Here is a 54,397-nt window from a genome sequence, read left to right as displayed (position 1 = left end):
CGCCTTCCTCGGCGACGACGTACAGCTCGCCGGTATCAAGTGGATCGCCAGCTTCCCCAGGAACACCGCCTCCGGTCTGCCCCGGGCGGCCGCGGTCCTCGTGCTCAACGACTACGAGACCGGCTACCCGGTCGCCTGCATGGAGGCCGCGGGGATCAGCGCGGCGCGCACCGCCGCTTCGGCCGCCGTCGCCGCCCGCACGCTGCGGCCCGACGGCCACCGGGGCACCACGGTCGCCGTCGTCGGCGGCGGAGTCATCGCCCGCAACATCTGCGACTACCTGCACGCCTCGGGATGCGACCCGGACGCGTATCTGGTGCACGACATCCACGAGCCGTCCGGCCGGGCGCTCGCCGATCACATCCGCGTCACCCAGGGCCGCACCGCGACCTTCACCGCGGACCTCGACACCGCCTTGGCGGCGGACACCGTCGTGTTCGCCACGACGGCGCTCGAACCGTACGTCACCCGGCCGTTCGAAGCGGGCCAGGTGGTCCTCAACATCTCCCTGCGGGACCTGACGCCCGAGGTGGTCCTGGGCGCGGAGAACATCCTGGACGACGTCGACCACTGCCTGAAGGCCAACACCTCGCCGCATCTGGCCGAACAGCTCTCCGGCTCCCGCTCCTTCGTCACCGGGACCCTCGCGGCCGTGCTGAACGGCGAGGCCGCGCCGGATCCCGGCCGGCCGGTGATCTTCTCGCCGTTCGGGCTCGGGGTCCTCGACCTCGCGGTCGGCACCCACGTCCTCAGCCGGGCACGGGCCGACGGCACGGCGCTGGCGGTGCCGGACTTCTTCGGGGAGACCAGCCGATGGTGACGACCACGCGGGAACCCTCCACCGCACCGGCGTCGGCCGTGATCATAGGGCTCGGCCCACGCGGACTCGGCGTCCTGGAACGGCTGACCGCCCACGCCCTCGCGACCCCGTCGCCCCTCGTCGTGCACCTGGTGGACCCGGGCACCGAGGGCCCCGGATTCCACCGCCCCGACGAGCCCGACCACCTGCTGCTCAACACCGTCTGCGCGCAGGTGACGGCGTTCGCGGACGCGGACATGGTGGACGGTCCCGTCCCCCTGACCGGGCCCTCGCTGCACGACTGGTGCCTCCGGCGCGACCTGCGCCTGGCCGAGGACGGCTTCACCGTGCGGCCGGGGCGCGGCCGGGAGATCAGGCCCAACGACTTCCTGCCGCGCAGGCTGCTGAGCGAGTACCTGGCGTGGGCCGCGCGCCGCATCATGGACGCCGTCCCCGGCCACCTGACCCTCGTACGGCACACGACGACAGCGGTCGACGTGGTCACCGGGACCGGGCAGGAGGCGGCGGACGGTTCCGCCGCCGCGCCCGGGCCGGAGCACCGCGAGACGGTGGTCCTCGCCGACTGCGGCCGCATCACCGCGGACGCCGTCTTCGTCACCGTCGGGCACCACTCCCTCCACCTGCCCCCGCCGCCCGCCGACGCCCCCCGGCCGGTCGGCCGCCCGTACCCCCTGCCCGGGGCGCTCGACGCCGTCGCCCCCGGGGACCGGGTCGCCGTGCTGGGCACGGGCCTGACGGCGATGGACATGATCGCGACCCTCACCGTGGGGCGCGGCGGCCGGCACGTCCGCGACGGGGAACGGCTGCGCTACGAACGCGGCGGGCGCGAACCGCTGATCGTGCTGGCCAACCGCTCCGGGCTGCCCGCCCGGAGCAGGCCGTACCTCCACCCCGGACGGGTCCGCCCCGCCCCGCTCGCGCTGACCGGGGAGCGCCTGTCCGCGCTGCGCGCACGGCGGCCGGACGGCCGGCTGTCCTTCGCCCGGGACGTCCGGCCCCTCGTCGTCGCCGAGATGGAACTCGCCTGGTACCGCACCCTGCTCGCCCACAGTCTGGGCGACCGGACCCCGGACACGGCCCGGGCCGCCGCCCGACTCGCCGACGAGGCAAGCGTGTCGGGGTACGAAGAAGTCCTCGCCGGTTTACGGGAGCGATTCGGCCCGGCCCCGGTCGCCGGGCTGCTGAACGGGGCACCGGCCACGTCCGACGACCCCGGTGGCGCACCCGCCCCCACCTGGCCGGACCAGCGCGCGTACACCGCGTACTTCACCGCCGAGGTGGAGCACGACCTCGGCGAGGCGCGCGCGGGGCTCGGCGTCAGCCCGCTGAAGGAGGCCCTGGAGGTCCTGCGCGACCACCGCGACGCGCTCCGCGCCGTCGTGGACGCCCCGGGCCTGGACGACGAGTCGTCGGCGTACTTCTTCGGCACCTTCGCCCCGCTGGTCAACCGTCTGGTGATCGGCCCCCAGCTCGACCGCTCGGCGGAACTCCTCTCGCTGCTCGACGCGGGGGTGCTGCGGCTGGGGCCGGGGCCCGGCCCCAAGGTCGTGCCGCCGCTCGGCGGGGGCGGCCCCTGGCAGCTGGAGTCGACCCTGCTCGACGAGCACACCGTCGTGGACGTCGACCACGTGGTGCACGCCCATGTGACCGAGCCCGTGGCGGAGCGGGTCGCGGGCTCACTGCTGAGCCGCCTGGTCCGGTCCGGCCGCGCCCGGACCCGTACCGCGGGCGGGACCCCGCTGCCCGGTCTGGACGTCAACCGGCGCGGCCAGGGCATCGCCCGGACGGGCGCGGTCCAGTCCCGGCTGTTCTTCCTGGGCCCCCACACGGAGGGCTCCAGTTACTACAACCACTACGTCCCCTCCCCCGGCACCTCCTCGCGTGCGCTGCTGGACGCGGAGCTGGCCCTCACCACGGCCCTGCCGCACCTGCGGGGCGCCCCCACCCTCCACCGCGCCCCCGCCGCATCCGGGGCGGCCCCGTCCGACGAGAGGAACCGATGAACAACCGCGAGAAGTACACCCCCTGGACGCACACGTACCACGTGGAGACCCGGGCCGCGCAGGGCGACGGCTGGCGCTCCCCCACCACCGGTTCCGTGCCGCCCGCCATCAGCATGGGCGCCACCTACGCCAGGGACAGCGAGTACCGCACGCCGGCGGGCCTGGCCTACCTGCGCGACCAGGGGGCTCCCGGGTACGAACAGGTCGAGGACGTGGTGGCCGGGCTGGAGGGCGGCTCGCGCGGCCTGCTGTTCTCGTCCGGGATGGCCGCCGCGACCGCCGTCTTCCAGGTGCTGCCCGCCGGCTCCCGGGTCGTGGTGCCCCGGACGATGTACTTCGGGCTCACCAAGTGGCTCCTGGAGTTCGGTACGGAGCAGGGCCTCGAAGTCGTCCAGGTGCCCATGGACGACCTGGACGCGGTCGCCGCCGCGGTGGCCGCCGCCCCGACCCGCCTGGTGTGGGCGGAGTCCCCCGCGAACCCCACCTGGACGGTGACGGACCTCGCGGCGGTGGGCGCGGTGGCGCGCGAGGCCGGAGCCCTGTTCGGTGTGGACAACACGGTGCCCACGCCCGTCCACTCCCGCCCGTTCGAGCACGGTGCCGACCTCGTCATGCACTCCGGGACCAAGTACCTCAACGGCCACACCGACGTGGTGGCCGGTCTGCTGGTGCTGGCCCCGGACCCGGGCGAGCGGGCGGCCGCCCTGTGGGAACGGCTGGAACTGCACCGCAGGCTGACCGGACCCCTGCTCGGGCCGCTGGAGACCTACCTGCTGATGCGCGGCATACGCACGCTCTTCCCGCGCATGCGGCAGATCTCGGCCACCGCCATGACGCTCGCCGAGCACTTCGCCGGCCATCCGCTGATCCGCAAGGTCGCCTATCCGGGGCTGCCCGACGACCCGGGCCACGCCATCGCCGCACGTCAGATGAGTGCCGGCTTCAGCGGCATGCTCTCCCTGCACGTGGCCGGGGAGTGGCAGCGCTCCCTGCGCACCGCCCAGAACTGCGAGTTGTTCATTCGGGCCACTTCCCTCGGCGGAGTGGAGAGCCTGATCGAACACCGCTATACCTTCGAGGGCCCGGGCAGCACGTCCCCCAAGGACATGCTGCGCGTCTCGGTCGGCCTGGAGAATCCCGCGGACCTCGTCGCCGACCTCGAACAGGCCCTGGAGCGGGCCGCGAAGGAAGACCGTTGAGCTCTGAGACCCACACCCCCCACCCCCCGGCGGCCGGTGCCCCCACGGACGCCGGCGGGGCGCCTCCGGCGGAGGACTCCGCCGGACACCGGCCCAGCCTCTGGCGGGACGCGTCCCTCTCGGCCGTGCTCGCCGGTTTCATCGCCGTCGTGGTCTCCTACTCCGGGCCCCTGGTCATCGTGCTGGCGGCCGCGTCGGCCGGTCACCTGACCACCGATCAGACCAGCTCCTGGGTCTGGGCCATCTCCATCGGCTCCGGCCTGACCTGCATCGGGCTCAGTCTGCGGACCCGGATGCCGGTCATCACCGCCTGGTCGACGCCCGGCGCCGCCCTGCTGGTCACCAGCCTCGGCGCGTACTCGTACGGGGAGGCCGTCGGCGCGTTCCTGGTCACCGGTGTGGTGATCACCCTGGTCGGGCTGACCGGGGTCTTCGGGCGGCTGATGCGCCATGTGCCCTCGGCGGTGGTCTCCGCGATGCTCGCCGGCATCCTGTTCTCCTTCGGGACCGGGGTGTTCACCTCGCTCACCTCCGCGCCGTACATCGGCGGGGCGGTGCTCGTGGCCTATCTGCTCGGCAAGCGGATGTTCCCCCGGTACGCCGTGCTGGCCGCTCTGGCCGCCGGTGTGGTGGCCGCGGCGGCCACCTCGCGCCTGCATGTGCACCTCGACGGCGTCGGCCTGGCCACTCCGGTCCTGACCACGCCCCACTTCTCCGTGGCCTCCCTGATCGGCATCGCCGTTCCGCTGACCCTGGCGACGCTCGGCTCGCAGAACGCCCCCGGGATCGGGGTGCTCACGGCCGCCGGATACCGCCCGGACGACCGGCTGCTCATCGGCTCCACCGGCCTGGTCTCGACCGTCCTGGCGCCGTTCGGCTCGCACGCGATCAACCTGGCCGCCATCACGGCCGCGATCTGCACCGGCCCGGAGGCCCACCAGGACACCCGGCGCCGGTACGTCGCCGGTGTGTCCTGCGGAGCGTTCTACCTGCTGATCGGGCTGTTCGGCTCCACGCTGGTGGTGCTGTTCGCGGGGCTGCCCAAGGAGCTCGTCGCGGCCACGGCGGGCGTCGCGCTGTTCGGCGCGCTGGCGGGCGGGCTGACCGGGGCCATGACCGAGGAGAAGGACCGCGAGGCCGCGCTCATCACCTTCCTCGCCACCGCTTCGGGGATCACCCTGCACGGGATCGGATCGGCCTTCTGGGGCCTGCTGTTCGGCATGGTCACGCACCTGGTCCTGACCCGCCTGCGCCGCCCCGCCCCGGAGGACTAGGGCCTGTCGTTGCGCGGCGGGGGCCGGACACCGTCAGCCGACGGGGTCCGGCCCCCGGCGTGTCACCGCCGCCCGGTCCAGCAGCCCGGTCCGGGCGGCCAGCGCGGCGGCCTCCAGGCGGGAGCCGACGCCGAGCTTCATCAGGACGCGCTGCACGTGCGTACGGGCGGTGCTCGGCGCGATCCGCATCCCGGCCGCGATCAGCCGGGTGTCCTCGCCCTCCGCGACCCGGACCAGCACCTCGACCTCGCGCGGGGTGAGCAGCCGCAGCAGCCTGCGGCCCTCGTCGTCCGGCTGGGCCACCGGGTCGAGCAGTTCGGCGAAGGCGCCCTGGAGGAGCTGGGGCGCGATGGCCGCCTCCCCGGCCCTGGCCTTGACCATGGCGCGCTCCACGCCCTCGATCCGCTCGTCGTGCCGGACGTACCCGGCGGCCCCGGCCGCGAAGGCGGCGGCGATCCCGCGCGGGCTGGGGACCGGGCCGAGCACGACCACCGCGGTCTGCGGGCGCTCGCGCCGGATGCGCACGACCGGGTCGAAGGTGCCGGGCACGGCGGGCGAGGCGGTGCCGAAGAGGCAGACCTCCGGGGCCCGTCCGACGACGAGGTCCGCCGCCCCGGTGGTGGGCGCGGCGGCGGCCAGCACCCGGTGGCCGCGCAGTTTCAGCGCCGAGGCCAGCGCCTCGGCGAGCAGTCGGTGGTCGTCCACCACCATCAGCCGGACACCCATCGCCCCATCCCCCCGTCGCACGGCACGGGCCCCCCGGCCCTCCAGGGCCTGCAAGTTACACGGCCGGATACACGTGTGGGGGTGGAACCGGCCGGTTCCACCCCCACATGTGATGCGTACTCAGCTGGTGCTGAAGGCCACCACCAGGTACTCCTTCTCGTCCAGCGAGCTCTTGCGCGGTGCGCTGATCATCGTCTCGGAGATGAAGAAGTGCCCCTGCTCGTAGCGGAATTCCGCGTAGTCCGGGGTGAAGCTGGTCTCCGCGTCCCGGACGGCCTTGTCGGACGGGTTGCGCATCAGGACCGTCTGCTCGAAGGTGCTGCCGTCGATGGAGACGATCTCACCGCCCTTGTCGTACGGGGGTACCCGGTACGCGATGATGTTCTTGCCGTCCATCCGCAGCGGGAACATCGTGAACTTCTCGCCCGCGTCGGCCCGGTCGCCGGTCTGCTTGCCGGTGGTGAGGTCGAAGGAGACGATCTCGTTGGTCCGGCTGAAGCTCTCGCCGGTGCCCTCGTGCTCCTCGGTCGGCAGGTAGATGCGGTTGTTGCCGACGGCGAGGTGCTGGCACTGCTCGACGTCGGTGGAGCCGCACCGGGCCGCGTACTTCTCGGCGTCGGCGGAGATGCGGATCTTCAGCTTGCCGGTGGCCTCGTCGATCGAGAAGAAGTCCGAGATGCCGCTGCCGTCGCCCGCGGTGTCGCCGACGTCGGCCGCGACGACGAGCGGCTTGGTGGAGACGATGCTCGCGTAGTCGACGCCGGGCGGCATCTTGTACGAGGAGATCGGGGCGCCCGTCGTCGGGTTCAGCGCCTGGATGGTGAGCTGCGGGTCGTCGTACGCACCGCACTTGCGGACGGCGGCCAGGGCCTCGCCGCCGCCGTACCCCGCGTCGTAGCAGTTGTCGGTGCTGGCCTTCGGCTTCCAGAGCTCGGCGCCGGTGTCCAGCTTGAAGGCGGCGCCACCGCCGGAACCGCCGGCGGCGACCGTGGTGCCGCTGACGGTGACCTCCTCGAAGCGGACCGGCCGGTCACCGCTGGTGGTGGCGGTGACCGACTTGCTCCACAGCAGCTTGCCGGTGGCCAGGTCGAGGCCGCCGACCTTGTTGCATTGCTGGTAGGGCTTGTCCTTCGTGGGCTTGGCCTCCTCGAAGAGGACGGCGGTTTTGTAGTCCTTGCTCATGTGCCGGGAGGCGGCGCAGACCTGGCCGTCCAGCGGGATCGACCAGAGCTTGGTGCCCTTGTCCAGGTCGTAGCCGACGATCTCCGTGACGCCCGTCTTCACGTACGCCTTGTCGGTGATCCAGGAGCCGTCGACGCTGGTGGTGTCGGCGACCTTGGGCTGCGGGAGCTGGAAGCCGACGGCCGAGTCGACGTTCGCCGGGGCCTTCTCCTTGCCGCCGGTGGAGCCCCCCTTCCCGCCGTCGTCGCCCTTGCCGCCCTTGTTCCCGCCGGAGGTGCCGGCGGAGGTGCCCGCCTCGTCCTTCTTGTCGTCCCCGCCGCTGGAGGCGTACCAGATCCCGCCGCCCACGATCAGGGCGACCGCGACCACGGCCGCGACGATGATCTGGGCCTGGGTGGAGAACTTCTTCCGGCCCCCGCCCCCGCCCTGCGGCGGCGACGGGTAGGCGGGCTGCATCGGGGCGGTCGGGTAGCCGTACGGCTGCTGCTGGCCCTGCTGCGGGAAGCCGTAGCCGGGCTGGGTGGGCGGCTGGGGCTGCTGGCCCTGCGGGAAGCCGTAGCCGGGCTGGGTGGGCGGCTGGGGCTGCTGGCCCTGCGGGAAGCCGTAGCCCGGCTGCGTGGGCGGCTGGGGCTGCTGGCCCTGCGGGAAGCCGTAGCCCGGCTGCTGCTGGGGCGGGCCGGGGGGCGGCGGCGGGGTCGGCGCGCCGAAACCGCCGGGCGGCGGGTCCTGCGGCGCGCCGAAACCGCCGGGCGGCGAGTCCTGCGGCGCGCCGAAGCCGCCCTGGGGCGGGTCGTTGGGCGGCTGCTGGGGCGGCTGGGTCATGGCGTTGCGTACCTCGGGGAAGGGGGTCGGTCGGGTTCGTCCGGGTGGGGGTGAGCCGTCAGTTGCCGAAGGCCATCATGGTCTTCGTCTCCAGCTCTTCCTTGTCGTTGCTCGCGCTGACCCGCCCGCTCGTGATGAACGAACGCCCGTCCGCGTACTGGATCTTCGGGTTGTAGAAGGAGCGCTCGATCTCCGAGGTGGAGTCCGGGTGCTGAAGCACCATCTTCGGGCTGCCGCCGGCCGGGGAGAGGGTGGCGATGCCGCCGCCCTTGCTGTAGCCGCCCTCGACGTAGAGCAGGATGTTGCCGCCCTCCATGCCGAGCGGCTGCATGGTCTCCTCGGCGGGCGAGTCCGCCTTCCACTTCGTCTTGCCGGTGTTCAGGTTGAACGCGACGACCTTGTTGGTGCGGGCGGAGCCGCCGGTGTCGTCCGTGGTGGACATGTAGAAGGTGTTGGCGTCGGCCGCGACACCGGTGCAGTCCTGGAGCTGCTGGCCGAAGATGGAGAAGCCGCCGCCGCACACCGGGGCGAACTTGTCGCCCTTGTCACTGCTCAGCTTGGAGCGCAGCGAGCCGTTCTCGCGGAGCGCGATGACGCTCCACTTCTTGTCGTCGCTGTCGCCCTCGGTGAGGGAGACGATGAGCGGGGACACCGAGTAGACCTTGTCGACCTCCCAGCCGCTGGGCAGCTTGTAGGTCCACTTCGCCTTGCCGGTGCCGGGGTCGAGCTCCTCGACCTCCTGCTGCCGGGTCGCGCTGTCGTCCGTGCGGCAGTTGACCGCGGCGATGAGCTTGACGCCGCCGGCGAAGGCGAACGGCTCGCAGTTGCCACCCCGCTTGCCGAAGACCTCCTTGCCGTCGCTGACCCGGTAGGCGTTGGCCGAGCCGGTGCGGCCGGCCGTGACGGTGTCGCCGCTGATGGCCATGGAGAGGTCGGACATCAGGTCGAAGAGGCCGCTCTTCTTGACCTCCTTCTTCCATCCGGCCTTGCCCGTGTTGAGGTCGATCTGCTGGAGGGCGGAGCAGTCGGCCTTGTCGGTGGTGCCGTTCTTGATCGCGATGACGATCTTGCCGTCGGTGGTGGTCTGCTCGGGCGCGGAGCAGATGTCGGCGGGCAGCTTGAGCGTCCACTTCTGCTCGCCGTCGGCGACCGAGTAGCCGGAGACCGTGCGGTACATGCCCTTGACGATGGTGTCGCCGACGATCCAGGGACCGTAGACGGTCGCGCCGTTGCGCGGGAGGTCGACGTCGTTCTTCTGCAGCCAGAGGACCTTGGCCTCGCCGTCCTTGCGGCCGCTGTTGAGGTCGTCGTCCTCCTCCCGGCCGGTGCCGTTGCCGTCGCCCTGGTCGACGGTGGGCGACCCGGTCGGCTTCTCGACCTTCTCGCTCTTCTTGGCGACCGGCTTGTCGTCGCCGTCGCCGCCGCTCGTCGCGAAGTACACGCCGCCGCCGATCACGAGGAGCGCGGCGACCGCGGCCGCGATGATCACGGCCGGCTTGCGCTTGAACGGGTTGCCGCCGCCGGGGCCGTTCGGGCCGGGCGGCACGGGCGCGCCCGGGTTCTGCTGCGGCGGGAAGCCGTAACCGGCCTGCGGCTGCTGGCCGTACGGACCCGGCTGCTGACCGTACGGGCCGGGCTGCTGGTTGTACGGGCCCGGCTGCGGCTGGCCGTAGGGGCCGGGCTGCTGCGGCTGGCCGTAGGGGCCGGGCTGCTGCGGCTGGCCGTAGGGGCCGGGCTGCTGCGGGTAGCCGTAGCCCGGCTGCGTGGGCGGCGGGGTCGGCGGCGCGGCGGGGGCCTGGGGCGGCGCGGGGGGCGGCGGCGGAGTCTGCGGCGGGCCCTGGGGCGGCTGCGGTACCCCGTGCGGCGGCTCCTGCGGAGCGCCGAAGCCTCCCTGCGGCGGTTGCTGTCCGGGCGGCTGGGTCATCAGCACGTCCCCCTTCGTGCGGTCCGGTGCCCGTTCCGGACTCCCCCGCGATCCCGCCGCTGCCGGGGGCAAGACCCCGTGGACCACGACGGAATGGAGCGAATCGGGCATGGATCCCGCAGTGTCACGTCAGTCGAGCGGGACTTCTTTCTACCACCCGCCCGGGGACGCCTTCCGGTTCGGTCCGCCCCTGTTCCCAAGGGAGGACCGGGCCGTGATGCCGCTGTGATGCTTCGGACCGTCAGCCGCCGTAGACCACCACGGAGCGCGCGTCCACCTCGTCGTCGCCGTATGGAACAGGGCCCTGACGACGACGTCCCCGGCGGACCAGGGGCCGAACTGGTCCTCGCCGTTGCGCGGCAGGTCGACCCGGCCACCGGCTTCCCGGTCCGGACCCGGAACCGTCCGCCCGGGCCCCGCGGGCCGCCGGGCCGGGGGCCGCGTACTGCTGCGCTCAGGCGTCCTCGGCCAGTTCCAGCCAGCGCATCTCCAACACATCCCGCTCCGCGACCAGTTCCCGCAGCTCCGCGTCGAGCTTCGCCACCTTCTCGAAGTCCGTGGCGTTCTCGGCGATCTGCGCGTGCAGGGTCGTCTCGCGCGACGACATCTTCTCCAGCTGCCGTTCGACCTTCTGGAGCTCCTTCTTGGCCGCGCGCGCCGCCTGCGCGGAGACCGCGGGCGCCGCCGGGGCGGCGGACTGCGCGGCGGCCGGGGCGGTCGCGGGCGCCGCAGTCCCGGCCTGGCGCTGCCTGCGCTCCAGGTACTCGTCGATGCCGCGCGGCAGCATCCGCAGCGCCCGGTCACCGAGGAGGGCCATGACCCGGTCCGTGGTGCGCTCGATGAAGAACCGGTCGTGGGAGATCACGATCATGGAGCCGGGCCAGCCGTCGAGCAGGTCCTCCAGCTGGGTCAGGGTCTCGATGTCGAGGTCGTTGGTCGGCTCGTCCAGGAAGAGGACGTTGGGCTCGTCCATCAGCAGGCGCAGGATCTGGAGCCGGCGGCGCTCACCGCCGGAGAGGTCGCCGACGGGCGTCCACTGCTTCTCCTTGGCGAAGCCGAACTGCTCGCAGAGCTGTCCGGCGGTCATCTCGCGGCCCTTGCCGAGGTCCACCCGGTCCCGCACCTGCTGGACGGCCTCAAGGACCCGCAGGTTCGGGTCCAGCTCGTGGACCTCCTGGGAGAGGTAGGCGAGCCGGACGGTCTTGCCGACGACGATCTTCCCGGCGGCGGGCTGGACCTCGCCCTCGCTGCGGGCGGCCTCGGCGAGCGCCCGGAGCAGCGAGGTCTTGCCGGCGCCGTTGACCCCGACCAGGCCGATGCGGTCGCCGGGGCCGAGCTGCCAGGTGAGGTGCTGGAGCAGGGTCTTGGGGCCGGCCTGGACGGTGACGTCCTCCAGGTCGAACACGGTCTTGCCGAGCCGGGCGTTGGCGAACTTCATCAGCTCGCTGGTGTCGCGCGGCGGCGGCACGTCCGCGATGAGCTCGTTGGCGGCCTCGATGCGGTAGCGGGGCTTGGCGGTGCGGGCGGGGGCGCCGCGCCGCAGCCAGGCCAGCTCCTTGCGCATCAGGTTCTGCCGCTTGACCTCCTCGGTCGCGGCGATCCGCTCCCGTTCGGCGCGGGCGAACACGTAGTCGCTGTAGCCGCCCTCGTACTCGTGGACCGTGCCGCGCTGCACGTCCCACATGCGGGTGCAGACCTGGTCCAGGAACCAGCGGTCGTGGGTGACGCAGACCAGGGCGGAGCGGCGGGCGCGCAGATGGCCGGCGAGCCAGGAGATGCCCTCGACGTCGAGGTGGTTGGTCGGCTCGTCCAGGACGATCAGGTCCTGCTCGGCGATGAGCAGCTTGGCGAGCGCGATCCGGCGCCGCTCGCCGCCGGAGAGCGGGGCGATGACGGTGTCCAGGCCGTTCTGGAAGCCCGGCAGGTCCAGCCCGCCGAAGAGGCCGGTGAGCACATCGCGGATCTTGGCGCTGCCCGCCCACTCGTGGTCGGCGAGGTCGCCGATGACCTCGTGGCGGATGGTGGCCTCGGGGTCGAGCGAGTCGTGCTGGGTGAGCACGCCGAGGCGCAGCCCGCCGCTGTGCGTGACGCGGCCGGTGTCGGCCTCCTCCAGCCGGGCGAGCATCCGGATCAGGGTCGTCTTGCCGTCGCCGTTGCGGCCGACGACACCGATCCGGTCGCCCTCCGAGACGCCGAGGGAGACACCGTCGAGCAGGGCACGGGTGCCGTAGACCTTGCTGACCTGCTCGACATTGATGAGGTTGACGGCCACAAACGCTCCAGCTACGAGGAAGACTCCGGCCTTCCAGCGTAGTCGCCGCCGCACGGACCTCCGTACGAGCGCCCGCCCGGCCCCGGTGTACCTTGCGCGCATCGATCAAGGGGTGGGGATTGTCATGACACGTCGTACGGTTCGCGGGCTGGTGCCCGTCCTGCTGGCCGCGTCCGCGCTGACCGGCTGCTCGTCGGACGCGGATTCCGGCGAGGACGCGAAGCCGGGGAAGTCCGCGGCGCCCGCCGCGAAGACCGCGACCAAGGGCGGCACGGTCGGCGGCGCGGGCTCGGGCTGCGAGCTGCCGGTGACCTTCGACCTGGCGGCGGACTGGAAGCCGAAGGCCGTCGAGATCGACCCGGACTCGGACTTCGCCGAGCTGGCCGAGCAGGGCCCGGTCACCCTGGCCTGCGAGATCGACGCGAAACCGGCCGGGCAGATCGGCTTCCTGCGGGTCTGGCGGACGAAGGCCACGACCGTCACCCCGCGCGAGGCGCTGAAGGGCTTCGTCGGGGCGGACGAGAACGCCTCCGGGGCCGCGTACAAGGAGGTCAAGGGCAACGGGCAGCCGCTGACCGAGGTGACGTACACCGTCCACAGCGAGCTCATGGACGAGGACCGCCCCGCCCACGCCTTCGCCCTCGCCACCCCCGAGGGCCCCGTCGTGGTCCACCTGGGCGGCCTGGACGCGGACGAGCACGACGAGATGCTCCCGGCGTACGAGCTGGCGAAGCAGTCGGTACGGGTGGGCTGAGCGCCCTCCCGGAGAGACCGCGCGCCTACAGGACCGTCGCCCCCGGGGCCGGGGAGACCGCCGTACGCGCCGTGCGGCAGGTTCCCGAGGCGGTGAGGGCGGCGGCCACCCGGTCGGCCGTCGCCGCGTCCTCCGTGAGGAACGCGGTCGTCGGGCCCGAGCCGGAGACCAGGGCCGCCAGCGCGCCCGCCTCCGTGCCCGCCGCCAGGGTCGCGGAGAGGGAGGGGCGCAGGGCCAGCGCGGGGGCCTGGAGGTCGTTGCTCAGGTGGGCGGCCAGGGCCTTCGGGTCGCCGGACCGCAGCGCGTCGAGGAGGGCGTCCGATGCCACGGGCTCGGGGACGCGGGTGCCCGCCGTGAGGCGGTCGAACTCGCGGTACACCGCCGGGGTGGAGAGCCCGCCGTCGGCCACCGCGAACACCCAGTGGAAGGTGCCGCCGACCTCGACCGGGGTCAGCCGCTCGCCCCGGCCGGTGCCGAGCGCGGCGCCGCCGACCAGGCTGAACGGCACGTCGCTGCCCAGCTCGGCGCAGAGGGCGAGGAGGTCCTCGCGCGGGGTGCCGGTCCCCCACAGCGCGTCGCAGGCCAGCAGGGCGCCGGCCCCGTCCGCGCTGCCGCCCGCCATGCCGCCGGCGACCGGGATGTCCTTGGCGATGTGGAGGTGCACGTCGGGCGCGATGCCGTGGCGCGCGGCCAGCGCGGACGCCGCCCGGGCCGCGAGGTTCGACGCGTCCAGCGGGACCTGGGCCGCGTCCGGCCCGGAGCAGGTGATCCGCAGGCTGTCGGAGGGGGTGACGGTGACCTCGTCGTACAGGCCGACGGCGAGGAAGACGTTGGCCAGGTCGTGGAAGCCGTCGGGGCGCGCGGCGCCCACCGCGAGCTGGACGTTGACCTTGGCGGGGACCCGGACGGTGACGCTCACTGGGCACTCCCGGTCTCGTCGGCGGACTTGTTCTCGGCGACCGGCTTGTTCTCGGCGACCGCCGCGAACTCCTCGATCGTCAGGGACTCCCCGCGCGCCTGCGGCGAGATGCCCGCCGCGACGAGGGCGGCCTCGGCGGCGGGCGCGGAACCGGCCCAGCCCGCGAGTGCCGCGCGCAGCGTCTTGCGGCGCTGCGCGAACGCCGCGTCGACCACCGCGAAGACCTCCTGCTTGCTGGCGGTCGTCGCCACGGGTTCGCTGCGGCGCACCAGCGAGACGAGCCCGGAGTCCACGTTCGGCGCGGGCCAGAAGACCTTGCGGCCGATGGACCCGGCGCGCTTGACGTCCGTGTACCAGTTGGCCTTCACGGACGGCACGCCGTAGACCTTGTTGCCGGGCCGGGCGGCCAGCCGGTCCGCGACCTCCGCCTGCACCATGACGAGGGTGCGCTCGATGCTGGGGAAGCGGTCGAGCACGGTGAGCAGCACCGGCACGGCGACGTTGTACGGGAGGTTGGCGACCAGTGCCGTGGGCGGCGGTCCCGGCAGTTCGCGTACGAGCATGGCGTCCGAGTGCACCAGCGCGAAGCGGTCGGCGCGGGCGGGCATCCGGGCGGCGACGGTGGCGGGCAGGGCCGCCGCGAGGACGTCGTCGATCTCGACGGCGACGACCCGGTCGGCGACCTCAAGGAGCGCGAGGGTCAGCGAGCCGAGGCCCGGCCCGATCTCGACCACCACGTCGTCCGGCCGGACCTCCGCCGTGCGCACGATCCGGCGGACCGTGTTGGCGTCGATCACGAAGTTCTGCCCGCGCTGCTTGGTGGGGCGTACGCCGAGGGTGTCGGCGAGCTCGCGGATGTCTGCGGGGCCCAGAAGGGCGTCGGGCTCAGTGGTGCTCACCTGTAAAGCGTACGGGGCCCTGGGCGGGCCCCCGCTCAGTAGTCGAACGCCCTGGCCGTGTTGTCCGCGATCGCCTCCGCGAGCACGTCCTCGTCCAGCCCCTTCACCGCCGCCATCGCCCGCAGCGTGACCGGGATCAGGTACGGGGCGTTGGGGCGGCCCCGGTACGGCGCCGGGGTCAGGAACGGGGCGTCCGTCTCGACCAGGACCAGTTCCAGCGGGGCGACCGCCAGCGCGTCGCGCAGGGGCTGGGCGTTCTTGAAGGTCATGTTGCCGGCGAACGACATGAAGTAGCCGGCCTCCGCGCAGATCCGGGCCATGTCCGCGTCGCCGGAGTAGCAGTGGAAGACGGTCCGCTCGGGCGCCCCCGCGTCCGCGAGGATGCGCAGGACGTCCGCGTGGGCCTCGCGGTCGTGGATGACGAGGGCCTTGCCGTGGCGCTTGGCGATCTCGATGTGGGCCCGGAAGGACTCCTCCTGGGCGGCCATGCCCTCGGGGCCCGTACGGAAGTAGTCGAGGCCGGTCTCGCCGACGCCGCGTACGTGCGGCAGCGCGGCCAGGGCGTCGATCTCGGCGAGGGCTTCGTGCAGCGCGGCCGTACCGCCGCCTTCGCGCGCCCCCTGCCGCGACCAGCCATCCGGATCGCCATGCACGATGCGCGGCGCCTCGTTGGGGTGGAGGGCCACCGCCGCGTGCACGTTGGCGTGTGCGGCGGCGGTCTCGGCGGCCCAGTGGGACCCCTTCACGTCGCAGCCCACCTGGACCACGGTCGTCACGTTCACCGCGGCGGCCCGGGCGAGGCCCTCCTCGACGGTGCCGTCCTGCATGTCCAGGTGGGTGTGCGAATCGGCGACCGGCACCCGGAGGGGTTCCGGCAGGGGCGGGGCTTCGCTGCGGCTCATGGCCACGATCGTACGAGGATCGCGGCGCACCGGCCTACGCGGTCACGCGGTCACGCGGTCACTTGCGGAACGGGTGCAGGAGGTCGGAGAGGTGCCAGTGGTGATCGGCGGACGGGGCGACGGTGGCGGCCACCGGCTCCTCGGCCTGCTCACCGGCGGCCAGCGGCCCGGCCGCGGGCTGGGAGCGGTTCTGGTTGTGCAGGAACTGCTGGATGTTGGAGACGCGGCCGGCCCGCATGATCCGCACGACGTGTCCGCCGCAGTTGGCGCAGGTCGGGGTGGACAGGGGCGAGGGCACCCGTTCGCCGTCCGCCTTGTAGACCACGTAGGCGTGACCGGACGCGTCGGTGTGGTGCTCTATCTCGTACGCCTGCTCCCACCCGTGCCCGCACCTCATGCAGGCGAAGGCATATGCCTCGTGTGCGGTGGCTGCTGTGGTGTCGCTCATGCCTGCTCCTCTTGTCCGTCGGACAAGCACTCCGGGGAATGCGCCCTGTCTTCCAGTGGACGCCTTCACCGGCCAGAGCGCACCGGGCCCTGTCGAGTGTTGGAGCGGTTTTGGCCTTCTCGTGGTCAAAAGGGCCGGTACGCGGCTCTCGCTTTGCTTTTCAGGTTAGTCCTTTGCCGTCCGCATGGCCGGTCCGAGCAGCATTCTTTGCCGCCACGACGGCGTCGAACACCTCGCGCTTGGGCAGCCCCGCCTCGGCGGCCACGGCGGCGATCGCCTCCTTGCGCCGCTCCCCCGCCTCCTCGCGCACCCGCACCCTGCGCACCAGCTCCTCGGCGTCCAGATCCTCCCCGCCGGAGGTCGCGCCCTCGACCACGACGGTGATCTCGCCCCGTACCTGCTCGGCGGCCGACCATTCGGCCAGCTCGCCCAGCGGACCGCGCTTGACCTCCTCGTACGTCTTGGTCAGCTCGCGGCACACCGCGCCCCGCCGCTCGGCGCCGAAGACCTCGGCCATCGCGGCCAGGGTGTCGTCCAGGCGGTGCGGGGCCTCGAAGAAGACCATCGTGCGGGGCTCACGGGCGACCTCGCGGAGCTTGGAGAGGCGTTCGCCGCCCTTGCGCGGCAGGAAGCCCTCGAAGCAGAACCGGTCCACCGGCAGCGCGGACAGCGCGAGCGCGGTGAGCACGGCGGACGGGCCGGGCACGGCGGTGACCCGGATGTCCTGCTCCACGGCGGCGGCGACCAGCCGGTAGCCGGGGTCGGAGACGGACGGCATCCCGGCGTCCGTGACCAGCAGCACCCGGGCCCCGCCGGCCAGGGCCTCGACGAGTTCGGGCGTACGGGCGGTCTCGTTGCCCTCGAAGTACGAGACGACGCGTCCCGTGGTGTGGACGCCGAGCCCCTGGGTCAGCCGGCGCAGCCTGCGGGTGTCCTCGGCGGCGATCACGTCGGCCGCCTCCAGCTCGGCGGCGAGGCGGGGCGGGGCGTCCGCCAGGTCGCCGATGGGGGTCCCTGCGAGCACGAGCGTTCCAGTCGTTCCAGTCACAAGCCCCATCCTCCCGCACGGGGAACACCGCTCCCACAGACGCGTTCCCTACGATGGCGCGGTGACGAGTACTGCGCCCGAAGCCCGGCAGGGCCAAGACGCCGGGGAACAGCACGGCCCGGAGCCGACCTCCTGGCAGCGGCGGCTGCGCCGCTTCGGCCATTCCCCGCGCCCCGACACCGGGCTGCGGGAACGGCTGGACCCGCCGTACACCCGGCCCGGGAACCAGCTGTGGGCGGTGCTCGGCGTGCCGCCGCTGCTCGCGGACCGGCTGGTGCGCTGGTCGGCGTGGGGCGGTCCGCTGCTCGTCGCGGCGGTCGCGGGCGTGCTGCGCTTCTGGAAGCTGGGCAGCCCGCACGCGGTGATATTCGACGAGACGTACTACGCGAAGGACTCCTGGGCGCTGATCAACCAGGGGTACGAGGGCGCGTGGCCCAAGGACGTCGACAAGCTGATCCTGAACGACCCCTCGCAGGTGCCGGTGCCCACCGACCCCGGGTATGTGGTGCACCCGCCGGTCGGCAAGTGGATCATCGGGCTCGGCGAGCAGATGTTCGGGTTCACGCCGTTCGGCTGGCGGTTCATGGTCGCCGTGCTCGGCACGCTGTCGGTGCTGATGCTGTGCCGGATCGGCCGCCGGCTGTTCCGCTCGACGTTCCTCGGCTGTCTGGCGGGCGCGCTGCTCACGGTGGACGGGCTGCACTTCGTCATGAGCCGTACCGCGCTGCTCGACCTGGTGCTGATGTTCTTCGTGCTGGCCGCGTTCGGCTGCCTGCTGATCGACCGCGACTGGGCCAGGCGCCGGCTCGCGGCGGCGCTCCCGGTGGACGAGGACGGTGTGCTGCGCCCGGACACGTGGGTCGCCGAGCACCTGCGCCTGGGCTGGCGGCCCTGGCGGATCGCCGCCGGTGTCTCGCTGGGCCTGGCCGCCGCGACGAAGTGGAACGGCCTGTACATCATGGTCGCGTTCGGCCTGATGACGGTGTTGTGGGACGCGGGCGCGCGCCGCACCGCCGGGGCCGTGCGCCCGTACACGGCGGTGCTGCTGCGGGACGTGCTCCCGGCGTTCGTCTCGGTGGTCCCGGTCGCGCTGGCCACCTACCTCGCGTCCTGGACGGGCTGGATCGTCCGGAACTCGCCGGACCGGCACGGCTACTTCCGGGACTGGGCGACCACGGACGGCAAGGGCGGGAACTGGACCTGGCTGCCGGACTGGGTGCGCAGCCTGTGGCACTACGAGCACCAGGTGTACGACTTCCATGTGCACCTCACGTCCGGGCACACGTACCAGTCCAATCCGTGGAGCTGGATCGTGCTGGGCCGTCCCGTCTCGTACTTCTACGAGGAGCAGAACGGCTGCGCCGAGTCGGTGACCGGGAAGTGCTCCCGCGAGGTGCTGGCGATCGGGACGCCGCTGCTGTGGTGGGCGGCCTGCTTCGCCCTGGTGTACGTGCTGTGGCGGTGGATCTTCCGCCGCGACTGGCGGGCGGGCGCGATCGCCTGCGGGGTGGCCGCGGGGTGGGTGCCGTGGTTCCTGTACCAGGAGCGCACGATCTTCCTCTTCTACGCGGTCGTGTTCGTGCCGTTCCTGTGCCTGGCGGTGTCGATGATGATCGGCGCGATGCTGGGGCCGGCGGCGGAGACGGGACCACGGTACGAACTCGGGCTCGCGAAGCCCGATCCGTCCGGGGAGCGGCGGCGGACGCTGGGGGCGGTGGCGGCCGGGGTGCTGGTGCTGCTGATCATCTGGAACTTCATCTATTTCTGGCCGCTGTTCACCGGAACCTCGATCCCGGAGGACGCGTGGCGCGACCGGATGTGGCTGGACACCTGGATCTGAGCGGCCCATCCCACCATTCATGCCGAGCCCGCCTCCATTCATGCCATGTCCGCGTCGCATTCCGATAACAACCGGTACTCCTGTCACTACGGTCCCGTAGGGTGTCCCGTACAGCCTTCTTGAACGTGTTCAAGAAGCAGGCTCCGGGGGATGGGGACAGCGGTAATGCGCAGTGGAGCGAAGGTAGGCATAGTCGGCGGGGTGTTCGCGCTCGTGCTGGGCGGGGTGGGGTACGGGGCGTACAACGTCCTGGACGGCCTCGGGGACAGCGGTGTCGGCGGCAATACGAGCACGGCCGCCGACTCCTCCGAGGTGAGGTCGGGTCCGGTCACCGGGGAGGAGATCGCCGACACGTCGAAGAAGTTCCTCGCCGCGTGGGCGGAGGGCGAGGCGACGGTCGCGGCGGCGCTCACCAACAACAAGACGGACGCGGAGACCGCGCTGACCGGTTACAGCGACACGGCCCACGTCACCAAGGCCGTGATCACCCCGGGCAGGGCGACGGGCTCGACCGTCCCGTACACCGTGAAGGCGACGGTCTCGTACAAGGGCGCGACGAAGTCCTGGTCGTACGCCTCGAAGCTCACCGTCGTACGCGGACTGACCACGGGCCGCCCGCTGGTCGACTGGGAGCCCTCGGTCATCCACCCGGACCTCGCCAAGGGCGAGTCGCTGGAGACCGGTGAGTCGTCCAGCGCGTCGATCGAGGCGGTCGACCGCAACGGGCAGGTGCTCACCAAGGAGAAGTACCCGTCGCTCGCCGGCATCCTGGACGAGCTGCGCAAGAAGTACGGCGAGAAGGCCGGCGGCACGACGGGCATCGAGACCTGGATCAACAGCGCGAACGCCGACGGCGTGAACAAGACGCTGCTGACCCTGGTCAAGGGCAAGTCGGGCCGGGTGCAGACGACGATCGACGCGAAGATCCAGGCGGCGGCCGAGCGGGGCGTGAAGAAGTTCGAGAAGGCGTCGGTCGCCGCCGTGGAACCGTCCACGGGGGCGATCCGGGCCATCGCGAACAACCGGGGCGACGGTTTCGACGCGGCGCGGCTGGGCAAGGTCGCCCCCGGTTCGACGATGAAGATCATCACCGCCGCGATGATCATCCAGAACGGCCTGGGCAGCGCTGAGGGGCCCGTCGAGTGTCCGCCCCAGGTGACGTGGAAGGGAGTGCCCTTCCACAACCTGAACAACTTCGGGATGACGGACAACCCCACGCTGAAGCGGGCCTTCGCCAGGTCCTGCAACACCGCGTTCATCAAGCCCATCGACCCCTTGGGCGAGACGAAGCGGGACTCCGCCCTCCACACCGAGGCCGGCCAGTACTTCGGGCTCGGCGGCAACAACTGGAAGACCGGGATCGAGACTTTCGACGGGAGCGTTCCCGAGTCACAGGACGCCGAGACGGCCGCCTCGTTCATCGGCCAGGGCAAGATCCAGATGAACCCGCTCAACATGGCCTCGGTCACCGCCACCGCCGTCAACGGCCGCTTCCGGCAGCCGTTCATCGTGCCGCAGTCCCTGGACAACCGGACCTTCGCCACCGCGACCCCGCTGCCGCCCGGCGTCTCCGGCCAGCTCAAGGACATGCTGCGCTACACGGCGACCGCCCCCGAGGGCACCGCGACGCAGGCCATGGCGAGCGTCGGCCCTGACAAGGGCGCCAAGACGGGCTCGGCGGAGGTCGACGGCCACGCCACCTCCGACAGCTGGTTCACCGGCTTCAGCAACGACCTGGCGGCCGCGGCGCTGGTCCAGTCCGGCGGCCACGGCGGCGACGCGGCGGGCCCGGTCGTCGCGGAGGTCCTGCGAGCGGGGCCGTGACGGGTCCGGCAGAACCTCAGTAGCCCACCGTGAAGTGCCGTTCCCCGCGCGGTCGTTCCAGCTCGTCCAGCACCGCCACCGCCAGGTCCTCCACCGCGATGCGGGACGCGCCGCCCTCCGTAGCGAGCAGGGTCGTCGTGCCCCGGCGGTACGCACCCGTGCGGGGGCCAGGCTCCAGGACGGCGGGCGGGCTGAGGTAGGTCCAGTCGGCCGCCGGGTGCGCCCGGCAGGCGGCGAGCTGGGCCGAGCTGGCGGCGGCCACCGTGCGCCACTGCGGCGGTACGTACGCGGGGTCGTCCACCACCAGCCGCCCGGGGTGCCCGGGGACCTCCAACGGGCCCGCGCCACCGATCACCAGGACGCGCGTCCCGGTCTTCGCCGCCGCGTCGAGCAGGGCTGTCGTCGTCGCGGCGATCGTGTGCTCGCGCCCCACGGGCGGCCGGGTCGCGGCGACCACCGCGTCGGCCCCGTCGAACAGGGCGCACATCGCGTCGGTGTCGTCCGCGTCGCCCGCCACCGGGGTGACGCCGGGCGGCAGGGCGTCCGGCCGGGTGGAGCGGTACACCGCGAGGAGCGCATGGCCCCGGTTCGCGGCTTCGGTGACGACGCGGGAACCGGCCATGCCTGCGGCTCCGATGACGGCGATCCTCATCGAGGGGTCCTTTCGGGTACGGGAGTTGCGGGGACGATCGACGTTCGGGCGCGCCCCGGAAGCTGGCCCCCGACGATCGAGGCGAGGGCGAGCGCGAAGCCCGTGAGCTGGACCGGGCCGAGCGTCTGGCCGAGGACGAGCGCGCCCAGGCCGGCCGCGACGAGCGGCGAGAGCAGGCCGAGGACGGCCACCGAGGTCACCGGCAGCGCGCCGATCCCCCGGAACCACAGGGCGTACGTCAGCAGCCCGCCGACCAGGCCCAGCCAGAGGTAGCCGAGCGCGGCCCGGCCGCCGATCGCGGGCGGCGCACCCTCGGCGAGGAAGGTCACCGGCGCCAGGAAGAGGCCCCCGGCGGTGAGCTGCCAGCCGGTGAAGGCGAGCGGCCCGACGCCTTCGGGCCGCCCCCACCGCTTGGTGAGCGTCACGCCGAGCCCCATCGTCGCGGCCCCGGCGAGACCGGCCGCCACCCCGGCCGCGTCCAGCTCCGCCCCGGGACCGATGACCACGAGGCCGACGCCGAGCACCCCCGTAACACCCCACAACAGGGGCCGCGCTCCCAGCGGTTGGCGCAGGACGGCCACCGCGAGGACGGCGACGACGAGCGGTTGCGCGGCGCCCAGCGTCGCGGCGACGCCGCCGGGGAGCCGTTCGGCCGCGATGAACAGCAGCGGCAGGAAGAGCCCGATGTTGAGCACCCCGAGCACCGCCGCCTTCCCCCACCAGACGCCGCGCGGCAGCGTGCGGGTGAGGGCGAGGGCGATGAGACCGGCGGGCAGGGCGCGCAGGAAGCCGGCGAACAGCGGGTGCCCGGCCGGCAGGAACTCCGTGGTGACGATGTAGGTCGTGCCCCACACCGCCGGGGCGAGCGCGGTCAGGGCGGTACGGGGCAGCGCCCCGGCAGCCCCCCGCGTGGGTCGGCTTGTCATGTCCCGAGTCTCGGTCCGGGCCCATTGATGAGTCCAACACATGCTCGTCACCGCATTGATCTCGATACACGATGAATGCATGATGCACCCATGGAGCTCCAGCAGATGCGTTACGTGATCGCCGTGGCCGAGACCGGCAGCTTCACCCGGGCCGCCGAGAGGTGCCTCGTCGTGCAGTCGGCCCTGAGCCACCAGATCGCCCGCCTGGAAAGGGAGTTGGGCGGTCGGCTCTTCGCGCGGACCACCCGCCGGGTCCGGCTCACCCCGGCCGGTGAGGCGTTCCTGCCGGCCGCCCGCCAGTGCCTGGAGGCCGCCGAGCGCGCCGCCGCCGAGGTCGCGGCGGCCGTCGGCGAGGTGCGCGGCCGGCTCGCGGTGGGCCTGATCCCGACGGTCACCGCCGTCGACCTCCCGGCCGCCCTGGGCGACTTCCGCCGGCGCCACCCCCAGGTGCGGGTCAGCCTGCGGGTGGGCGCCAGCGACGAGCTGGTCGAGCAGGTCCGCGAGGGCACCCTCGACGTGGCCTTCCTCGGGCTGCCCGCGACCGCCGTGCCCCGGGGCGTCGGCCGCCACGAACTGGCCCGCGACCGGCTCGTCGCCGTGGTCGCCCCGGACCATCCGCTGGCCGGGGCGCCCTTCGTGGACCTGCGGAGACTCGCCTCGGAGGTGTTCGTGGACTTCCCGGCGGGCACGGCCGGACGCGCCCAGACCGACCAGGCGTTCGCCGCCGCCGGACTCGTCCGGGACGTCGCCTTCGAGGTCACCACCGCGGACTACATCGCGAGCCTCGTCACCCCGGGCCTGGCGGTGGCGATGCTGCCGCCCGCGTACGCCGTCCAACTCCCGGGCATCGTCGCGGTCGAGGTCTCCGACGCGCCGGTCCGCGTACAGCACGCGACCTGGAGCCGGTCCGGCCGCACCCCGGCCGCGACGGCGTTCCTGGGGGCGCTCGGCATCCCCGTAACGGACGGGGAGGACTCATGAAGCCATGACCCGAAGTATTGACACGCTCTTGTCAGGGACGGAACACTCCAGAAACAACGGGAGAGCGCTCTCCAAGAATGACCGCAGTGCTTCCGTCCTCCCCGGCCGGGCGCCCTCCCCTCACCCCACGCTCCCCCACGACGCAGCAGGAGGTCTCCATGCCACGGAGGTCCAGAACCCTCACCGGACTGCTCTTGTTCACCTCGCTGAGCCTGACCACGGCCGGGATCGCCGGGATCGCCGCCACGGCGAACGCGGCCCCCGAGACGAGCGCCGCCGCGCACACCGAGCACGCGGGCTACTCGATGCCGGGGATGCCCGGCATGCCGGCGTCCACGAAGGCGTCCGGCGACGACCCGGACGGGGACGGCTACATCATGGCCGACCCGCCCGTCACCGGGGTCACCCCCTCGATGGACGTGCCGCCGACGGCGTACTTCCACGAGTTCCAGGCCAAGTGCGCCCCCACGCACACCGCGCCGGACGACCCGATCGTCTACCCGGGCCAGCCCGGCAAGTCCCACGACCACACGTTCATGGGCAACACCACGACGGACGCGTACACCACCGCCGCCTCGCTGGAGTCCGGCGACACCACGTGCCTGGCGCCCGGTGACAAGTCGGGCTACTGGATGCCGAGTCTGTTCAAGGGGGACACCAAGGTCCTCCCGGACGGCGTCCAGACCATCTACTACAAGTCGGGTGTGACCGACTACCGCAGCGTGCGCCCCTTCCCCAAGGGCCTGCGGTACGTGGTCGGCAGCCCGATGCAGAGCGAGGAGGAGTTCAAGAACCTGAAGGGCACCGTCGAGGGCTGGGAGTGCGGTGACTCCTTCAAGAACTACAACTTCCCGGCCAGCTGCCCCGACCGCCGGGACGTGCAGCTCAACCTGCGACTCCAGGCGCCGAGTTGCTGGGACGGCATCCACCTGGACACGCCGGACCACAAGAGCCACATGGCATACCCGGTCGCGGGCGGAGCCAACTACAACTCCTGCCCGGCGGACCACCCGGTCGCGCTGCCGATGATCGAGTTCAAGATGGCGTGGCCGGTCAACGGCGACATGTCGCAGGTGAAGCTGGCGAGCGGAGCGGGCTTCTCGTTCCACTACGACTTCATGAACGGCTGGGACACCGCCACGCTGGACGCCATGGTCACCCACTGCATCAAGGGCGGCCTCCAGTGCGACCCGCACGGCTACGACGAGAACCACCCCGACAAGGGTGCGGTGCTCGACGGGAACTACGAGCTGCCGTAGCCGGCACCGCGCGCACCCCCACAGGTCCGGGGCCTTTTTTCGGCCCATACCGGAGAGCGCTCTCCATGATCGCGGAGGCCCCGGACCACGCGCGCACAGCACCACCTCCCCATCCCCCCAACTCCCCCCACACGCAAGGAGAGAGACACATGCACCATCCCCCCACCCGTACGACCCGGCGCCTGATCGCGCCCGTCGCCGCGGCCGCGCTGCTCGGCGGCGGACTGCTCGCCCTCCAGGCGCCGGCGGCGCAGGCGGCCGGCAACGTCGTGAAGGTCACCGGTTCGCAGGGCGACTGGCAGCTGACCGTGGACGGTTCGCCGTATACGGTCAAGGGCCTCACCTGGGGCCCCTCGGTCGCGGACGCCGAGAAGTACATGCCCGACGTGGCGTCGATGGGCGTCAACACGATCCGCACCTGGGGCACGGACGCCACCAGCAAGCCGCTGTTCGACACGGCGGCGGCCAACGGCGTCAAGGTGATCGCCGGCTTCTGGCTCCAGCCCGGCGGCGGCCCCGGCAGCGGCGGCTGCGTCAACTACCTGACGGACACGCAGTACAAGAGCGACATGCTCGCCGAGTTCCCGAAGTGGGTCGACACCTACAAGGACAACCCCGGCGTGCTGATGTGGAACGTCGGCAACGAGTCCACGCTCGGCCTGCAGAACTGCTACGGCGGCGACGAGCTGGAGGCCCAGCGCAACGCGTACACCTCCTTCGTCAACGACATCGCGAAGAAGATCCACGAGGTCGACCCGAACCACCCGGTCACCTCCACGGACGCGTGGACCGGCGCCTGGCCGTACTACAAGAAGAACGCCCCGGACCTGGACCTCTACGCGGTCAACGCCTACGACGCGGTCTGCAACGTAAAGTCGGACTGGGAGCAGGGCGGTTACGACAAGCCCTACATCGTCACGGAGACGGGCCCGGCCGGTGAGTGGGAGGTGGACGACGACGCCAACGGCGTACCGGACGAGCCCACCGACGCCGCGAAGGCCGAGGGTTACACCAAGGCATGGGGCTGCGTCACGGGGCACACGGGGGTGGCCCTGGGCGCGACGATGTTCCACTACGGCACCGAGGACGACTTCGGCGGTGTCTGGTTCAACGTGCTGCCGGGCGGCGAGAAGCGGCTCTCGTACTACGCGGTGAAGAAGGCGTACGGCGCGGACACCTCCGGTGACAACACGCCGCCGGTGATCTCCGACATGACCGTCGACAACGCCACCGAGGGCGTCCCCACCGGCTCCGACGTGCGCGTCAGCACGCACACCACGGACCCGGACGGCGACGCGATCACCTACCAGGTGCTCTTCAGCAGCAACTACATCGACCAGAACAAGGCCCTGGTCCCCGCCGAGACCAAGGACAACGGCGACGGCACGCTGACCGCGAAGGCGCCGAGCAAGACGGGCGTCTACAAGGTGTACGTGAAGGCCCGGGACGGCCACGGCAACGTGGGCATCGAGACGAAGTCCCTCAAGGTGATCCCGCCGAAGGTGGACGGCACCAACGTCTCGCAGGGCAAGCCGGCCACGGCCTCCTCCTTCCAGACGGACCCGACCGGCGGCTGCCCGTGCGGCGCGGACAACGCGGTGGACGGCAAGTTCGACACCCGCTGGGCGAGCGACTGGAGCGACCCGCAGTGGCTCCAGGTCGACCTGGGCACCTCCACGGCCATCAAGCACGTGCAGCTGGCGTGGGACCCGGCGTACGCCAAGGGCTACGAGATCCAGACGTCGGAGGACGGCCAGAACTGGACGACGATCAAGACCGTGACCGACGGGAACGGTGACATCGACGACCTCGACGTCACCGGCACGGGCCGCTACGTACGCGTCAACGGCACCGCGCGCGGCTCCGGCTACGGCTACTCGCTCTACGAGTTCGGCGTATACAGCTGACGGGAGACCGGCGCTCATGATGACCACTCACCACCTGGACCGCGCCCGGCCCTACGTGCTCGGCCTGTTCCGCATCGTCATCGGGTCGCTGTTCACCTGCCACGGCATCGCCTCGCTCTTCGGCGTGCTGGGCCGCGAGACCCTCCGGGCGGGCACCTGGCCCGGCTGGTACGCGGCCGTCATCCAGCTCGCCGCCGGGCTCCTGGTCACCCTCGGTCTCGGCACGCGCACGGCCGCCTTCCTGGGCTCCGGCTCGATGGCCTTCGCGTACTTCGACGTCCACCAGCCGGCGGCCCTGCTCCCCATCCAGAACGGCGGCGAACCCGCGGCCCTCTTCTGCTGGACGCTCCTGCTGCTGACGGTGACGGGCCCGGGCGCCTTCGCGGTGACCCGCACCAGGCACCCTGCGCCCCAGCAGCAGGAACCCCACCTCGGCGTCCCCGTTTGAGGGAACGGCCACGCCGCGACCGGCCCCCTGGGATTGTTCCTGGGGGGCCGGTCGGCGTTGGGGGGCACTCTTGGGGCGTGCGAGGGGCTAGTCGCGCTCGGGCCAGACCGGGCCTTGGTCGGTCCAGACGACGCCCTTGTTGCGGCACAGGCAGAAGGGGTGGCCGATCGGGTCGGTGTAGACCCGCCAGCCGTAGCCGTTGGGGCCGATGAAGTCCTGCCTGAGCGTCGCGCCGAGGTCGAGTACGCGGCGCTGCTCCGACTCGATGTCGTCCACTTCGAAGTCGAGGTGGAACTGCTTGGGGTGCTCGCTGTCGGGCCATTGCGGAGCGCGGTAGTCGGCCACCCGGATGAATGCCAACTCGATCTCGCCGAACCGGATGCCGGCCCAGTCCTCGGAGCTGCCCTCCTTCACCGGACGGCCCGTGACCTCGGAATAGAAGGCCGCCAGCTTCATCGTGTCCGGGCAGTCGATGATGAAATCGGTGAGTCGCAGCATCCCGTGATCTTGGCACAGGCTCACACCCGACCGCTCTTGGCGCCGGTGATTGTCAGTGGTCGCTGTTAGCGTCCGGCCGTTCTGGAAGAGGGATGGGGAGGGGCCGTATGGGCGCGTCGGGGTGGGACTACTCGGTTCCGTATCAGGAGGATCTCGTCGGGGCGTTCGATGCCCTGCGGCGCAGGGTCTTCCAGGAGCGGGACTACTCCTGGATTTCGGGCGATGACTGGAGGCCGGAGGAGAAGCGGTTGCCGTGGCCCGAGACCGAGGAGGAGTTGTGGGCCGACGAGATCGCCCAGGAAGCCGGGACCCACTCGATCCTCGACATCTTCCGGATCATCGGGCCGGACGAGGAGCCGGACTACTCCACGATGAAGCAGGTGACGGAGGACGAGGCGCTGCGTGTCCTGGGTACGCGGAAGCTCACCCGGGATCACGTGCCGAGGTTCGAGGAGTTCGACTGCCGGCGTTGGTACGGGCGGTGCGCCGTGCTCCATGACGACCGGGGGGAACCGCAGGAGATCTACTTCTGGGGCTGCTCCGGCGACTGAGCCCAGCCGGTGGGGCGGTTGTCCTGGCCGCCGCCCATGGCCTGGCGGCCGTCCGCCGCGCGGCCGTGGGCGGCGGCGAGCCTCAGGCCGTGGTCTTCGCCGGGCCCGCGTACAGGTATGTGTCGCGGTCGGTGATGTGGCCGTCCTTGCCGGCGGGGGTGTAGTCGCGTTCCAGGAGGCGGCCGGTGGACGGTTGCACGATCCAGCTCGGGTTGTAGATCTCGACGCCGGTCGGCTTCTCCTCGTGGATCTCGTATCCGGGCCGCTTCTCGTCCTGGGTCTCGGAGCCGGGCCGCACATCCCTCTGGATCTCGTAGGCCCTCTTCTCCTTCCACTTCCAGGAGATACGGGTGCCCGTGCGGCCCGTCGCGTCCTTGACGCCCTCCGTCACCACGGCGCCCGGCGTGTCCGCGAGGACGCGGTAGAGCGCCGCCCTCAGCTTCGGCGAAATGGGGGCGTCGGTCAGCAGGTCGCCGGCCTGGAGGACGGTCTGTTCGGCGGCGGAGCCCTTCGCACCGGCCGAGAGTGCGCTGCGAAGTGCGTCGGGGCGGGTGGGGAGGGCGTCCAGGTCGTCCCAGCGGAGCCGCGCGGTGCCGACGCGCCAAGTGGCCAGATTCAGGCTCTTCTTGGTGATCGTGGAGCCGTTCTCCGGCTTGATCACGACCCTGTCGCGGCCCAGGTAGATGTCGTCGGTGTGGGCCCGCTTCCCCTCGGACCAGGTCCGGATGGTCGTCTTCCAGTACGCGTCGGTGATCGTCTGCGCGTTGACCGCCTCGGAGAGGGTGATGTGGTCCGCCATGCTCGTGAACACCTCCGACGCCGACGCGGTGGCGGCCGGGCCTTCGCCCCCGAAGTCCGTGACCGGGAGGACCGCCGCGCCCACCGCCACCGCCGCGACGGCCGCCGCGAGGGCGAAGGCCCGGCGGCGTCCGAAGCGGGGGCGGGCAACGGGGGCCGGTGCGGCGTCCGCCGCGATCGCGTCCAGGATCAGCGCGTGTGCGCGCGCCTGGACCGCCGGGTCGAGGGGTTCGGTGCGGCCGGCCCGTTCCAGGGCGGCGGCGCCGGGGAAGTCGAGCAGGTCCGTGGGGTGGTTCTCGTGCGTCATGCGAAGTCTCCCGTCAGGGTCGTACGGGCGGAGCCGGTCAGTCCGTCGCGCAGGCGGGCGCGGGCCCGGTGCAGGCGGGAACGGGCGGTTCCGGCGGGTATGCCGACGGCGGCGGCCGCCTCGGCGGGGGTCAGGTGCTCCCAGGCCACGAGCAGCAGCACCTCGCGCTCCGAGAAGGGGAGTTCGGCGAGTCTGCGGCGCAGCTCCGGGGCCACCGAGGCCACGTCCAGGCGCTGGTCGACCGCCTGCCAGGGGTCGGCCGTCACGGCGTCGGGCTGCTGCTCCTCGCGGGCCGCGGCGCGCGCCGCGGTCTGCCGGTGGCGGGACAGCACGTTGCGGGCGACGCCGAAGAGCCAGCCCCGGGCGGAGCCGCGCGCGGCGTCGAACGTCGCGCGGTGGGCGTACGCCTGGAGCCACACCTCGGAGAGCAGGTCGTCGGCGGCGGCCGGGGCGCGGCGTACGAGGTAGCCGTGCAGAGCGTCCGAGTGCCGGGCCACCAGTGGCTCGAAGGCCGTGGGTTCACGTGCGGAACGAGCGAGCAGATCCTCGTCCGGGTCCATGAAGTCTCCTGTCCCGGACCGCCGGGGCGGCGGTCTCACCCCGTACTTGCACAGGAGGACCTCAAGCGTTCGCGGGCGGGCCCGGCTATTCCGAAACCGCCGCCCGGAACCCCGTGTTCACCGCCGTGAGCCCCCCGTCCACGCACAACGACGTCCCCGTGATCCACTCCGCGTCCGACGACGCCAGGAACGCCACCGCCTTCGCGATGTCCTCCGGCTCCCCGACCCGGCCCAGCGGGTAGAGCGCGGTGACCCGGTCCAACTCCGCCTCGCGGCCCGCCCAGGCGTCGGTGCGGATCGTGCCGGGGACGACGAGGTTGGCGCGGACGCCGCGGGGGCCCGCGTGGCCGGCGAGGGTGCGGGTGAGGCTGGCCAGGCCCGCCTTCGCGGCGCTGTAGGCGTGGTTGCCGAAGTCCTGCATGCCGTTGACGGAGCCGATGGAGACGATCGCGCCCCGGCCCGACGCCGCGAGGTGCGGCATCGCGGCCCGCGCGCAGCGGTACGCGCCGCCCAGGCTGACGTCCAGGTCGCGGTGCCAGGTCTCGTCCGGCTCGTCCTCGAAGAGCGTGCTGTCCAGGCTGCACGAATACGCGTTGTTGACGAGGACGTCGAGCCCGCCGAAGGTCTCCACGGCGTACGCCACCGCCGCCTCGACCGCCGCCCGGTCCGCCACGTCGCAGACCAGCGCCTCGGCCGTGAAGCCGGCCGCCCGGATCTTCGCCGCGACGGTCTCCGCCCGGTCGCCGTCCAGGTCGGTGACGAGGACGCGGGCGCCCTCCGAGGCCAGCAGGCGGGCGGTGGCGGCGCCGATGCCCCGGCCCGCACCGGTGATGAGGACGGCGTATCCATCGAAGCGAGTCATAGCGCCGACCGTACCGCGCGGGTCAGGGCCTGGAGCCGGGGCGGCCGGCGGCAACTCCCCCGAAGCACACAGCAATCACAACACCCCCCGCACCGCCCTCACCAACGCCTGCGCCCTCGGGTCCGCCGTGACCCCCTTCTGGAGGCCGTTCGTCACGTACCCGAAGGCGATCCCGCTCTCCGGGTCCGCGAAGCCCAGTGAGCCTCCCCGGCCCGGGTGGCCGAAGGAGCCCGGCGCGAGGAGCGGGCTCGACGGGCCGTGGAGCATGTAGCCGAGACCGAAACGGGTGTTGACGACGAGGACCTGGTCCGGGCCCGCCGACTCCTCCGTGCGCGCCAGCGTCAGCGTCGCCGGGGCGAACAGCCGCTGGCCGTCCACCGGGCCGATCATCGCCGCGTAGCAGCGGGCCAGGCCGCGCGCGGTCGCGGTGCCGTTGGACGCGGGGAGTTCGGCGGCCCGGTACGCCGCGTCGTTCTCGTCGGGCAGCGGGTCGATCGCGCCGAACGCCCGCCGGGTCAGCGACTCCGGGTCGCGGTAGGCGTCCACCACCGACCGCTTCGGGCGCATCCGCAGCGCCCCGCTGTTCTCGGCGGCGGGCGGCTCGACGGGCCCGATCCGGCCGACCCGGTGGGCCTCGTCGTCCGGGATGCCGAACCAGAAGTCGAGGCCGAGCGGGCGGGCGATCTCCTCGGCGACCCAGCGGCCGACGGTGCGCCCGGTGACGCGGCGCACGAGTTCGCCGATGAGCCAGCTGAAGGTCTGCGCGTGGTAGCCGTGCGCGGTGCCGGGCTCCCACGCCGGGGCCTGGGCGGCGACGGCGTGCGCCCCGCTCACCCCGTCGGCGGCCTCCTCCGGGGTCAGCGGCCGGTCCAGGGCCGGGACACCCGCCCGGTGGGCGAGGAGGTGGCGGACGAGGACGCGTTCCTTGCCGTTCGCCTTGAACTCCGGCCAGTACGTGGAGACCGGGGCGTGCAGGTCGATCTGGCCGCGCTGGTGGAGCAGCAGCGGGACGGCCGCGGCGATGCCCTTGCCGGCGGAGCGGACGACCTGGACGGTGTCGACGGCCCAGGGTTCGGTGCCGTCCACGTCTCTGGTGCCGGCCCACAGGTCGACCACCTTGCGCCCGTGCCGGTAGACGGCGACCGCCGCCCCCCGGTCCCCGCGCTGCTCGAAGTTACGGACGAACGCGTCCCGGACCGCTTCGAATCCGGGCGCCGCCGTACCCCGTACGTCCACGCCTGCTGCCGCACTCCCGCTCATGCCCCCATGGTGCACGGCGCCGCAGGTGGGAGGTGGGGCGGGTCACCCGGAATTCACCGTCACGGAACGCGGGTCGAAGCCGAAGGGGAGTTCCAGGCGGTGGGCGCGCATCAGGGGCTCGTCGCAGAGGAGGTCCTGGGTGCGGTCGTCGGCGGCGATGACCCCGTCGCTGAGGATCACCGCGCGGGCGCAGAGCTCCAGCGCGTACGGCAGGTCGTGCGTGACCATCAGGACGGTGACGTCCAGCGAGCGCAGGATGTCCGCGAGTTCGCGCCGGGAGGCCGGGTCCAGGTTGGAGGAGGGCTCGTCCAGGACCAGGATCTCCGGCCGCATGGCGAGGACGGTGGCGACGGCGACGCGGCGGCGCTGCCCGAAGGAGAGGTGGTGCGGCGGCCTGCCCGCGTACTCCTCCATGCCGACCTGTTGCAGCGCCTCCATGACCCGCTCCTCCAGCTCCGCGCCGCGCAGGCCCCCGGCGGCGGGGCCGAAGGCGACGTCCTCGCGGACGGTGGGCATGAAGAGCTGGTCGTCGGGGTCCTGGAAGACGATGCCGACGCGGCGGCGGATCTCGGCCATGTTCCGCTTGTCGACCGGCATCCCGGCGACGCGCACCGACCCGGCGCCCGCCTCCAGGATGCCGTTGAGGTGGAGGACCAGGGTCGTCTTGCCGGCGCCGTTCGGGCCGAGCAGCGCGACGCGTTCGCCGCGTCCGACGGTCAGGTCGACGCCGAAGAGCGCCTGGTGGCCGTCGGGATACGCGTACGCGAGGCCGCTGACCTCCAGGGAGGGCGGTACGGGGGCGGGGTCGGGGCTCATACGGTCCATCCCACCAGACACACGGCGAGGGCGAGCACCGGGAGGGCGGAGGCGTACGCCCACTGGGTGCGGGATGCGGTCACCTGGTCGATGACGGGCATGGTGCCCGCGTAGCCCCGGCTGACCATGGCGAGGTGGACGCGTTCGCCGCGTTCGTAGGAGCGGATGAAGAGGGCCCCGGCCGACTTGGCGAGGACGCCCCAGTGCCGGATGCCGCGCGCCTCGAAGCCGCGCGAGCGGCGGGCGATGGACATGCGGCGCATCTCGTCGGTGATCACATCGCCGTACCGGATCATGAAGGACGCGATCTGGACGAGCAGCGGCGGCAGCTTGAGGCGCTGGAGGCCGAGCAGCAGTTCGCGCAGCTCGGTGGTGGAGGCGAGCAGCACGGAGGCGGCGACGCCGAGCGTGCCCTTGGCCAGCACGTTCCAGGCGCCCCAGAGGCCGGGGACGCTGACGGAGAGGCCGAGGACGTGGGTCTGCTCGCCGGGCACGACGAACGGCATGAGCAGGGCGAACGCGACGAACGGCACCTCGATCAGCAGCCGCTTGAGCAGGAAGCCGGCCGGGATGCGGGCGAGCGCGGTGACGCCCGCGATGAGGAGCGCGTAGAGCCCGAAGGCCCAGACGGCCTCGCGCGGAGTGGAGACGACGACCACGACGAAGCAGAAGACGGCGGCGAGCTTGCAGTGCGGTGGCAGGTCGTGGACCGGTGAGTGCCCGTGCCGGTAGAGCTTGTGCGCGTGGCCTGCGCCCATGTCAGACCTTCTCCTCGGTACGGGTGTCGGCCTCGCCCTGCGTACGGCGTCGGCGGGAGACCACGTAGAAGGCGCCGCTGCCCACGACGAGGGTGGCGCCGACGCCGATGATCCCGGCGAGGCCGCCGGAGAGCCGGGCGTTGGAGACGTCCTTGACGCCGTAGTCGGCGAGCGGGGAGTCCGCGGTGGCGTGCTCCTTGGCCTTCTTGTCGATGCCCTGGTCGGTGGCGACCTTCTCCAGGCCGTCCGGGTTGGCGGAGGCGTAGAAGGAGACGAACCCGGCGAGCACGAGGGCGGTGACCAGGCCGGTGACCCAGAGGCCGCGGGTCGGGCGGTGCGCGGCGGGGGCGGGCTCGCGGACCGGCGCCGGGGCGTCGACCAGTTCGCCGTCGACGCGGAGCTTGAGCGGGGCGGCGAGGCCCTTCGCGCCGTGGACCAGGTCGGGGCGGACGGCGAGGACGGCGCCGACGGTGAGCGCGGTGATCACGGCCTCGCCGATGCCGATGAGGACGTGCACGCCGACCATGGCGGTGAAGACCTTGCCGATCGGGATGTCGGTGGTCCCGCCGATCCAGTACAGGAGGGTGAAGACGCAGGCGGCGGCCGGTACGGAGACCAGCGCGGCGACGAAGGAGGCGACGGTCATCGAGCGACGGGTGCGCGGCAGCACGCCGACCAGGCCGCGGAAGAGCGCGTAGGCGACGACCGTGGTCGTGATGCCCATGTCGAGGACGTTGACGCCGAGCGCGGTGAGGCCGCCGTCGGCGAAGAGGATGCCCTGCATCAGCAGGACGACGGATATGCAGAGCACACCTGTATACGGCCCGACGAGTATCGCGGCGAGCGCCCCGCCGAGCAGATGGCCGCTGGTGCCGGCGGCGACGGGGAAGTTCAGCATCTGCACGGCGAAGATGAAGGCGGCGACCAGACCGGCCAGCGGCGCGGTCCGCTCGTTGAGCTCCCGGCGGGCCCCCCTGAGGCTGACGGCCACGGCTCCGGCGGCGACGACGCCCGCCACGGCGGAGACGGGTGCGTTGATGAATCCGTCGGGTACATGCATGGGGGAGGCTCCGCTTCCTGCGTTCTCGCGTTGCTGCGCCGGGTGCGCGGGGTCGTGAACCTCTCAATGATAGGACCTTGTTGCGAAGCGTTCGCAAGAGCGCGTCCACCACAACTGCATAGGACTTCCGTAGTGCCCTTTACGTAAAATATGGGACATTAGATAACAAAGTTGCAGAAGCAGGATGGAGAGTCGGCCCATGTCCTCCGTGATCCATGACCATGCACGCGCCCGGCTCGTCACCGACGCCCGCGACCTGCCCGTCGTCCCGGTCGAGCTGCGGTTCGACGGCGCGGACTCCCCCGCCACGATCCGCATCGCCTACCCGGGCGGCACGGAGTGGGCCGTCGACCGCGAGCTCCTGGAACGCGGGCTGCGCTACCCGGTCGAGCAGGACGGCTGGCGGATATGGCCGTGCGGCAGGGTCCAGGTGGTCGTGGAGCGCCACGACACGGCCGGTGTCGACGTCGTCCAGTTCGACTGCGCCCCGATGGTCCGCTTCCTGCGGCGTACGCACCAGGAGGCGCCGCACCACGATGCGGCGCGGCACGGAGTCGCGCACCACGATGCGCCGAGGCCGGAGACCGCCCGCGCCTGACACACGCCGAGAGCCCCCGTGCACCCATGCACGGGGGCTCTCGCCGCCCCGGCCCCCCGTCCCCACAGGTAACCCGGGCTCCCGGGGCCGCGCACCGCTCGGACGCGGCCCCGGAGTTCAGTCCGCGTGGGTCACACGCGGATCAGCTCACGCTCCCCGCCGGACTCCGGCCCCGAGTCGCCGGACGACGGCTCGTCCAGGTCCTTGCGCAGGCCCTCGCCCTCGACGTCCACGTTGGGCAGCGCGCGGTCCAGCCAGCGCGGCAGCCACCAGGCGCGCTTGCCGAGCAGCGCCAGGACGGCGGGCACGATCGCCATGCGCACGATGAACGCGTCGAAGAAGACGGCGATGGCGAGCGAGAAGCCGATCATCTTGATCATCTGCTCGCTGGAGCCGATGAAGCCGGAGAACACCGCGATCATGATCACGGCGGCGGCCGTGACGACCCGCGCCCCGTGCTTGAAGCCGGTGACGATGGCCTGGCCGGGCTTCTCGCCGTGGACGTACGCCTCACGCATCCGGGTGACGAGGAAGACCTCGTAGTCCATCGCGAGGCCGAAGACCACGCCCACCATGAAGATCGGCATCATCGACATGATCGGACCGGTCTGCTCGACCCCGAAGAGCGAGCCGAGCCAGCCCCACTGGAAGACCGCGACGACCGCGCCCAGGGCCGCGACGACCGAGAGCAGGAAGCCGAGCGCCGCCTTCAGCGGCACCAGCACCGAGCGGAAGACCACCATCAGCAGCAGGAAGGCGAGGCCGACCACGAGCGCCAGGTAGGGCAGCAGCGCGTCGTTCATCTTCTGCGAGAAGTCGATGTTCATCGCGGTGGCGCCGGTGACCAGCACCTCGGCGCCGGTGTCGGACTTGATGTCCTTGCCCGCGTCGCGGATCGCGTGGACCACGTTCTCCGTCTCGACGGAGCTCGGGCGGTCCTTCGGGACGACGGTGATCATCGCCGCGTCGCCGGCCTTGTTGAACGTGGCCGGGGTGACGGCGACGACGCCCTTGATCCCGGCGATCTCATCGCCGACCTGCTTGGCCGCGGCCTTGCCGTCCGCGCTGTCCTCGGTGTCCACGACGACGAGCAGCGGCCCGTTGAAGCCGGGGCCGAAGCCCTCGGAGAGCAGGTCGTAGGCGCGGCGCTGGGTGGTGCTGGTGGGCTGGGAGCCGTCGTCCGGCAGGCCCATCTCCAGCGAGGCGGCCGGTACGGCGATGGCGCCGAGGCCCAGGACGCCGACGAGCAGCACCCAGACCGGCTTGCGCAGCACGAACCGGGCCCAGCGGGTGCCCATGTTCGGCTTCGCCTCGGGCTTGTCCGCCGCGTCGGCGGCCTTACGGGCCTTGCGGCCCACGACGCGCTTGCCCACGAAGCCCAGCAGGGCCGGGACGAGCGTGAGGGCGATGAGGACCGCGATGGCGACCGTGCCGGCCGCGGCGAAGCCCATCTTGGAGAGCATCGGGATGTTGACGACGGCCAGGCCGACGAGGGCGATGACCACGGTGAGCCCGGCGAAGACGACCGCGGACCCGGCCGTGCCGACCGCCCGGCCCGCCGCCTCCTCGCGTTCCCGGCCCTCGGCCAGCTCGGCGCGGTAGCGGGAGACGATGAACAGCGCGTAGTCGATGCCTACGGCGAGGCCGATCATCATCGCGAGCGTGGAGGTGGTGGAGCCCAGGTCGAGCACGTTGGCCAGGGCGGTGATCGTGGAGACCCCGATGCCGACGCCGATCAGGGCGGTGAGCAGCGGCAGCCCGGCCGCGATGAGCGAGCCGAAGGTGATGACGAGGACCACGGCGGCCAGCGCGATGCCGATGACCTCGGTGGCGCCGGTCTCCGGCATCACCTGGAGCGCGTCACCGCCGATCTCGACGGTCATCCCGCTCTTCTGGGCGTGGGTGCCGGCGTCCTCCAGCGCGTCCCGGGTCGCGTCGGTCAGCTCCATCGAGTTGACCTTGTACGACACCGAGATGTACGCGGTGGAGCCGTTCTTGGAGACGGCCTTGCCGGTGTACGGGTCGGTGACGGAGGCGATCTGGTCGGAGCCTTCCTTCAGCTCCCGGGTGATCTTGTTGACCTCGGCCTTGTTGGCCGGGTCCGTCATCTTCTCGTGGTCGGGTGCCTTGAAGACGATGCGCGCGGTGGCGCCGTCCGCACTGGCGGCCGGGAAGCGCTGTTCCAGCAGGTCGAAGGCCTTCTGGGCCTCCGTACCGGGGATGGAGAAGGAGCTGGAGGTCGCGGTGGCTGCGGAGGACGCGCCGAATCCGGCGAGCGCCAGCAGTGCCACCCAGATCAGGGCGACATAGCGGCGGCGCCGGAAGGCGAGCCGTCCGAGCTTGTAGAGGAATGTGGCCACGGGGGCGTACTCCCGGTCAGGTCGTGGAGTGGAAAAGGGCGTGAGGAACCAGCCCGACGACGAGAGCGGCGTGTCAGGTGGGGCTTGGGGAGGGGGCCGTGCGGGAAAGCGCGGGGACCTGAGGTCAGACGCCGAGAGCGGGGAGGATCACGGAGTCGACGTAATCGAGAAGGAATGCCTGGTCGACCGGGCGGTCCTCGACCAGTTGCCGAGTGGCGAAGGCGCCTATCAGCATGTGCGGTACGTATCTGAGCGCCGGGTTGTCCGGGCTCACCTCTCCCCGGTCCACGGCCCGGCGCAGCAGCGAGTCGAGACCGGTCATCTCCGGTTCGACCAGCAGTTCCCGCAGGGCCTGGAGGAGGTCGGGGTTGTTGTGGACGGCATGGCTCAGACCCCGCATCAGCGCGGCGTCCTTCTCCATCTGACAGTCGTCACTGCGGCTGAGCACGGCATGGAAGTCACCGCGCAGCGAGCCGGTGTCGACATCGCCGAGGGTGCCGGGTTTGTTGTGCCGCAGCGCCGTGACGACGAGCGCCGGCTTGCTCCCCCACTGGCGGTAGAGGGTGGCCTTGCTGGAATGCGTACGGGCGGCGACGGCGTCCATCGTGAGGGCGTCGTAGCCGACTTCGCGGAGCAGGTCGAGCACGGCGGCGTACAGCTCGCTCTCACGCTCGGGCGTGAGCCGTGTGCGTGCCATGGTTCGACCTCCTGTCCGATCAGTCATCGAACGAATCCGTATCGAACGAAACCGTTTCGTACAGCAGAACGGTACCTCGCCCGCCGAGCGAAACGAAACGGTTTCGTTTGTGGCTCGCACCACAAAAAGCGGGCCTCCCTGAGTTGCCGGGCCCCCCTCGCGCGGAAAGCATTGGGGGGTGAGTGACGACGTCTCGTATCTCCGGTTCCCGCACCTCCACGAGGATCTGCTCTGCTTCGCGGCCGAGGACGACCTGTGGGTCGCCCCGCTCGCTGCCGAGGGCGAGCGCCCCGGCCGGGCCTGGCGGGTCACCGTCGACCGCACCAGAGTCGGCCACCCCCGGTTCTCGCCCGACGGGACCCGGATCGCGTACACGTCGTGGCGGAGCCTCGACCCGGAGATCCACCTCGCCCCGGTCGCCGGCGGACCGTCCCGCCGGCTCACCTACTGGGGCTCCACCGACACCCGGGTCTGCGGCTGGACGCCCGACCCCGGCGACGCGGCGCAGATCCTCGCCGTCTCCTCGCACGGCCAGCCGTTCTCCTACTTCTCCTGGGCCTACAGCGTCCCCACCGACGGCGGCCCCGGCGGCAAGCTGCCCTGGGGCCCGGTCTCGGACATCGCGGTCGCCGACACCGGCGGCGAGCGCCGCACCCTGCTGCTGACCGGCACCCCGCCGCACGAACCGGCGGCCTGGAAGCGCTACCGGGGCGGGGCCATGGGCCGCCTCTGGCTGCACGGCGAGCGGCTGCTCCCGGACATCGGCGGGCACCTCGACACCCCGATGTTCGTCGGCGGCCGGATCGCGTTCCTCTCCGACCACGAGGGCGTCGGCAACCTCTACTCCTGCCGCCCCGATGGCACGGACCTGCGCCGCCACACCGACCACGACGCGTTCTACGCCCGGCACGCGGCGAGCGACGGGCGCCGGGTGGTCTACCAGTGCGCGGGCGAGCTGTGGCTCGTGGACGACCTGGAGACGCCGGACGCGGTGCCCCGGAAGCTGGAGGTCCGGCTCGGCGGCCCGCGCGCGGGGCGGCGTACGTACCAGGTCCCGGCGTCGAGCCATGTGGACGCGGTGTCCGTGGATGAGACGGGCCGGGCGAGTGCCGTGTCGGTACGCGGCAGCCTGTACTGGCTCACGCACCGCGACGGGCCCGCCCGCACCATCGCGGACACGCCGGGGGTACGGGTGCGGCTGCCGGAGATGCTGGGCAGCGGGGGCGAGGTCGCGTACGTCACCGACGCGGAGGGCGAGGACGCGGTCGAGATCGCCCCGCTGCCGCGCGCCAGCGGCGACCGCCCGGTCCGCCGCCTCGCCTGGGGCAAGATCGGCCGGGTCCAGGAGCTGGTCTCCGACCCGGACGGCGAACGCCTCGCCATCGCCTCGCACGACGGCCGCCTGCTGCTCCTGGACACCGACGAGGAGACGGCCACCGGCGAGCCGGTCGAGCTGATCCGGTCCGTCAACGGGCCCGTCCGCGACCTGGCCTTTTCCCCGGACGGCGCCTGGCTGACCTGGTCGCACCCGGGGATCGGCCGCTCGCTGCGCAAGATCAAGCTGGCCCGGATCGGCGGTCCGGGCGAGCCCGCGATCGTGGACGTCACCAACGGCCGCTTCGAGGACGAGAACCCGGTCTTCACCGGGGACGGCCGCTATCTGGCGTTCCTGTCCTGGCGCGGCTTCGACCCGGTGTACGACGTCCACACCGGCGACCTGTCCTTCCCGCTCGGCTGCCGCCCCTACCTGGTGCCGCTCTCCTCGGCGACCCCGTCCCCCTTCGCGCTGCTGCCCGACGGGCGGCCGGCGGCGGGCGGCCTGGACCCGGTGGACTCGGCCGAGGCGGGGATGACGGAGGGGTCGACGGTCACCGTCGAGTTCGAGGGCTTGCAGAGCCGGGTCACCCCGTTCCCGGTCTCCGCGTCGAAGTACTCCGCGCTGGCGCCGGTCAGCGGCGGCGGTCTGGTGTGGCTGCGCTGGCCGATCTCCGGGGCGCTCGGCGAGACCTTCGCCAACCCGGCGGACATGTCGGGCCGGCCGACCCTGGAATACTTCAACATCGCCAAGGCGAAGAAGACCGAACTCGTGGGCCACCTCGACTGGTTCGAGGTCAGCGGCGACGCGTCCCGGCTGGTCGTGATGGACGACGGCGAGCTGCGCGCGGTCCCCGCCACGGAGCCCGGCGACAACGACTCGACCGTCTATCTCGACCTGCGCCGCATCCTGCACGACGTGGACCCGGCGGCGGAGTGGCGGGGCGCGTACGACGAGGCGGGCCGCATCATCCGCTCGTACTTCTGGGAGCCGGACATGTGCGGCATCGACTGGCCGGCGGTCCTGGACCAGTACCGGCCGCTCGTCGAACGCGTCGCCACGCCCGACGAGTTCGCGGACCTGCTGCGCGAGGTGCTGGGCGAGCTGGGCACCTCGCACGCGTACGTGGCGCCCGCGCGCCGCAACGAGGGCCCGCCGCACTACCAGCGCGCGATCGGCCTGCTCGGCGCCAACTTCGCGTGCCGGGACGGGGACTGGACCCTGCTGCGCATCCTGCCCGGCGACTCGTCGGACTCCAAGGCGCGTTCCCCGCTGGCCGGTACGGGCATCCGCGAGGGGGCGGTGCTGACCCATGTGGACGGGCGCCCGGTCGACCCGGTCGCCGGCCCGTATCCGCTGCTGGCGGCGGCGGGCGGCACGACGGTCGAGCTGACCTTCCGCCCGGCGGAGGGCGGGGGCCGGCCGCGCCGCATCGCGATCGTCCCCCTCGTCGACGAACGGCCCCTGCGCTACCAGGACTGGGTCGCCAAGCGCCGCGAGGTGGTCCGGGAGCTGAGCGGGGGGCGGTGCGGCTACCTCCACATCCCCGACATGGGCGGTTCCGGCTGGGCCCAGTTCAACCGCGACCTGCGCATGGAGGTCTCCCGCCCCGCGCTCATCGTGGACGTACGCGGCAACGCCGGCGGCCACATCAGCGAGCTGGTCGTGGAGAAGCTCACCCGTACGATCCTGGGCTGGGACCTGACCCGCAACGCCCAGCCCGTCTCGTACGCCTCCAACGCTCCCCGGGGCCCCGTCGTCGCCCTGGCCGACGAGGCCACCTCATCCGACGGCGACATGATCACCGCCGCGTTCCGCCTGCTGAAGCTGGGCCCGGTCGTCGGCCAGCGCACCTGGGGCGGCGTCGTCGGCATGACCGGCCGCCACCGCCTGGGCGACGGCACGGTGATCACGGTGCCGATGAACGCCGCCTGGTTCGACACGTACGGCTGGTCCGTCGAGAACCACGGCGTCGAACCGGACCTGGAGGCGCTGCGCACCCCCCTGGACTGGGCGGAGGGCCGCTACGCGGTCCTGGACGACGCGGTCCGCACCGCCCTGGACCTCCTCGCCGCCCATCCCCCGGCGACCCCGCCGACGTACGACACGGCCCCGAACCTCAGGCGGCCCCCGCTGCCGCCGAGGTAGGGGCGGCGCCTCAGGCAGACGTCTCCCCTCCTCCCTGGACGAAATCACGCACTCGGAGGCAGACGGCCCCGCACAGAAAGCCGACGGCGAGAAGCGTGAGAGCGATGATCGCGGGGTTGACCCACGCGGGCACGAGATCCACGGTCGCGCTGCATTTCGAGTGCAGTGGAAAGAACTTCTGGGACTCCGCGTAATGCACGTCGTTCCACGCCTCGTCGAAGGACACGCCGTGCCGGAACTCGCAGGACTCCTTCAGGTCCAGACCGACCTGGGAGGCCCCGAGAAGCCATGCCGTCACGGCGTTGAGCAACGCCATGCAGCACAGCGCCACCATCGAGACCGGCCGGAGCAGACCGGTCTCGCGCTGTCGACGCCACACCACTACGGCGATGACCGCACACACGAACACTGTCGGCGTCCAGAACGCGAGCGTTCCGGTTGATGAAATCCCCACGAAGACCCCTACTGATCCGCGTCGAGCTCCGCGTCCAGCTGCTCGTCCAGCGCCTCCAGTTCCTTCGCCGGGTCGATCATCCGGGACAGGACGTCCAGGTCGTCCGTGCCGTAGAGGCGGCGTACGTCGCGCCAGCCCTCGGCGGCGGTCGCCAGAAGGGTCATGGCCTCGTCCAGGCGGCCCAGGTGGCGCAGAGCGGTGCCGTAGTAGCCGGCGGTCTCCGTGCGGAAGGCGTCGTTGTCGTCGCCCTCCTCCCAGGCTCGGCGGAGGTACGGTTCGGCCTCCGCGTACGCCTGGCGCTGGACCATCAGCTTGCCCGCGATCATGGAGTCCAGGCGGGAGCCGAGACCGGCCGCGCGGACGTACCAGCGCTCGGACTCCTGGTAGTCGTGGTGGAAGTCGGAGAGCCAGCCCATGTGGTGGCAGGAGTGCTGGTCCCCCGCCTCGGCGGACTTGCGGTGCCACGTGTCGCGGTCGGTGAAGCGGCGCAGCTTCGCGCACAGCTGTGCCACGTCGTACGCCGCGTCCGGGTCCCCGGCGCGGGCGGCGGGCTCCATCCAGGGGATCAGGTGGCGGGCGTTCTTGCCGCGCCAGTCGTTGAGCATCGCGGCAAACTCGTAACCCGCCCGTACGTCCCCCGCCTCGGCCCGCTCGCGCAGTACGGGCAGCTGCCGGTAGTCCGGCTCGTCGGCGGCGCGCGGGCCGCCCTCGCGGAGCGCGGCGATCCGGGCGAGCTGCTGCACGGCGTCCTTGTCGTCCTCGCCGAACTCACCGAACCAGCGCTCGGCCTCGTCGTACCGGCCCAGGCGCAGGCACAGCATGCCGAGGTTCCACTTCGACGCCTCCTCGCCCGCCTCGACGGCGAGCAGGTGGGCGCGCTCGGCCTCCGCCAACTCGCCCCGCTTCTCGCACTCGTTGCCCAACACCGCGGCGGCCTGCGACACCCCCGCCTCGCGGGCCCGGAGCAGCAGCTCGATGGCCTCGGGCCAGGACTCCTCGCCGGTCTCGGTGAGGAACATCGCGTAGTACATCCCCGCCTCGGCGCTGAGCGCGGAGCCCCGGCGGTAGAGCGCGTCGGCGCGCGGGGCGAGTCCCGGGTAGTCCGCGAAGTGCGCGTCCAGCTCGAAGAGTTCCCGCACCGCCGCCAGGGCGGCCGCGCCGTCCTCGTCGGCCTCGGCGCTGTCCAGGGCCGCGGCGACCCGGTCGAAGACCTCCTCGAACGAGTCGAAGAGCTGCGACCAGCGGAAGACCGCGATGTCCCCCAGCCCGGTGTCGCTCATCAGGAACGCGGACGCCTCCGCGGCCCGCCCCTCGGCGGCCATGAGCTTCCCCAGGTCGATCTTGGCTTCGAGGTGCCGCCCGTACTCCCACGCGTGCCGCAGCCACTCGGCGGCCTCGTCGTTCCGGCCGTCCTCACGCAGCAGCACCCCGAGCCCGTACGCACACCCCGCGTCGAACTCCGCGACGGCCCGGTACAGCGCCTCCGCCGCATCCCGGTCGCCCCGGACCTTCCGGTACCGGGCGAGCGTGTAGTGCGCCCAGATGTCCCCCGCCTCGACGGCGCGCTCCCAGTAGGGGATTCCCTCGTCGATGTGGTGCCCGAAGACGAAGAAGTCACTGTGCCTGCGGGCGGTCCTGCCGTCCTTGTCCAGGGCGGCGGCAACCATCGCCTCGCCCCGGGTCCGTATGTGCTCGGTGGTCATGGGCGCATGCTGTCAGGCGAGTTGGCGTCCGCCCGGACCGGGCCCTGCGGCTTCACACGTCGTGCGCACCGGCCACGACCGCCACCGTCCAGGTGGCCGTCCCGCCCCGCACCCGCATCCGGAGTGCCTGCGCCTCCACCTCGCTGTACACCCGGCCCACGGTGACGACCTGGTCGCAGGCGACGCGGCTGGGGTCGGCCTCGGGCCGGTCGGCGTCGACGATCGTCACCCGGCCCTTGCCCGTGCAGCGGGCGTAGATCGTGTAGACGCCCTGCCCGGGCGTGAACCGCTTGAGGTCGAGGTCGGCGGAGCCGTGCGTCTCGGGGACGAGTACGGCCGCGCGCGCGGGGAGTTGGAGCCCGGCCGCGCGGGACGGCGCCGGGTTCGCGGCGCGCCTCTGCGGCGCCTGCTCGGCAGCCCCGCCGCACCCGGCGGCGAGGAGTACGGCGGCGGCGACGGCGGGAACGGAAAGGTTCCGGTTCATGCGGGTCTCCTCGGGTCGGCGCGGGCGCTACTCAAGGAGATGTACGAAGGGCCAGTCGCCGTTCCAGTCCGCTGCGGAGTCGTGCCGACGCCCCGTGCAGCGAGGCGAGCCGGCGCACCTCCGCCGGTGTCAGCTCCGGGCGGGCCGCCAGCGCGAGCACCGCCCCGTACGGGCGTTCGCCCTCGGTGAGCCTGGCCGCGACGGCGTCGAGGACGGCCCGCAGGACGGCCCGGTCGGCGTGGGGGTGCTGCGCCAGAAGGAGCAGGAGCTTGTTGTCGTTCCAGGGGCTGTCGCGGGTCCCGGTCAGGGCCAGCAAGGTGCCGGGCTCCGTGGCCGGGTTGGCGGCGAGCGCCTGCCGGACGAAGACGTACGGGGTGCGCGCCAGTTGGTGGAGGGTGGCGGCGTCGGTCTCGGTGCGCGCCTCTTCCAGCTGATCCGCCGGCGTGTATACGACCATGGCCCCGCCCCTCTGTGCGAGCAAGCGTACGAGCCCGGCTTGCGTCTCCCCCGGCAGGAGACCCCAAGCTGGCCCCATGGACGGCAACGCGCTCCTCTCGATCGGGGAGCTGGCCCGGCGGACCGGGCTCAGTGTGAAGACGATCCGGTACTACTCCGATCGCGGGATCGTGACGCCGTCCGCCCGCACCCCGGCCGGCTACCGCCGCTACGGCCCCGACGCCGCGGCGCGTCTCGCGCTCGTACGGACGCTGCGGGAGCTCGGGCTCGGCCTGGACACGATCCGCAAGGTGGCCGACCGGGAGCTGTCGTTGCCCGACGTCGCCGCGGCGCACGTGGAGGCGCTGGAGGCGCAGATCCGCGTCCTACGCCTGCGGCAGGCGCTGCTGGCCGCCGTGGCCGAGCGCCGGCTCACCCCCGAGGAGACCGATCTCATGCATCAGCTCGCCCGGCTCACCGACGACGAACGCCGGCGCCTCGTCGCCGACTTCCTGCACGCGGTCTTCGACGGCCTCGCGCTCGACGGCGTCGCCCGCACCCTCACCCCCGAACTGCCCGACCCGTCCGACCCCGACCGGGCCCGCGCCTGGGCGGAGTGGGCCGCGCTGGCCCAGGACCCCGATTTCCGCGCCGGGCTGCGGCGGACCCTCCGGGAGCTCGCGGCCGAGCAGCCCCCGGGCGGCGTCCCCCGGCGCACCTTCGCCGCCGCCGTACGCGATCTCGTCGCCCCCGCCCTGGCCGCCGGGCTCGACCCCGCCTCGCCCGACGCGGACCCGGTCGTCGCGGCCCTCACCGCCGAGCACGCCCGCCCGGACGGGCTCCTGCCCCGGCTCCGAAGCCTCAACGACCCTCGCCGCGACCGGTACGTGGAACTGCTCGCCGTGATCAACGGCTGGCCGGCCCCGGAGAGCCAGGCGCCCGCGCTCGACTGGGCCGCCGAGGCCGTACGCGTACGGACGATGTAACCCGCGTCACATCGCGCGGCCCCCATGTCACAGCCGCACCCCCCTGTCTCGTCCCGGGAATGTACGCACCGCAGCGATCCCGAGGAGCACCCGATGAACGCACGGATCAACTACTTCACGAGCCCCGTCGCCGGGAAGGCCCTCAAGTACTTCATGGCCGTCGGTCGGGAGCTGAAGGAGTCGCCGCTGCCCGCCGCGACGCAGGAGCTCGTCGCCCTGCGCGTCAGCCAGATCAACGGCTGCGCGGCCTGCATCGACATGCACACCAAGGAGGCCGTCGCGGCCGGGGAGAGCGCGGTGCGGCTGAATCTCGTCGTGGCCTGGCGGGAGGCCACCGTCTTCACGGACGCCGAGCGCGCGGCCCTCGCCCTCGCCGAGCAGGGCACGCGTACGGCCGACGCCGCGACCGGGGTGGACGACGACACCTGGGCGTACGCCGCCACGTTCTACGACGAGGAGCAGTTGACCGCGCTCGTCATGCTGGTCTCGTTCATGAACGCGGTGAACCGGCTGAACATCATCACGCAGCAGCCGGCGGGCGACTACAAGCCCGGACAGTTCCACTGAGCGGAAGCGGCGAGGGAGAGGAACGGGCATGGGCAAGGCCGAGGAGTTCGAGGAGTTGCGGGCGCTGCTGTTCTCGATCGCGTACCGCATCCTGGGCAGCGTCGCGGAGGCGGAGGACGCCGTCCAGGAGACCTGGCTCCGTTACGACGCCTCGGCCACCCGGCCGGATTCGGTGAAGGCGTTCCTCTCGACCACGGTGACCCGGATCGCGATCGACGTGCTGCGGTCGGCCCGGGTGCGGCGGGAGGAGTACGTCGGCCCGTGGCTGCCGGAGCCGCTGCTGGAAGACCCGTACGCGGACCCGGCGCGGGCCGCCGAGCTGGCGGACTCGGTGTCGATGGCGTCGCTGCTGCTCCTGGAACGGCTGAGTCCGCTGGAGCGGTCGGTGTTCGTGCTGCGGGAGGTCTTCGCCTTCGGCTTCGGCGACATCGCGGCGGCGGTGGGCCGCTCCGAGGCGGCCTGCCGTCAGCTGCTCGTACGGGCGCGACGGCACATGCACGAGGGGCGGCCCCGGTTCGAGGCGGACCGCGCGGAGCAGCGCGAGCTGGCGGCCCGGTTCTTCGACGCGCTGTCCCGGGGCGATGTGGACGGGCTGCGGAGCCTGCTCTCCGCCGACGTCCAGCTCGTCGGCGACGGCGGCGGCAAGGCCCCGCAGCTGGCCCGGACGGTCGTCGGCGCGGACAACGCGGCCCGGCTGCTCGCCACGGTCTACCCGCTCATGGCCGAGGCGGGCATCACCTGCGAACCGCGCGAGGTCAACGGCCGCCCGGGGGCGCTGTTCCGCGTGCGCGACGGGGGCGTGCTCCACATCCTGTCCCTGGACGTCGTGGACGGGCAGATCCAGACAGTCCGCTCGGTCATCAACCCGGACAAGCTCGGCCACCTGGGCCCGGTGGCGGACGCGTGGGCGGCGGACCGCGAGGTGCGGGCGCTGCGCAGGCGGGAGGGCTGAGCGTTACGCGCCTTCGGCGGCCTTCGCCGCGCGTTCGACCTTCGCGCGGTGGGCGTCCCAGAACGCGTCGTCCTGGCTCGGCTCGGCGTACGCGGCCACGCGGCCCGTCGCGTGGTCGAGCTGTTCGCGGAGGATGTCGGCGTGGCCCGCGTGGCGGGCGGTCTCGCCGTGCATGTGGATCATGATGTCGAACAGCCGCACCTCGGGCTGCCCCCACCACTCCACCCGCCCGGGCGCGTCGAGCGCCAGCGCCGCGATCGTCGCGTCCGTGTGCGCCCACACCCGCCGGTAGCGCCCGACGATCTCCTCCCGGGACTCCTCCTCGGAAGCCCACATCTCCGGCCCGCCCGCTTCGTTGTCCTGCCACCGGGGAAGCGGCTCGGGGAACGGCCGCCCGAAGACGTCCCCGAAGTACCGGGCCTCCCAGAACGACAGGTGCTTGACGAGCCCCAGCAGATTGGTCCCGGTCCAGGTCAACGGCCGCCGGATGTCGTACTCGCCGAGCCCGTCGAGCTTCCAGACCATGGCCTCACGGACGGTCCGGAGATTGTTGTGGAGGCGCTCTTTCACCGCGTCATCGATCATGCGTACCGACTCTGCCATCAGAGGGACCTCGCCGGAACGCCGGACCGATGACTTTCCCGGCCGCGCGCAGTCTGAACCCATGTAAACCCGCCGCCCGTACCCCGAGGACATCATGCGCACACTCATCAGCACCGCCTTCGTCTCCCTCGACGGTGTCGTGGAGGCCCCGGGCGGCGAGCCCGGTTACCGGAACTCCGGCTGGACGTTCAAGGGCATCGACTTCCTGCCCGAGGCGTTCGAGATCAAGGGCCGGGAACAGGAGGAGGCCGGGGCGCTCATGATGGGGCGTCTCAGCTACGAGGCGTTCAGCCCCGTGTGGCCGGGCATGGAGGAGTTCGCCGGCTACAAGGCGATGCCCAAGTACGTCGTGTCCACCACGCTCACCGAGGACGGCCTCGTGGACACCTGGGGCGAGACGCACATCCTGCGCTCCCTGGACGAGGTCGCCGCGCTCAAGGAGACCGAGGGCGGCCCGCTCATCGTGCACGGCAGCGCCACCCTCAACCACGCGCTCTCCGACGCCGGTCTGATCGACCGCTACCACCTCCTCGTCTTCCCGCTGCTCCTCGGCGCCGGAAAGCGCCTGTTCAGCGCGGCCGACAAGGACACCCAGCACCTGAAGCTCGTGGAGCACGAGGCGTTCCCCAACGGCATCCAGAAAAACGTCTTCGACGTCGTCCGCTGAGGCCGCCCGCACCCCAGGACAAGAGGAACCCACCATGCGCAAGGTCATCGTCACCACGTTCCTGACCCTCGACGGCGTCATGCAGGCCCCCGGCGGTCCCGAGGAGGACCCCGAGAGCGGCTTCACGCACGGCGGCTGGCAGAAGCCCACGTACGACGACGGCGTCGGCGAGGCGATCGCCGACTGGTACGCCGACACGGACGCGATGCTGCTCGGCCGCAAGACGTACGACATCTTCGCCGGGTACTGGCCGACCGCCGACCCGGACAACCCGTTCACGGAACGCATGAACTCCATGCACAAGTACGTGGCGTCCCGCACCCTGACGTCCGTGGACTGGCAGAACTCCACCCTGCTGACCGGCGACACCGCCGACGCCGTACGCCGCCTCAAGGAGACCGAGGGCCGCAACATCAACGTCGTCGGCAGCGGCGACCTCGCCCAGACCCTGATGCGCGAGGACCTGGTGGACGAGTACCGCCTCACCATCCACCCGGTCATCCTCGGCACCGGCAAACGCCTCTTCGCGAACGGCGCGATCCCCACGGCCCTGGAGCCGGTCACGGTCACGGGCACGAAGGGCGGCACGGTCCTGGCCGTCTACCGGCCTGCGGGACGGCCCGCGTACGACAGCTTCTAGGCACCGCGGGGCAGCGGATCGGGGGCTTCCGGCCCCGTTTGCCGCCGCTTTCCCGCAGTTTTGTCCGCGCTCCGTAACAGAGGCATCCTCAGGGGCCCCTTCGTCTGTCCTGCTGGGAGCAGTGCAGGCACGGTACGGAAATCAAAGCGGCGGCGGACAAAGGGGCGGGGCGGACGATGGCGAAGCACAGAGAGAGGACGTGGCACAGCCGGCTCATCGCGGCGGCTCTCGGGGTCACGGCGCTGGCCGCGGCCACTTCGGTGTGGACCGCGCAGGCCGGCACCACCGACGGAGAGCGGCCGGCGGCCGTCCCCTCGCACCATGGCCGGCCCGTGGCCGAGAAGGTCGCGGAGGAGATCGTCCACGCGTCGGACAAGGGCCCCCGAGGGGTCAACATCACCATCGACGACGGGCCGGACCCCACCTGGACGCCCCAGGTGCTGCGGCTCCTCAAGGAGAACGGGGTCAAGGCCACGTTCTGCATGGTCGGCACGCAGGCCCGGGCCTACCCGGACCTGGTCAAGGCCGTCGTGGCGGGCGGCCACCGCCTGTGCGATCACACCGTCTCGCACGACGTCACCATGGACAAGAAGTCCGAGGCGTACCAGGCCAAGGAGATCCTCGACGCCGAGCGGATGATCACCGAGGCGTCCGGCGGCGTCCACCCGCAGTACTACCGCGCCCCGGGCGGCGCGTTCACCCCGTACAGCCGGAAGCTCGCCGCCTCGCACGGGATGCGGCCGCTGGGCTGGAACGTCGACACCAAGGACTTCGAACACCCCGGCGCGGACGCCATCGTCGCGACCGTCAAGAGCGAGATCGCCAACGGCCCGACCGTCCTCTTCCACGACGCGGGCGGCGACCGCTCCCAGACCCTGGCCGCACTGGGCCGGGTCCTGCCGTGGCTGCGGGAGCAGGGGTACGCGTACGGCTTCCCGGTGCGGTGAGTCCGGGGGCGACGCCTTCGCCGATGAGTTTCCGGCGCTCCCGACGTCTACCGCTTGGCGGAGCTCAGGGGGCCTGAACGGTGTACTTCTCGTGCGGGACGGCACGCTTCCAGACCGGCTCGGAGACGATCCGCGCGCGGCGCATGACCACGCCGCGGGCGACCGCGTCCTTCACGAGCGGCATCCACTGGGGCCAGAACGAGCGAGCCGGGTCGAGGTTCGGAACGCGTCAGAATCGGCACCATGCGGAACGGAAGCCGGATCACCCGCTCATGCGCCGGGATGCCCGCCTTGTGGCCCGCCACCCACTCGGTGGAACCGACCAGGGCCTTGAGAAGGGCATCGGCTTCCTCGCCCTGGAGGACCAGGTCCGCGCTGATGCGCGAGCCCGGCGACGCCTCGGAGCCGGTCACGGTCGCGGGCTACGAAGGCGGCACGGTCCTGGCCTCTACCGACCGCTCCGGCAGGGGCCGGAGCGGTCCCTCAGGCCGCCGATCCCCGTTCGCTTCCGCGCCCCGCCTCCGGCTCGTCGCCTCCGTGCGGCGTGAAGGTGAAGGCCGAAGTGTCGTGGTCGAGGTCGATCGTCAGGGACGCATCCAGGGCCCTCGCAAGTCGGGTGAGCAACGGGAGGGTCGGCACCGAGTCCCCGCCCTCGATGTTGGAGATCTGCGGCTGGGTCATTTCGGCACGCCGTGCCAGTTCCGTCTGCGACATGCCGAGTGCCGTCCGCCGGTCGTAAACGGCTTGGCCGAGGGCGAAGGCGTACCCGGCTTCGGTGTAGGCGGAGGACTCCTCGACGGTCTCCCCCAGGAGCTTCCTGGTCCTGCGGGTCCTCCACTCGGAGTGTTTCATCGGCTCTCCTCACCGGTCCGCTCGTAACTGTGCTCAGCGGGGCCATGACCGGTCTCACAGGCCCTCTGAGCCTGCTGGGCCCGCTCGACCTCGGCGCTCTCGCGCTGCCTGGTCTTGCGGAAGACCGTCAACAGCACGATGCGCTGTTCGGGGGCGAGCCAGTACGTGATCCGTACCGCGCTGCCGTCCATGGTGAAGCGCAGCTCCCGAACCTTGCCACCGAGGTGGCGGGTGTACGGCTCGCCCAGCGTGGTCGGCCGGTCCACAAGCATGTCGACAGCGCGTTCAGCCTTGTCGTAATGCGCGTCCTTCAGGAGCTCCAGCCACTTCCGGACCTCCGGCTCGATCTCGACCACCCACCGGTCACCCCGACCCAACATCCGCGCCTCGTTGATTATACAGAAATCCATATGACGCTGCCGCCCCCGCCGCGTCGGGCCGGAGGTCCGCCCGACGCTTCGGCGCCCGCAATTCGCACCACACCGTCTTGCGGTGCGGGCTCTGGTCCACGCCCCAGCGGAGCGCGAGTGCGTCCAGTAGTTGGAGGCCGCGGCCCGACGTGCCCTCCGGGCCGGTTTCGCGGAGGACCGGCCAGACCGCTGCCGCGGGGTCGCTCACTGCTACCCGTACGCGCCCCGAGGGCGTCGCGCTCAGCCGTAAAGAGACCGGCGTGCGCTCCCCCACGTGAGTGATCACGTTCGCCAGCAACTCGCTGACGCACAGGAGGAGATCGCCCGCGTCCTCGCCGTCGAAACACTCCCGCAGTATCTGCCGCACCTCCGGCACCGCCTGCGGGACCGCCAGGAACTCCCATGTCAGCGGCAGGCCGTTCATCCCCCGGCCGCCCTCTGAAGCACCTCGGCCAGCTGACGGGCCGTCTCCGTGTTGCAGTTACCGAGCGCGACGAGCGGCTGCCGGCTTGTCCAGGCGAGCGTCAGCGGGTCAACTCCCAATGACGGCAGCGTGATGCCGTTGGCCTTGAGCGCCGTGCGCAATGCGTCGATCTCCGGGCCGATGTCGTACGGGGCGTGGTCCATGAGGGCCGTCCACCTTTCGGTTGCGTGCTGTGACGAACACCTCACACGCTGCCGTATGTACCTCTACCGTGGAAGCCAATTCCGCTCCACAGAGCGAGGCGTGAAAGGCGGTCGGCGGTGGCGAAGGACATTGACGGATCGGCGGGGGTACCGCAGTTCTACGGGAAGGAGCTGCGGTACCAGAGGGAGGCGGCGGGCCTGACCCTGGAGAGGCTGCTTGAGGGCAGCTATTACGGAGTCCCCATGCTCAGCGCGATCGAGCACGGCGCCCGCCGCATGCCGCCGGATCTCGCTGTGCATGTGGACCGCAAGCTCGGCACGGACTTTTTCGTTCGGCGTTGTGAAGACGCGCGGGAGGCCCAAAGCAAGGGACACGCGGCGTTCTTCGCGAACATCGCGGAAGCGGAGGTCCGCGCTCGGACCATCAGCCAGTGGTCGGGCAATCTGATCCCGGGGCTCCTCCAGACCCCCGCCTACGCGCGAGCCGTCATCCAGGCGACGCACCCTCTGGACACCCCCGAGGAGGTGCAGGCCAAGATCGATGCCCGGCAGGCGCGGGCCAAGCTGTTCGCCGACCCCAAGAAGCCCGAGTACTGGGTGGTCCTGCACGAGTCAGTGATTCGCCATCCACTGCTGGGCCCTGAGGAGATGGCCGAGCAGTTGGATCACATCGCCGCCTTGGTGCAAAGCCGTCGCGTCGTTCTACAGATCCTTCCGTGGAACGCGGCCACCCGCCCCATCAGCGAGATGCCTCTGCTCATCCTGGACTTCGACGACGAGCCGCCGCTGCTCTACACCGAGGGCGCCTACCACGGGCAGACCATCGATGATCCGGGGCTCGTTAAGCAGTACCGCAACGCATACGATCGGCTCAGGGCCGCCGCGCTGCCGCCAGAGGCGTCCCTCGCCCTGCTGAAGAAGGCGGCTGAGGAGTTCCGGAATGGCCAGCACCACCCTTGATCTGAGCACCACCCGCTGGCGCAAGAGCAGCTACAGCAACGGCTCTGGCGGGGACTGCCTCGAAGTCGCTGACGGTCACCCCGGTCTCGTCCCCGTCCGTGACTCCAAGCGGCCCACCGGGCCCGCGCTCGTCGTCAACGCCGCCGCCTGGGCGCCGTTCATCGCATCCGTCAAGGCCGCCTGACGCGGTAGTACGGCTCCACCACCGCCCGTACCTCTTCCAGCAGCGCGGGGCCCTCCTGCGGTACGGGCGGGCGGCCGTTGCCCGGCCGGATGGCCAGCAACTGATCGCCGGAGAGGGCGAAGACCACCCGACCGAGACCCGCCTGCTGGATGGCCGCCGCGCACATCGTGCAGGGCTCGCAGCTGGTGTACATCGTCGTGGCGGCGGCCGTCGCCGCGTCCAACTGCGCCGCCGCCCAGCGGGCGAGTTTCAGCTCGGGATGGGCGGTGATGTCGTGGTCGGTGAGGGTCGTGTTGCGGTCCTCCGCGAGCACCGTGCCGTCCGGGGCCGCGAGGAGCGAGCCGTACGGCGGGTTGCCGCTCTCGCGGGCCTCGGCGGCGAGGGCGATGGCGCGCCGGAGGAGGGTGTGGTCGGCGGTCGTGGTCATGGCTGCTCCGTGATCGAGAGGTGGGCGGCGACCGTGGCGAGCGCCCGCCGGGCGGGCTGCGGGCGGGACGTCTCGCTCGGGTCGCCGTGGTACGGGTCGAGGACGACGGTGTCGGCGCCCAGCAGCCGCAGCCGGTCCAGGTCGTCCATGATCTGGTCGATCGTGCCCTCGCCCGCGAGGCGTTCGGGCCCGTCGACCGGTGACGGGGTGAGCCGGAGCGCGATCCGGGGCGCGAACGCGGGGACAGGGGCGCCCTGTTCCGACGCGGCGGCCCGCAGCCGGTCCGCGCCCTCCCGGAGCCACGGCATCGTGCAGCGCAGAGGGTGCCAGGCGTCGCCGTACCGTACGGCCCGCCGCACGCCCGCGTCGCTGTTGCCGCCGATCCAGACCGGGATGCGCCGGTCCCCGTAGGCGCCGGTGTCCGCCCACGCCTCCCGGAGGTCCCGCAGGACGTCGTCCGTGAGGCGGCCGCGCCGCTCGAAGGGGACGCCGAGGGCGGCGAACTCCTGCCGGGCCCAGCCCACTCCGACGCCGAGGACGAGCCGCCCGCCGCTGAGCGCGTCCAGGTTGGCGGCCATGCGGGCGGTCAGCAGAGGGTGGCGGTAGGGGGCGATGAGCACCGTCGTGCCGAGGCGGACGCGGGTGGTGAGGCCCGCGAGCCAGGACAGGGCGGTGAAGGGCTCGTAGAAGGGGGCCGGGTAGCGCTCGGCGACGTCGGGTGTGATGGCCACGTGGTCGGAGAGCATCAGCAGGTCGAAGCCCAGGCCCTCCACGGTCTGCGCCCAGTCGCGCAGGACGCCGGGGTCGGTGCCGGGGCCGAAATTGGGGACGTTCACGCCGATCTTCACGCCGTCGAGCCTAGCCACGCCGACCCGCCCGCTT

Annotated in this window: 54 protein-coding genes and 1 pseudogene (1 of these 55 cut by a window edge); 22 read left to right on the top strand and 33 right to left on the bottom strand. The window is 72.1% G+C overall.

The features are described from left to right. The 4 genes in view from sbnB to ACIQZN_RS29155 are tightly spaced (each overlapping or abutting the next) and all read left to right on the top strand, a layout consistent with a single transcriptional unit that may run on beyond the window. Nucleotides 1–820 carry the 3' portion of a 2,3-diaminopropionate biosynthesis protein SbnB gene (gene sbnB / locus ACIQZN_RS29170; protein WP_404000027.1) on the top strand. The gene continues 182 nt to the left of window position 1, outside the view, so 820 of the gene's 1,002 nt are visible here — the last part of the coding sequence; its start codon lies off the left edge, out of view; its stop codon occupies nt 818–820. After that, nucleotides 814–2,823, top strand: a complete 2,010-nt coding sequence (locus ACIQZN_RS29165) for an FAD/NAD(P)-binding protein (RefSeq protein WP_404000024.1) — start codon at nt 814–816, stop codon at nt 2,821–2,823. The genes sbnB and ACIQZN_RS29165 overlap by 7 nt, the downstream gene beginning before the upstream one ends. Beyond that, nucleotides 2,820–4,022: a trans-sulfuration enzyme family protein gene (locus ACIQZN_RS29160; protein ID WP_404000021.1), complete on the top strand. Its 1,203-nt coding sequence runs from the start codon at nt 2,820–2,822 to the stop codon at nt 4,020–4,022. Before ACIQZN_RS29165 ends, ACIQZN_RS29160 begins: the two co-directional genes overlap by 4 nt. After that, entirely contained in the window at nt 4,019–5,296 is a 1,278-nt protein-coding gene (locus ACIQZN_RS29155; RefSeq protein ID WP_404000018.1) for a benzoate/H(+) symporter BenE family transporter, read from the top strand. The genes ACIQZN_RS29160 and ACIQZN_RS29155 overlap by 4 nt, the downstream gene beginning before the upstream one ends. 33 nt (nt 5,297–5,329) lie before the next feature. Here ACIQZN_RS29155 and ACIQZN_RS29150 read toward each other — a convergent pair whose 3' ends face one another. The 4 genes from ACIQZN_RS29150 to ACIQZN_RS29135 all read right to left on the bottom strand — a co-directional run bounded on the left by ACIQZN_RS29150 (nt 5,330) and on the right by ACIQZN_RS29135 (nt 12,222). After that, nucleotides 5,330–6,022: a LuxR C-terminal-related transcriptional regulator gene (locus tag ACIQZN_RS29150; protein ID WP_404000015.1), complete on the bottom strand. Its 693-nt coding sequence runs from the start codon at nt 6,020–6,022 to the stop codon at nt 5,330–5,332. A gap of 120 nt (nt 6,023–6,142) precedes the next feature. Next, nucleotides 6,143–8,026, bottom strand: coding sequence for a PQQ-binding-like beta-propeller repeat protein (locus ACIQZN_RS29145; RefSeq protein WP_404000012.1), 1,884 nt, complete (start codon nt 8,024–8,026; stop codon nt 6,143–6,145). A 58-nt stretch (nt 8,027–8,084) separates the two neighbouring features. Then, complete coding sequence (locus tag ACIQZN_RS29140) at nt 8,085–9,950, bottom strand: PQQ-binding-like beta-propeller repeat protein (protein WP_404000009.1); 1,866 nt, start codon at nt 9,948–9,950, stop codon at nt 8,085–8,087. A 454-nt stretch (nt 9,951–10,404) separates the two neighbouring features. After that, the gene (locus tag ACIQZN_RS29135; RefSeq protein WP_404000006.1) at nt 10,405–12,222 is read right to left on the bottom strand and encodes an ABC-F family ATP-binding cassette domain-containing protein; all 1,818 of its coding nucleotides are present in this window, start codon (nt 12,220–12,222) and stop codon (nt 10,405–10,407) included. A gap of 124 nt (nt 12,223–12,346) precedes the next feature. Between ACIQZN_RS29135 and ACIQZN_RS29130 the strand changes: the two genes are divergently transcribed. After that, a complete protein-coding gene (locus ACIQZN_RS29130; protein WP_404000003.1) occupies nt 12,347–12,976 on the top strand; it encodes a lipoprotein in 630 nt (209 codons plus the stop codon). Nucleotides 12,977–13,001: 25 nt separating this feature from the next. Here the strand turns inward: ACIQZN_RS29130 and ACIQZN_RS29125 are convergent, their stop codons facing one another. The 5 genes from ACIQZN_RS29125 to rsmI all read right to left on the bottom strand — a co-directional run bounded on the left by ACIQZN_RS29125 (nt 13,002) and on the right by rsmI (nt 17,201). After that, the gene (locus ACIQZN_RS29125; protein ID WP_404000000.1) at nt 13,002–13,895 is read right to left on the bottom strand and encodes a 4-(cytidine 5'-diphospho)-2-C-methyl-D-erythritol kinase; all 894 of its coding nucleotides are present in this window, start codon (nt 13,893–13,895) and stop codon (nt 13,002–13,004) included. Continuing rightward, nucleotides 13,892–14,794 carry a 16S rRNA (adenine(1518)-N(6)/adenine(1519)-N(6))-dimethyltransferase RsmA gene (rsmA, locus tag ACIQZN_RS29120; protein WP_403999997.1) on the bottom strand — a complete coding sequence of 301 codons (903 nt, stop codon included), beginning with the start codon at nt 14,792–14,794 and terminating at the stop codon, nt 13,892–13,894. The genes ACIQZN_RS29125 and rsmA overlap by 4 nt, the downstream gene beginning before the upstream one ends. Nucleotides 14,795–14,829: 35 nt before the next feature. Further along, entirely contained in the window at nt 14,830–15,696 is an 867-nt protein-coding gene (locus ACIQZN_RS29115) for a TatD family hydrolase (protein WP_403999994.1), read from the bottom strand. 58 nt (nt 15,697–15,754) lie between these two features. After that, nucleotides 15,755–16,144 carry a hypothetical protein gene (locus ACIQZN_RS29110; RefSeq protein WP_403999991.1) on the bottom strand — a complete coding sequence of 130 codons (390 nt, stop codon included), beginning with the start codon at nt 16,142–16,144 and terminating at the stop codon, nt 15,755–15,757. A gap of 160 nt (nt 16,145–16,304) precedes the next feature. Then, the gene (gene rsmI / locus ACIQZN_RS29105; RefSeq protein WP_403999988.1) at nt 16,305–17,201 is read right to left on the bottom strand and encodes a 16S rRNA (cytidine(1402)-2'-O)-methyltransferase; all 897 of its coding nucleotides are present in this window, start codon (nt 17,199–17,201) and stop codon (nt 16,305–16,307) included. A gap of 52 nt (nt 17,202–17,253) precedes the next feature. Between rsmI and ACIQZN_RS29100 the strand changes: the two genes are divergently transcribed. Both ACIQZN_RS29100 and ACIQZN_RS29095 read left to right on the top strand, forming a co-directional pair. Next, nucleotides 17,254–19,032: a dolichyl-phosphate-mannose--protein mannosyltransferase gene (locus tag ACIQZN_RS29100; protein ID WP_403999985.1), complete on the top strand. Its 1,779-nt coding sequence runs from the start codon at nt 17,254–17,256 to the stop codon at nt 19,030–19,032. A 165-nt stretch (nt 19,033–19,197) separates the two neighbouring features. Beyond that, nucleotides 19,198–20,856 (top strand): penicillin-binding transpeptidase domain-containing protein, encoded by a 1,659-nt coding sequence (locus ACIQZN_RS29095; RefSeq protein WP_404000104.1) that lies wholly within the window; start codon nt 19,198–19,200, stop codon nt 20,854–20,856. 16 nt (nt 20,857–20,872) lie between these two features. Here the strand turns inward: ACIQZN_RS29095 and ACIQZN_RS29090 are convergent, their stop codons facing one another. Next, nucleotides 20,873–21,508, bottom strand: a complete 636-nt coding sequence (locus tag ACIQZN_RS29090) for an NAD(P)-dependent oxidoreductase (RefSeq protein ID WP_403999982.1) — start codon at nt 21,506–21,508, stop codon at nt 20,873–20,875. After that, nucleotides 21,505–22,434: an EamA family transporter gene (locus ACIQZN_RS29085; protein WP_403999980.1), complete on the bottom strand. Its 930-nt coding sequence runs from the start codon at nt 22,432–22,434 to the stop codon at nt 21,505–21,507. Before ACIQZN_RS29085 ends, ACIQZN_RS29090 begins: the two co-directional genes overlap by 4 nt. 90 nt (nt 22,435–22,524) lie before the next feature. Here ACIQZN_RS29085 and ACIQZN_RS29080 point away from each other — a divergent pair, with 90 nt between their 5' ends. The 4 genes from ACIQZN_RS29080 (at nt 22,525) to ACIQZN_RS29065 (ending at nt 27,029) form a co-directional block, all read left to right on the top strand. Continuing rightward, nucleotides 22,525–23,415 carry a LysR family transcriptional regulator gene (locus tag ACIQZN_RS29080; RefSeq protein WP_403999977.1) on the top strand — a complete coding sequence of 297 codons (891 nt, stop codon included), beginning with the start codon at nt 22,525–22,527 and terminating at the stop codon, nt 23,413–23,415. Between the two features lie 158 nt (nt 23,416–23,573). Next, on the top strand, nt 23,574–24,674 hold the full coding sequence (locus tag ACIQZN_RS29075; RefSeq protein WP_403999974.1) for a DUF1996 domain-containing protein: 1,101 nt from the start codon (nt 23,574–23,576) through the stop codon (nt 24,672–24,674). Between the two features lie 149 nt (nt 24,675–24,823). Further along, entirely contained in the window at nt 24,824–26,581 is a 1,758-nt protein-coding gene (locus tag ACIQZN_RS29070; protein WP_403999971.1) for a discoidin domain-containing protein, read from the top strand. A 16-nt stretch (nt 26,582–26,597) separates the two neighbouring features. Beyond that, nucleotides 26,598–27,029 carry a DoxX family protein gene (locus ACIQZN_RS29065; RefSeq protein ID WP_403999968.1) on the top strand — a complete coding sequence of 144 codons (432 nt, stop codon included), beginning with the start codon at nt 26,598–26,600 and terminating at the stop codon, nt 27,027–27,029. Nucleotides 27,030–27,116: 87 nt separating this feature from the next. Here the strand turns inward: ACIQZN_RS29065 and ACIQZN_RS29060 are convergent, their stop codons facing one another. Then, a complete protein-coding gene (locus ACIQZN_RS29060; RefSeq protein WP_403999965.1) occupies nt 27,117–27,527 on the bottom strand; it encodes a VOC family protein in 411 nt (136 codons plus the stop codon). 107 nt (nt 27,528–27,634) lie between these two features. Between ACIQZN_RS29060 and ACIQZN_RS29055 the strand changes: the two genes are divergently transcribed. Next, a complete protein-coding gene (locus ACIQZN_RS29055; protein WP_403999962.1) occupies nt 27,635–28,078 on the top strand; it encodes a hypothetical protein in 444 nt (147 codons plus the stop codon). Between the two features lie 82 nt (nt 28,079–28,160). Here ACIQZN_RS29055 and ACIQZN_RS29050 read toward each other — a convergent pair whose 3' ends face one another. The 7 genes from ACIQZN_RS29050 to ACIQZN_RS29020 all read right to left on the bottom strand — a co-directional run bounded on the left by ACIQZN_RS29050 (nt 28,161) and on the right by ACIQZN_RS29020 (nt 34,499). Next, complete coding sequence (locus tag ACIQZN_RS29050; RefSeq protein ID WP_403999959.1) at nt 28,161–29,183, bottom strand: hypothetical protein; 1,023 nt, start codon at nt 29,181–29,183, stop codon at nt 28,161–28,163. After that, on the bottom strand, nt 29,180–29,743 hold the full coding sequence (locus tag ACIQZN_RS29045) for an RNA polymerase sigma factor (RefSeq protein ID WP_403999956.1): 564 nt from the start codon (nt 29,741–29,743) through the stop codon (nt 29,180–29,182). Before ACIQZN_RS29045 ends, ACIQZN_RS29050 begins: the two co-directional genes overlap by 4 nt. Before the next feature lie 85 nt (nt 29,744–29,828). After that, nucleotides 29,829–30,605, bottom strand: a complete 777-nt coding sequence (locus tag ACIQZN_RS29040; protein WP_403999953.1) for an SDR family NAD(P)-dependent oxidoreductase — start codon at nt 30,603–30,605, stop codon at nt 29,829–29,831. Nucleotides 30,606–30,680: 75 nt separating this feature from the next. Next, nucleotides 30,681–31,841 (bottom strand): serine hydrolase domain-containing protein, encoded by a 1,161-nt coding sequence (locus ACIQZN_RS29035; RefSeq protein WP_404000101.1) that lies wholly within the window; start codon nt 31,839–31,841, stop codon nt 30,681–30,683. 66 nt (nt 31,842–31,907) lie between these two features. After that, a complete protein-coding gene (locus ACIQZN_RS29030; RefSeq protein WP_403999950.1) occupies nt 31,908–32,681 on the bottom strand; it encodes an energy-coupling factor ABC transporter ATP-binding protein in 774 nt (257 codons plus the stop codon). Further along, nucleotides 32,678–33,439 (bottom strand): cobalt ECF transporter T component CbiQ, encoded by a 762-nt coding sequence (gene cbiQ, locus ACIQZN_RS29025; RefSeq protein WP_164624603.1) that lies wholly within the window; start codon nt 33,437–33,439, stop codon nt 32,678–32,680. Before cbiQ ends, ACIQZN_RS29030 begins: the two co-directional genes overlap by 4 nt. Before the next feature lies 1 nt (nt 33,440). Further along, the gene (locus tag ACIQZN_RS29020) at nt 33,441–34,499 is read right to left on the bottom strand and encodes an energy-coupling factor ABC transporter permease (RefSeq protein ID WP_403999947.1); all 1,059 of its coding nucleotides are present in this window, start codon (nt 34,497–34,499) and stop codon (nt 33,441–33,443) included. A gap of 199 nt (nt 34,500–34,698) precedes the next feature. Between ACIQZN_RS29020 and ACIQZN_RS29015 the strand changes: the two genes are divergently transcribed. Further along, on the top strand, nt 34,699–35,097 hold the full coding sequence (locus ACIQZN_RS29015) for an SsgA family sporulation/cell division regulator (protein ID WP_403999944.1): 399 nt from the start codon (nt 34,699–34,701) through the stop codon (nt 35,095–35,097). Nucleotides 35,098–35,228: 131 nt separating this feature from the next. On the opposite strand, the gene ACIQZN_RS29010 is transcribed toward ACIQZN_RS29015, so the two are convergent. Next, a complete protein-coding gene (locus tag ACIQZN_RS29010; protein ID WP_403999941.1) occupies nt 35,229–37,457 on the bottom strand; it encodes an MMPL family transporter in 2,229 nt (742 codons plus the stop codon). Between the two features lie 124 nt (nt 37,458–37,581). Beyond that, nucleotides 37,582–38,154, bottom strand: a complete 573-nt coding sequence (locus tag ACIQZN_RS29005; RefSeq protein WP_403999938.1) for a TetR/AcrR family transcriptional regulator — start codon at nt 38,152–38,154, stop codon at nt 37,582–37,584. A 178-nt stretch (nt 38,155–38,332) separates the two neighbouring features. On the opposite strand from ACIQZN_RS29005, the gene ACIQZN_RS29000 reads away from it, so the two are divergent. After that, entirely contained in the window at nt 38,333–41,617 is a 3,285-nt protein-coding gene (locus ACIQZN_RS29000) for a S41 family peptidase (protein ID WP_403999935.1), read from the top strand. A 10-nt stretch (nt 41,618–41,627) separates the two neighbouring features. Here the strand turns inward: ACIQZN_RS29000 and ACIQZN_RS28995 are convergent, their stop codons facing one another. The 4 genes from ACIQZN_RS28995 to ACIQZN_RS28980 are packed head-to-tail and all read right to left on the bottom strand — an operon-like array spanning nt 41,628 to nt 44,715. Further along, complete coding sequence (locus ACIQZN_RS28995; protein WP_403999932.1) at nt 41,628–42,071, bottom strand: hypothetical protein; 444 nt, start codon at nt 42,069–42,071, stop codon at nt 41,628–41,630. Between the two features lie 8 nt (nt 42,072–42,079). Further along, nucleotides 42,080–43,774: a sel1 repeat family protein gene (locus ACIQZN_RS28990; RefSeq protein ID WP_403999929.1), complete on the bottom strand. Its 1,695-nt coding sequence runs from the start codon at nt 43,772–43,774 to the stop codon at nt 42,080–42,082. Between the two features lie 52 nt (nt 43,775–43,826). After that, nucleotides 43,827–44,258 carry a hypothetical protein gene (locus ACIQZN_RS28985; protein ID WP_403999926.1) on the bottom strand — a complete coding sequence of 144 codons (432 nt, stop codon included), beginning with the start codon at nt 44,256–44,258 and terminating at the stop codon, nt 43,827–43,829. 31 nt (nt 44,259–44,289) lie between these two features. Next, on the bottom strand, nt 44,290–44,715 hold the full coding sequence (locus tag ACIQZN_RS28980; protein WP_403999923.1) for a hypothetical protein: 426 nt from the start codon (nt 44,713–44,715) through the stop codon (nt 44,290–44,292). Between the two features lie 76 nt (nt 44,716–44,791). On the opposite strand from ACIQZN_RS28980, the gene ACIQZN_RS28975 reads away from it, so the two are divergent. From ACIQZN_RS28975 to ACIQZN_RS28965, 3 genes are all read left to right on the top strand, one after another. Next, complete coding sequence (locus ACIQZN_RS28975) at nt 44,792–45,679, top strand: MerR family transcriptional regulator (RefSeq protein WP_403999920.1); 888 nt, start codon at nt 44,792–44,794, stop codon at nt 45,677–45,679. Between the two features lie 93 nt (nt 45,680–45,772). Then, nucleotides 45,773–46,246, top strand: a complete 474-nt coding sequence (locus tag ACIQZN_RS28970; RefSeq protein ID WP_403999917.1) for a carboxymuconolactone decarboxylase family protein — start codon at nt 45,773–45,775, stop codon at nt 46,244–46,246. A gap of 28 nt (nt 46,247–46,274) precedes the next feature. Continuing rightward, entirely contained in the window at nt 46,275–47,198 is a 924-nt protein-coding gene (locus ACIQZN_RS28965; RefSeq protein WP_403999914.1) for an RNA polymerase sigma-70 factor, read from the top strand. Nucleotides 47,199–47,201: 3 nt separating this feature from the next. On the opposite strand, the gene ACIQZN_RS28960 is transcribed toward ACIQZN_RS28965, so the two are convergent. Further along, nucleotides 47,202–47,801 carry a DinB family protein gene (locus ACIQZN_RS28960; protein WP_403999911.1) on the bottom strand — a complete coding sequence of 200 codons (600 nt, stop codon included), beginning with the start codon at nt 47,799–47,801 and terminating at the stop codon, nt 47,202–47,204. 94 nt (nt 47,802–47,895) lie between these two features. Here ACIQZN_RS28960 and ACIQZN_RS28955 point away from each other — a divergent pair, with 94 nt between their 5' ends. From ACIQZN_RS28955 to ACIQZN_RS28945, 3 genes are all read left to right on the top strand, one after another. Further along, on the top strand, nt 47,896–48,468 hold the full coding sequence (locus ACIQZN_RS28955) for a dihydrofolate reductase family protein (protein ID WP_403999908.1): 573 nt from the start codon (nt 47,896–47,898) through the stop codon (nt 48,466–48,468). A gap of 34 nt (nt 48,469–48,502) precedes the next feature. Continuing rightward, the gene (locus tag ACIQZN_RS28950; RefSeq protein WP_403999905.1) at nt 48,503–49,108 is read left to right on the top strand and encodes a dihydrofolate reductase family protein; all 606 of its coding nucleotides are present in this window, start codon (nt 48,503–48,505) and stop codon (nt 49,106–49,108) included. A 176-nt stretch (nt 49,109–49,284) separates the two neighbouring features. Further along, on the top strand, nt 49,285–50,055 hold the full coding sequence (locus tag ACIQZN_RS28945) for a polysaccharide deacetylase family protein (RefSeq protein WP_403999902.1): 771 nt from the start codon (nt 49,285–49,287) through the stop codon (nt 50,053–50,055). Nucleotides 50,056–50,167: 112 nt separating this feature from the next. On the opposite strand, the pseudogene ACIQZN_RS28940 reads toward ACIQZN_RS28945, so the two are convergent. The 5 genes and pseudogenes from ACIQZN_RS28940 to ACIQZN_RS28920 form a co-directional block, all read right to left on the bottom strand. Beyond that, nucleotides 50,168–50,281, bottom strand: a pseudogene (locus tag ACIQZN_RS28940) (DUF6879 family protein); the annotation flags it as partial. Between the two features lie 257 nt (nt 50,282–50,538). After that, nucleotides 50,539–50,907 carry a helix-turn-helix domain-containing protein gene (locus tag ACIQZN_RS28935; RefSeq protein WP_403999900.1) on the bottom strand — a complete coding sequence of 123 codons (369 nt, stop codon included), beginning with the start codon at nt 50,905–50,907 and terminating at the stop codon, nt 50,539–50,541. After that, nucleotides 50,904–51,287, bottom strand: a complete 384-nt coding sequence (locus tag ACIQZN_RS28930) for a type II toxin-antitoxin system RelE/ParE family toxin (protein ID WP_403999897.1) — start codon at nt 51,285–51,287, stop codon at nt 50,904–50,906. The genes ACIQZN_RS28935 and ACIQZN_RS28930 overlap by 4 nt, the downstream gene beginning before the upstream one ends. Continuing rightward, on the bottom strand, nt 51,271–51,741 hold the full coding sequence (locus ACIQZN_RS28925; protein ID WP_403999895.1) for an ATP-binding protein: 471 nt from the start codon (nt 51,739–51,741) through the stop codon (nt 51,271–51,273). The genes ACIQZN_RS28930 and ACIQZN_RS28925 overlap by 17 nt, the downstream gene beginning before the upstream one ends. After that, the gene (locus tag ACIQZN_RS28920) at nt 51,738–51,944 is read right to left on the bottom strand and encodes a hypothetical protein (RefSeq protein WP_403999892.1); all 207 of its coding nucleotides are present in this window, start codon (nt 51,942–51,944) and stop codon (nt 51,738–51,740) included. Before ACIQZN_RS28920 ends, ACIQZN_RS28925 begins: the two co-directional genes overlap by 4 nt. A 117-nt stretch (nt 51,945–52,061) precedes the next feature. Between ACIQZN_RS28920 and ACIQZN_RS28915 the strand changes: the two genes are divergently transcribed. Both ACIQZN_RS28915 and ACIQZN_RS28910 read left to right on the top strand, forming a co-directional pair. Then, nucleotides 52,062–52,904 carry a helix-turn-helix domain-containing protein gene (locus ACIQZN_RS28915; protein WP_403999889.1) on the top strand — a complete coding sequence of 281 codons (843 nt, stop codon included), beginning with the start codon at nt 52,062–52,064 and terminating at the stop codon, nt 52,902–52,904. Continuing rightward, nucleotides 52,885–53,088, top strand: coding sequence for a DUF397 domain-containing protein (locus ACIQZN_RS28910; RefSeq protein WP_403999886.1), 204 nt, complete (start codon nt 52,885–52,887; stop codon nt 53,086–53,088). The genes ACIQZN_RS28915 and ACIQZN_RS28910 overlap by 20 nt, the downstream gene beginning before the upstream one ends. Here the strand turns inward: ACIQZN_RS28910 and ACIQZN_RS28905 are convergent. Further along, nucleotides 53,075–53,515 carry a nucleoside deaminase gene (locus ACIQZN_RS28905; protein ID WP_403999883.1) on the bottom strand — a complete coding sequence of 147 codons (441 nt, stop codon included), beginning with the start codon at nt 53,513–53,515 and terminating at the stop codon, nt 53,075–53,077. The two genes, ACIQZN_RS28910 and ACIQZN_RS28905, sit on opposite strands and share 14 nt — an antisense overlap. Next, nucleotides 53,512–54,363: an LLM class flavin-dependent oxidoreductase gene (locus ACIQZN_RS28900; RefSeq protein ID WP_403999881.1), complete on the bottom strand. Its 852-nt coding sequence runs from the start codon at nt 54,361–54,363 to the stop codon at nt 53,512–53,514. The genes ACIQZN_RS28905 and ACIQZN_RS28900 overlap by 4 nt, the downstream gene beginning before the upstream one ends. Nucleotides 54,364–54,397: the final 34 nt, after the last annotated feature.

The organism is Streptomyces sp. NPDC097595 (genome assembly GCF_044761525.1).
Taxonomy (GTDB): domain Bacteria; phylum Actinomycetota; class Actinomycetes; order Streptomycetales; family Streptomycetaceae; genus Streptomyces; species Streptomyces drozdowiczii_A.
This window is presented reverse-complemented; position numbering and strand designations above follow the sequence as displayed.

Bases quoted from the DNA above. Each gene is read 5' to 3' on its own strand.
- ACIQZN_RS29165 (WP_404000024.1), top strand. From the start codon at position 814: ATGGTGACGACCACGCGGGAACCCTCCACCGCACCGGCGTCGGCCGTG.
- ACIQZN_RS29160 (WP_404000021.1), top strand. From the start codon at position 2,820: ATGAACAACCGCGAGAAGTACACCCCCTGGACGCACACGTACCACGTG.
- ACIQZN_RS29150 (WP_404000015.1), bottom strand. From the start codon at position 6,022: ATGGGTGTCCGGCTGATGGTGGTGGACGACCACCGACTGCTCGCCGAG.
- ACIQZN_RS29145 (WP_404000012.1), bottom strand. From the start codon at position 8,026: ATGACCCAGCCGCCCCAGCAGCCGCCCAACGACCCGCCCCAGGGCGGC.
- ACIQZN_RS29140 (WP_404000009.1), bottom strand. From the start codon at position 9,950: ATGACCCAGCCGCCCGGACAGCAACCGCCGCAGGGAGGCTTCGGCGCT.
- ACIQZN_RS29130 (WP_404000003.1), top strand. From the start codon at position 12,347: ATGACACGTCGTACGGTTCGCGGGCTGGTGCCCGTCCTGCTGGCCGCG.
- ACIQZN_RS29115 (WP_403999994.1), bottom strand. From the start codon at position 15,696: ATGAGCCGCAGCGAAGCCCCGCCCCTGCCGGAACCCCTCCGGGTGCCG.
- ACIQZN_RS29110 (WP_403999991.1), bottom strand. From the start codon at position 16,144: ATGAGCGACACCACAGCAGCCACCGCACACGAGGCATATGCCTTCGCC.
- rsmI (WP_403999988.1), bottom strand. From the start codon at position 17,201: ATGGGGCTTGTGACTGGAACGACTGGAACGCTCGTGCTCGCAGGGACC.
- ACIQZN_RS29095 (WP_404000104.1), top strand. From the start codon at position 19,198: ATGCGCAGTGGAGCGAAGGTAGGCATAGTCGGCGGGGTGTTCGCGCTC.
- ACIQZN_RS29090 (WP_403999982.1), bottom strand. From the start codon at position 21,508: ATGAGGATCGCCGTCATCGGAGCCGCAGGCATGGCCGGTTCCCGCGTC.
- ACIQZN_RS29085 (WP_403999980.1), bottom strand. From the start codon at position 22,434: ATGACAAGCCGACCCACGCGGGGGGCTGCCGGGGCGCTGCCCCGTACC.
- ACIQZN_RS29080 (WP_403999977.1), top strand. From the start codon at position 22,525: ATGGAGCTCCAGCAGATGCGTTACGTGATCGCCGTGGCCGAGACCGGC.
- ACIQZN_RS29075 (WP_403999974.1), top strand. From the start codon at position 23,574: ATGCCACGGAGGTCCAGAACCCTCACCGGACTGCTCTTGTTCACCTCG.
- ACIQZN_RS29070 (WP_403999971.1), top strand. From the start codon at position 24,824: ATGCACCATCCCCCCACCCGTACGACCCGGCGCCTGATCGCGCCCGTC.
- ACIQZN_RS29065 (WP_403999968.1), top strand. From the start codon at position 26,598: ATGATGACCACTCACCACCTGGACCGCGCCCGGCCCTACGTGCTCGGC.
- ACIQZN_RS29060 (WP_403999965.1), bottom strand. From the start codon at position 27,527: ATGCTGCGACTCACCGATTTCATCATCGACTGCCCGGACACGATGAAG.
- ACIQZN_RS29055 (WP_403999962.1), top strand. From the start codon at position 27,635: ATGGGCGCGTCGGGGTGGGACTACTCGGTTCCGTATCAGGAGGATCTC.
- ACIQZN_RS29050 (WP_403999959.1), bottom strand. From the start codon at position 29,183: ATGACGCACGAGAACCACCCCACGGACCTGCTCGACTTCCCCGGCGCC.
- ACIQZN_RS29045 (WP_403999956.1), bottom strand. From the start codon at position 29,743: ATGGACCCGGACGAGGATCTGCTCGCTCGTTCCGCACGTGAACCCACG.
- ACIQZN_RS29040 (WP_403999953.1), bottom strand. From the start codon at position 30,605: ATGACTCGCTTCGATGGATACGCCGTCCTCATCACCGGTGCGGGCCGG.
- ACIQZN_RS29030 (WP_403999950.1), bottom strand. From the start codon at position 32,681: ATGAGCCCCGACCCCGCCCCCGTACCGCCCTCCCTGGAGGTCAGCGGC.
- cbiQ (WP_164624603.1), bottom strand. From the start codon at position 33,439: ATGGGCGCAGGCCACGCGCACAAGCTCTACCGGCACGGGCACTCACCG.
- ACIQZN_RS29020 (WP_403999947.1), bottom strand. From the start codon at position 34,499: ATGCATGTACCCGACGGATTCATCAACGCACCCGTCTCCGCCGTGGCG.
- ACIQZN_RS29015 (WP_403999944.1), top strand. From the start codon at position 34,699: ATGTCCTCCGTGATCCATGACCATGCACGCGCCCGGCTCGTCACCGAC.
- ACIQZN_RS29005 (WP_403999938.1), bottom strand. From the start codon at position 38,154: ATGGCACGCACACGGCTCACGCCCGAGCGTGAGAGCGAGCTGTACGCC.
- ACIQZN_RS28990 (WP_403999929.1), bottom strand. From the start codon at position 43,774: ATGACCACCGAGCACATACGGACCCGGGGCGAGGCGATGGTTGCCGCC.
- ACIQZN_RS28985 (WP_403999926.1), bottom strand. From the start codon at position 44,258: ATGAACCGGAACCTTTCCGTTCCCGCCGTCGCCGCCGCCGTACTCCTC.
- ACIQZN_RS28980 (WP_403999923.1), bottom strand. From the start codon at position 44,715: ATGGTCGTATACACGCCGGCGGATCAGCTGGAAGAGGCGCGCACCGAG.
- ACIQZN_RS28975 (WP_403999920.1), top strand. From the start codon at position 44,792: ATGGACGGCAACGCGCTCCTCTCGATCGGGGAGCTGGCCCGGCGGACC.
- ACIQZN_RS28970 (WP_403999917.1), top strand. From the start codon at position 45,773: ATGAACGCACGGATCAACTACTTCACGAGCCCCGTCGCCGGGAAGGCC.
- ACIQZN_RS28965 (WP_403999914.1), top strand. From the start codon at position 46,275: ATGGGCAAGGCCGAGGAGTTCGAGGAGTTGCGGGCGCTGCTGTTCTCG.
- ACIQZN_RS28960 (WP_403999911.1), bottom strand. From the start codon at position 47,801: ATGGCAGAGTCGGTACGCATGATCGATGACGCGGTGAAAGAGCGCCTC.
- ACIQZN_RS28955 (WP_403999908.1), top strand. From the start codon at position 47,896: ATGCGCACACTCATCAGCACCGCCTTCGTCTCCCTCGACGGTGTCGTG.
- ACIQZN_RS28950 (WP_403999905.1), top strand. From the start codon at position 48,503: ATGCGCAAGGTCATCGTCACCACGTTCCTGACCCTCGACGGCGTCATG.
- ACIQZN_RS28945 (WP_403999902.1), top strand. From the start codon at position 49,285: ATGGCGAAGCACAGAGAGAGGACGTGGCACAGCCGGCTCATCGCGGCG.
- ACIQZN_RS28935 (WP_403999900.1), bottom strand. From the start codon at position 50,907: ATGAAACACTCCGAGTGGAGGACCCGCAGGACCAGGAAGCTCCTGGGG.
- ACIQZN_RS28930 (WP_403999897.1), bottom strand. From the start codon at position 51,287: ATGTTGGGTCGGGGTGACCGGTGGGTGGTCGAGATCGAGCCGGAGGTC.
- ACIQZN_RS28925 (WP_403999895.1), bottom strand. From the start codon at position 51,741: ATGAACGGCCTGCCGCTGACATGGGAGTTCCTGGCGGTCCCGCAGGCG.
- ACIQZN_RS28920 (WP_403999892.1), bottom strand. From the start codon at position 51,944: ATGGACCACGCCCCGTACGACATCGGCCCGGAGATCGACGCATTGCGC.
- ACIQZN_RS28910 (WP_403999886.1), top strand. From the start codon at position 52,885: ATGGCCAGCACCACCCTTGATCTGAGCACCACCCGCTGGCGCAAGAGC.
- ACIQZN_RS28905 (WP_403999883.1), bottom strand. From the start codon at position 53,515: ATGACCACGACCGCCGACCACACCCTCCTCCGGCGCGCCATCGCCCTC.